This window comes from Ruminiclostridium sufflavum DSM 19573 (assembly GCF_003208175.1).
Lineage (GTDB): Bacteria > Bacillota > Clostridia > Acetivibrionales > DSM-1351 > Ruminiclostridium > Ruminiclostridium sufflavum.
This window is the reverse complement of record NZ_QKMR01000017.1, coordinates 1-56714: the sequence shown is the minus strand read 5'-3', so window position 1 is coordinate 56714 and position 56714 is coordinate 1. Positions and strand designations below refer to the sequence as shown.

At 40.2% G+C, this 56714-nt stretch carries 69 protein-coding genes and 2 pseudogenes (1 of these 71 running past the window's edge); 5 read left to right on the top strand and 66 right to left on the bottom strand.

Features of this window, described 5'->3' with window-relative positions; genetic code table 11:
• From LY28_RS13830 to LY28_RS13740, 20 genes are all read right to left on the bottom strand, one after another.
• Positions 1–1000, bottom strand: the 5' portion of a protein-coding gene (locus LY28_RS13830; protein ID WP_110462782.1) for a Wadjet anti-phage system protein JetD domain-containing protein. The gene continues 266 nt to the left of window position 1, outside the view; only the first 1000 of its 1266 coding nucleotides appear in the window; the start codon lies at positions 998–1000; its stop codon lies off the left edge, out of view.
• Entirely contained in the window at positions 987–4304 is a 3318-nt protein-coding gene (locus tag LY28_RS13825; protein WP_110462781.1) for an SbcC/MukB-like Walker B domain-containing protein, read from the bottom strand. The genes LY28_RS13830 and LY28_RS13825 overlap by 14 nt, the downstream gene beginning before the upstream one ends.
• Entirely contained in the window at positions 4304–4954 is a 651-nt protein-coding gene (locus LY28_RS13820) for a DUF4194 domain-containing protein (protein WP_110462780.1), read from the bottom strand. Before LY28_RS13820 ends, LY28_RS13825 begins: the two co-directional genes overlap by 1 nt.
• Positions 4947–6368, bottom strand: coding sequence for a Wadjet anti-phage system protein JetA family protein (locus tag LY28_RS13815; protein ID WP_110462779.1), 1422 nt, complete (start codon positions 6366–6368; stop codon positions 4947–4949). The genes LY28_RS13820 and LY28_RS13815 overlap by 8 nt, the downstream gene beginning before the upstream one ends.
• Positions 6369–6689: 321 nt before the next feature.
• Entirely contained in the window at positions 6690–7364 is a 675-nt protein-coding gene (locus tag LY28_RS13810; RefSeq protein ID WP_110462778.1) for a hypothetical protein, read from the bottom strand.
• Positions 7365–7481: 117 nt separating this feature from the next.
• Complete coding sequence (locus tag LY28_RS13805) at positions 7482–7874, bottom strand: resolvase (RefSeq protein ID WP_110462777.1); 393 nt, start codon at positions 7872–7874, stop codon at positions 7482–7484.
• Positions 7875–8021: 147 nt separating this feature from the next.
• Positions 8022–9686, bottom strand: a complete 1665-nt coding sequence (locus LY28_RS13800; RefSeq protein ID WP_340162544.1) for a recombinase family protein — start codon at positions 9684–9686, stop codon at positions 8022–8024.
• Complete coding sequence (locus LY28_RS13795) at positions 9625–10437, bottom strand: recombinase zinc ribbon domain-containing protein (protein WP_110462775.1); 813 nt, start codon at positions 10435–10437, stop codon at positions 9625–9627. The genes LY28_RS13800 and LY28_RS13795 overlap by 62 nt, the downstream gene beginning before the upstream one ends.
• Positions 10438–10537: 100 nt before the next feature.
• Positions 10538–10960 (bottom strand): hypothetical protein, encoded by a 423-nt coding sequence (locus LY28_RS13790; protein ID WP_110462774.1) that lies wholly within the window; start codon positions 10958–10960, stop codon positions 10538–10540.
• 8 nt (positions 10961–10968) lie between these two features.
• Positions 10969–11115, bottom strand: coding sequence for a hypothetical protein (locus LY28_RS19170; protein ID WP_165835570.1), 147 nt, complete (start codon positions 11113–11115; stop codon positions 10969–10971).
• A 2-nt stretch (positions 11116–11117) separates the two neighbouring features.
• Positions 11118–11399: a hypothetical protein gene (locus LY28_RS13785; RefSeq protein ID WP_110462773.1), complete on the bottom strand. Its 282-nt coding sequence runs from the start codon at positions 11397–11399 to the stop codon at positions 11118–11120.
• A 24-nt stretch (positions 11400–11423) separates the two neighbouring features.
• Positions 11424–12962 carry a hypothetical protein gene (locus tag LY28_RS19560; protein WP_242981292.1) on the bottom strand — a complete coding sequence of 513 codons (1539 nt, stop codon included), beginning with the start codon at positions 12960–12962 and terminating at the stop codon, positions 11424–11426.
• A 2-nt stretch (positions 12963–12964) separates the two neighbouring features.
• Positions 12965–13258, bottom strand: a complete 294-nt coding sequence (locus tag LY28_RS13775) for a hypothetical protein (protein ID WP_110462772.1) — start codon at positions 13256–13258, stop codon at positions 12965–12967.
• The gene (locus LY28_RS13770; RefSeq protein ID WP_110462771.1) at positions 13258–13857 is read right to left on the bottom strand and encodes a hypothetical protein; all 600 of its coding nucleotides are present in this window, start codon (positions 13855–13857) and stop codon (positions 13258–13260) included. Before LY28_RS13770 ends, LY28_RS13775 begins: the two co-directional genes overlap by 1 nt.
• A 4-nt stretch (positions 13858–13861) precedes the next feature.
• Positions 13862–14992: a baseplate J/gp47 family protein gene (locus tag LY28_RS13765; protein ID WP_110462770.1), complete on the bottom strand. Its 1131-nt coding sequence runs from the start codon at positions 14990–14992 to the stop codon at positions 13862–13864.
• Positions 14985–15401 carry a DUF2634 domain-containing protein gene (locus tag LY28_RS13760; RefSeq protein WP_110462769.1) on the bottom strand — a complete coding sequence of 139 codons (417 nt, stop codon included), beginning with the start codon at positions 15399–15401 and terminating at the stop codon, positions 14985–14987. Before LY28_RS13760 ends, LY28_RS13765 begins: the two co-directional genes overlap by 8 nt.
• Positions 15401–15685, bottom strand: coding sequence for a hypothetical protein (locus LY28_RS13755; RefSeq protein WP_110462768.1), 285 nt, complete (start codon positions 15683–15685; stop codon positions 15401–15403). The genes LY28_RS13760 and LY28_RS13755 overlap by 1 nt, the downstream gene beginning before the upstream one ends.
• Positions 15686–15702: 17 nt before the next feature.
• Complete coding sequence (locus LY28_RS13750; protein WP_110462767.1) at positions 15703–16458, bottom strand: serine/arginine repetitive matrix protein 2; 756 nt, start codon at positions 16456–16458, stop codon at positions 15703–15705.
• A 19-nt stretch (positions 16459–16477) separates the two neighbouring features.
• On the bottom strand, positions 16478–17059 hold the full coding sequence (locus LY28_RS13745) for a splicing factor 3b subunit 2 (protein ID WP_110462766.1): 582 nt from the start codon (positions 17057–17059) through the stop codon (positions 16478–16480).
• A 2-nt stretch (positions 17060–17061) separates the two neighbouring features.
• Positions 17062–19500: a phage tail tape measure protein gene (locus tag LY28_RS13740; RefSeq protein ID WP_110462765.1), complete on the bottom strand. Its 2439-nt coding sequence runs from the start codon at positions 19498–19500 to the stop codon at positions 17062–17064.
• A gap of 53 nt (positions 19501–19553) precedes the next feature.
• Between LY28_RS13740 and LY28_RS13735 the strand changes: the two genes are divergently transcribed.
• On the top strand, positions 19554–19793 hold the full coding sequence (locus LY28_RS13735; RefSeq protein WP_110462764.1) for a hypothetical protein: 240 nt from the start codon (positions 19554–19556) through the stop codon (positions 19791–19793).
• 11 nt (positions 19794–19804) lie between these two features.
• Here the strand turns inward: LY28_RS13735 and LY28_RS19165 are convergent, their stop codons facing one another.
• The 32 genes from LY28_RS19165 to LY28_RS13580 form a co-directional block, all read right to left on the bottom strand.
• Positions 19805–19966: a hypothetical protein gene (locus LY28_RS19165; protein ID WP_165835569.1), complete on the bottom strand. Its 162-nt coding sequence runs from the start codon at positions 19964–19966 to the stop codon at positions 19805–19807.
• Between the two features lie 44 nt (positions 19967–20010).
• On the bottom strand, positions 20011–20388 hold the full coding sequence (locus LY28_RS13730; protein WP_110462763.1) for a DUF6848 family protein: 378 nt from the start codon (positions 20386–20388) through the stop codon (positions 20011–20013).
• A gap of 37 nt (positions 20389–20425) precedes the next feature.
• Positions 20426–20863 (bottom strand): hypothetical protein, encoded by a 438-nt coding sequence (locus LY28_RS13725; protein WP_110462762.1) that lies wholly within the window; start codon positions 20861–20863, stop codon positions 20426–20428.
• Between the two features lie 15 nt (positions 20864–20878).
• Positions 20879–22309: a DUF2586 domain-containing protein gene (locus tag LY28_RS13720; RefSeq protein WP_110462761.1), complete on the bottom strand. Its 1431-nt coding sequence runs from the start codon at positions 22307–22309 to the stop codon at positions 20879–20881.
• A complete protein-coding gene (locus tag LY28_RS13715) occupies positions 22310–22525 on the bottom strand; it encodes a hypothetical protein (RefSeq protein WP_110462760.1) in 216 nt (71 codons plus the stop codon).
• A 13-nt stretch (positions 22526–22538) separates the two neighbouring features.
• Positions 22539–23027 carry an SON protein gene (locus LY28_RS13710; RefSeq protein WP_110462759.1) on the bottom strand — a complete coding sequence of 163 codons (489 nt, stop codon included), beginning with the start codon at positions 23025–23027 and terminating at the stop codon, positions 22539–22541.
• A 2-nt stretch (positions 23028–23029) separates the two neighbouring features.
• A complete protein-coding gene (locus LY28_RS13705) occupies positions 23030–23530 on the bottom strand; it encodes a phage virion morphogenesis protein (protein WP_110462758.1) in 501 nt (166 codons plus the stop codon).
• A 1-nt stretch (position 23531) separates the two neighbouring features.
• A complete protein-coding gene (locus LY28_RS13700; RefSeq protein WP_110462757.1) occupies positions 23532–23981 on the bottom strand; it encodes a gp436 family protein in 450 nt (149 codons plus the stop codon).
• A 19-nt stretch (positions 23982–24000) separates the two neighbouring features.
• A complete protein-coding gene (locus LY28_RS13695; protein ID WP_110462756.1) occupies positions 24001–24888 on the bottom strand; it encodes a Mu-like prophage major head subunit gpT family protein in 888 nt (295 codons plus the stop codon).
• 27 nt (positions 24889–24915) lie between these two features.
• Positions 24916–25326, bottom strand: coding sequence for a hypothetical protein (locus LY28_RS13690; RefSeq protein ID WP_110462755.1), 411 nt, complete (start codon positions 25324–25326; stop codon positions 24916–24918).
• 1 nt (position 25327) lies between these two features.
• Positions 25328–26389, bottom strand: a complete 1062-nt coding sequence (locus tag LY28_RS13685) for a phage protease (protein ID WP_110462754.1) — start codon at positions 26387–26389, stop codon at positions 25328–25330.
• A gap of 141 nt (positions 26390–26530) precedes the next feature.
• On the bottom strand, positions 26531–27268 hold the full coding sequence (locus tag LY28_RS13680; RefSeq protein ID WP_110462753.1) for a phage head morphogenesis protein: 738 nt from the start codon (positions 27266–27268) through the stop codon (positions 26531–26533).
• Positions 27261–28880, bottom strand: a complete 1620-nt coding sequence (locus tag LY28_RS13675; RefSeq protein WP_278303638.1) for a DUF935 domain-containing protein — start codon at positions 28878–28880, stop codon at positions 27261–27263. The genes LY28_RS13680 and LY28_RS13675 overlap by 8 nt, the downstream gene beginning before the upstream one ends.
• A gap of 14 nt (positions 28881–28894) precedes the next feature.
• A complete protein-coding gene (gene terL / locus LY28_RS13670; RefSeq protein ID WP_110462752.1) occupies positions 28895–30664 on the bottom strand; it encodes a phage terminase large subunit in 1770 nt (589 codons plus the stop codon).
• A complete protein-coding gene (locus tag LY28_RS13665; protein WP_110462751.1) occupies positions 30657–31217 on the bottom strand; it encodes a DUF3486 family protein in 561 nt (186 codons plus the stop codon). The genes terL and LY28_RS13665 overlap by 8 nt, the downstream gene beginning before the upstream one ends.
• A complete protein-coding gene (locus tag LY28_RS13660) occupies positions 31217–31531 on the bottom strand; it encodes a hypothetical protein (protein WP_110462750.1) in 315 nt (104 codons plus the stop codon). Before LY28_RS13660 ends, LY28_RS13665 begins: the two co-directional genes overlap by 1 nt.
• 4 nt (positions 31532–31535) lie before the next feature.
• On the bottom strand, positions 31536–31832 hold the full coding sequence (locus LY28_RS13655; protein ID WP_207658101.1) for a hypothetical protein: 297 nt from the start codon (positions 31830–31832) through the stop codon (positions 31536–31538).
• A gap of 12 nt (positions 31833–31844) precedes the next feature.
• Positions 31845–32279 (bottom strand): hypothetical protein, encoded by a 435-nt coding sequence (locus LY28_RS13650; RefSeq protein WP_110462749.1) that lies wholly within the window; start codon positions 32277–32279, stop codon positions 31845–31847.
• Positions 32280–32421: 142 nt separating this feature from the next.
• Positions 32422–32694, bottom strand: coding sequence for a hypothetical protein (locus LY28_RS13645; protein ID WP_110462748.1), 273 nt, complete (start codon positions 32692–32694; stop codon positions 32422–32424).
• Positions 32694–33020: a Mor transcription activator family protein gene (locus LY28_RS13640; RefSeq protein WP_110462747.1), complete on the bottom strand. Its 327-nt coding sequence runs from the start codon at positions 33018–33020 to the stop codon at positions 32694–32696. The genes LY28_RS13645 and LY28_RS13640 overlap by 1 nt, the downstream gene beginning before the upstream one ends.
• A gap of 16 nt (positions 33021–33036) precedes the next feature.
• Positions 33037–33894, bottom strand: a complete 858-nt coding sequence (locus LY28_RS13635; RefSeq protein ID WP_110462746.1) for a glycoside hydrolase family 25 protein — start codon at positions 33892–33894, stop codon at positions 33037–33039.
• Positions 33891–34349 carry a TIR domain-containing protein gene (locus LY28_RS13630; RefSeq protein ID WP_110462745.1) on the bottom strand — a complete coding sequence of 153 codons (459 nt, stop codon included), beginning with the start codon at positions 34347–34349 and terminating at the stop codon, positions 33891–33893. The genes LY28_RS13635 and LY28_RS13630 overlap by 4 nt, the downstream gene beginning before the upstream one ends.
• Positions 34346–34525 carry a hypothetical protein gene (locus LY28_RS13625; protein WP_110462744.1) on the bottom strand — a complete coding sequence of 60 codons (180 nt, stop codon included), beginning with the start codon at positions 34523–34525 and terminating at the stop codon, positions 34346–34348. Before LY28_RS13625 ends, LY28_RS13630 begins: the two co-directional genes overlap by 4 nt.
• Before the next feature lie 36 nt (positions 34526–34561).
• Positions 34562–34825, bottom strand: a complete 264-nt coding sequence (locus LY28_RS13620) for a hypothetical protein (RefSeq protein WP_110462743.1) — start codon at positions 34823–34825, stop codon at positions 34562–34564.
• Positions 34826–34858: 33 nt separating this feature from the next.
• Complete coding sequence (locus LY28_RS13615; RefSeq protein ID WP_110462742.1) at positions 34859–35242, bottom strand: hypothetical protein; 384 nt, start codon at positions 35240–35242, stop codon at positions 34859–34861.
• A complete protein-coding gene (locus tag LY28_RS13610) occupies positions 35175–35696 on the bottom strand; it encodes a regulatory protein GemA (RefSeq protein ID WP_110462741.1) in 522 nt (173 codons plus the stop codon). The genes LY28_RS13615 and LY28_RS13610 overlap by 68 nt, the downstream gene beginning before the upstream one ends.
• Before the next feature lie 12 nt (positions 35697–35708).
• Complete coding sequence (locus tag LY28_RS13605; RefSeq protein ID WP_110462740.1) at positions 35709–36221, bottom strand: host-nuclease inhibitor Gam family protein; 513 nt, start codon at positions 36219–36221, stop codon at positions 35709–35711.
• A complete protein-coding gene (locus LY28_RS13600) occupies positions 36215–36571 on the bottom strand; it encodes a hypothetical protein (protein ID WP_110462739.1) in 357 nt (118 codons plus the stop codon). Before LY28_RS13600 ends, LY28_RS13605 begins: the two co-directional genes overlap by 7 nt.
• 30 nt (positions 36572–36601) lie before the next feature.
• On the bottom strand, positions 36602–37573 hold the full coding sequence (locus LY28_RS13595; RefSeq protein WP_110462738.1) for an AAA family ATPase: 972 nt from the start codon (positions 37571–37573) through the stop codon (positions 36602–36604).
• An 18-nt stretch (positions 37574–37591) separates the two neighbouring features.
• Complete coding sequence (locus LY28_RS13590) at positions 37592–39676, bottom strand: Mu transposase C-terminal domain-containing protein (protein ID WP_207658100.1); 2085 nt, start codon at positions 39674–39676, stop codon at positions 37592–37594.
• 148 nt (positions 39677–39824) lie between these two features.
• A complete protein-coding gene (locus tag LY28_RS13585; protein ID WP_110462737.1) occupies positions 39825–40118 on the bottom strand; it encodes a hypothetical protein in 294 nt (97 codons plus the stop codon).
• A 12-nt stretch (positions 40119–40130) separates the two neighbouring features.
• Positions 40131–40343, bottom strand: coding sequence for a helix-turn-helix domain-containing protein (locus LY28_RS13580; protein WP_110462736.1), 213 nt, complete (start codon positions 40341–40343; stop codon positions 40131–40133).
• Positions 40344–40429: 86 nt separating this feature from the next.
• Between LY28_RS13580 and LY28_RS13575 the strand changes: the two genes are divergently transcribed.
• On the top strand, positions 40430–40684 hold the full coding sequence (locus LY28_RS13575; protein WP_110462735.1) for a hypothetical protein: 255 nt from the start codon (positions 40430–40432) through the stop codon (positions 40682–40684).
• On the opposite strand, the gene LY28_RS13570 is transcribed toward LY28_RS13575, so the two are convergent.
• Both LY28_RS13570 and LY28_RS13565 read right to left on the bottom strand, forming a co-directional pair.
• Positions 40665–41018, bottom strand: a complete 354-nt coding sequence (locus tag LY28_RS13570; protein WP_110462734.1) for a hypothetical protein — start codon at positions 41016–41018, stop codon at positions 40665–40667. The two genes, LY28_RS13575 and LY28_RS13570, sit on opposite strands and share 20 nt — an antisense overlap.
• Before the next feature lie 3 nt (positions 41019–41021).
• Positions 41022–41204, bottom strand: coding sequence for a DUF6906 family protein (locus tag LY28_RS13565; protein WP_110462733.1), 183 nt, complete (start codon positions 41202–41204; stop codon positions 41022–41024).
• Positions 41205–41442: 238 nt separating this feature from the next.
• On the opposite strand from LY28_RS13565, the gene LY28_RS13560 reads away from it, so the two are divergent.
• Positions 41443–41889: a helix-turn-helix domain-containing protein gene (locus tag LY28_RS13560; RefSeq protein ID WP_110462732.1), complete on the top strand. Its 447-nt coding sequence runs from the start codon at positions 41443–41445 to the stop codon at positions 41887–41889.
• Between the two features lie 665 nt (positions 41890–42554).
• Here LY28_RS13560 and LY28_RS13555 read toward each other — a convergent pair.
• From LY28_RS13555 to LY28_RS13535, 5 genes are all read right to left on the bottom strand, one after another.
• Positions 42555–42764 carry a recombinase family protein gene (locus LY28_RS13555; protein ID WP_110462731.1) on the bottom strand — a complete coding sequence of 70 codons (210 nt, stop codon included), beginning with the start codon at positions 42762–42764 and terminating at the stop codon, positions 42555–42557.
• Positions 42761–44365, bottom strand: coding sequence for a recombinase family protein (locus LY28_RS13550; protein WP_110462730.1), 1605 nt, complete (start codon positions 44363–44365; stop codon positions 42761–42763). Before LY28_RS13550 ends, LY28_RS13555 begins: the two co-directional genes overlap by 4 nt.
• 81 nt (positions 44366–44446) lie before the next feature.
• Positions 44447–44659 (bottom strand): SHOCT domain-containing protein, encoded by a 213-nt coding sequence (locus LY28_RS13545; RefSeq protein WP_133250196.1) that lies wholly within the window; start codon positions 44657–44659, stop codon positions 44447–44449.
• Positions 44660–45348: 689 nt separating this feature from the next.
• Positions 45349–45798: a sigma-70 family RNA polymerase sigma factor gene (locus LY28_RS13540; RefSeq protein ID WP_110462728.1), complete on the bottom strand. Its 450-nt coding sequence runs from the start codon at positions 45796–45798 to the stop codon at positions 45349–45351.
• Between the two features lie 334 nt (positions 45799–46132).
• Complete coding sequence (locus LY28_RS13535; protein ID WP_207658099.1) at positions 46133–46717, bottom strand: hypothetical protein; 585 nt, start codon at positions 46715–46717, stop codon at positions 46133–46135.
• 180 nt (positions 46718–46897) lie between these two features.
• Between LY28_RS13535 and LY28_RS13530 the strand changes: the two genes are divergently transcribed.
• On the top strand, positions 46898–47302 hold the full coding sequence (locus LY28_RS13530; protein ID WP_110462727.1) for a helix-turn-helix transcriptional regulator: 405 nt from the start codon (positions 46898–46900) through the stop codon (positions 47300–47302).
• Positions 47303–47383: 81 nt separating this feature from the next.
• Positions 47384–47905 (top strand): ImmA/IrrE family metallo-endopeptidase, encoded by a 522-nt coding sequence (locus LY28_RS13525; RefSeq protein ID WP_207658098.1) that lies wholly within the window; start codon positions 47384–47386, stop codon positions 47903–47905.
• A gap of 300 nt (positions 47906–48205) precedes the next feature.
• Here the strand turns inward: LY28_RS13525 and LY28_RS13520 are convergent, their stop codons facing one another.
• The 7 genes and pseudogenes from LY28_RS13520 to LY28_RS19370 all read right to left on the bottom strand — a co-directional run.
• Complete coding sequence (locus LY28_RS13520; RefSeq protein WP_110462726.1) at positions 48206–49606, bottom strand: McrC family protein; 1401 nt, start codon at positions 49604–49606, stop codon at positions 48206–48208.
• A complete protein-coding gene (locus tag LY28_RS13515; RefSeq protein ID WP_110462725.1) occupies positions 49599–52055 on the bottom strand; it encodes an MrcB family domain-containing protein in 2457 nt (818 codons plus the stop codon). Before LY28_RS13515 ends, LY28_RS13520 begins: the two co-directional genes overlap by 8 nt.
• A 15-nt stretch (positions 52056–52070) precedes the next feature.
• Positions 52071–53135, bottom strand: coding sequence for a DNA cytosine methyltransferase (locus tag LY28_RS13510; protein ID WP_110462724.1), 1065 nt, complete (start codon positions 53133–53135; stop codon positions 52071–52073).
• On the bottom strand, positions 53114–54604 hold the full coding sequence (locus tag LY28_RS13505; protein WP_110462723.1) for a DNA cytosine methyltransferase: 1491 nt from the start codon (positions 54602–54604) through the stop codon (positions 53114–53116). The genes LY28_RS13510 and LY28_RS13505 overlap by 22 nt, the downstream gene beginning before the upstream one ends.
• Positions 54605–55575: 971 nt before the next feature.
• Positions 55576–55833, bottom strand: a complete 258-nt coding sequence (locus LY28_RS13500) for a helix-turn-helix domain-containing protein (RefSeq protein WP_110462722.1) — start codon at positions 55831–55833, stop codon at positions 55576–55578.
• 13 nt (positions 55834–55846) lie between these two features.
• Positions 55847–56368, bottom strand: a pseudogene (locus LY28_RS13495) (TraM recognition domain-containing protein); the annotation flags it as partial.
• Between the two features lie 140 nt (positions 56369–56508).
• Positions 56509–56714: pseudogene (locus LY28_RS19370) on the bottom strand (group II intron reverse transcriptase/maturase); the annotation flags it as partial.

Here is a 56714-nt window from a genome sequence, read left to right as displayed (position 1 = left end):
GACATAAATGTTCATGAATGTAGAAGCCTCCCGCATCGATATCACCAAAATGATAATACTTCTTCTTTTTATTATTTTGATAAATCAAATACAGAAAGTTTCTTTGATATCTTGTCATATACCCCCCAAGATAAAAAACAACTGCATTCTCCGCCAAATAGCGATTAAATGAGGTTTTATTTTCTACTGTAACAAATTCTACTGAATTAACTACAATTTTCTCAATACTTTCTATTTCTTCTGTACTAAATTCAATACCATTTTTTAGGTACTTTAACTCTAATACAGTTCCTGAAAAATATATAGTACAATCTCCCTTAATGCAAATTTTTTGTTCTTCTCTTGTAATATGAAAGTTTTGTAGTATTTCATCCATAATTTCATTCTCGCTGCAAGGTCTTTTTTTATAGTGTCTTAACATTTTGCATACTACATCCAATGTATTTTCTTCTAAATATTTTGATGATCCATAAATAAACATAGATGCTTCTCGTAAATATATATCTATTTCATTTTTTTCAATAAATATGAGCGCCTTCAGTATATCCTCTTGTAGTTCAAAATTACGGGGAATTCTGTTCCTATTCAATTCCATCCTAAGTTTTTCACATTCTTCTGTTGCTATTGGCGTTATACCACTATACTTATCTATAATATTTCGTATATATTGCATTTTTTCATGTTTTGATTGATATTCATAGTTCTTACATAAATAGTTCTCAACTTCCTCTATTTTTTCGTCTATTAGATAAACTCTATCAATTTCATATCCAAATCCAGCTTGATCAAAAGAAATAAAACCTTTATTCTTATACTCGATTATCAATTCATTTATTGAATATATTGTCTCCAAATCTCCATCATTGTCATAATAATTCTTGTACAACTCCGTAGGTTTCATCACTGTACGTTTTGAAACCTTGTTTTCCCCACTGTCTTTTTTGCTTTTTCTATATTTTTCAACCAAGGTTTTTAACAATTTTTCTTTATAGTCTTCCATATTTTTTATCCTCGTGGAATTGTACAATCCCAAGCTGCATATTATCCGGTCTCACTTTGAGAACCGGAAGTATCACCTCACATTCGCATCCAATAGACTCTGTCTTATCCGGAGAGCAGAAAATAATCTGCAATTTTTGTTTACGCAAAAAGTCCAACATTAACTTTACATTTCCAGGGTCCATTTTAGCAAAAGGTTCATCAATAAATACCAGTCTGGTTGAGTTCGTTTTTTCATTATAAATCAGTAATAGGGCCGAAGCCAAAATAAGCAAATACGGAATCTGCACCTCTGCCCCAGAATTGTATCCTGTTTGTTTTGACAATTTCGCATTTTTAAATGTATCATTATTAATTAGTATCTCATATGTCATATAATTTCGGTAATCAGCAAATTTCTCAATTGCTTCATCCCTATTTTTATTAATAATCCCATTGATAATATCCTTAATATCTTTTTCAAGTCGTTCTGCATCTTCATCTGAATAGGCAGTAAACATGCTAAACACAGCTTGTCCTTTTGTTCCGCCTAACTGTTCTCTCTCATCTAAATATTTTGCATATTCAACTACCTTTGCATATTCCGATGCATCCTGCACTAAATCGACATCGAACTGATACTTTGTTGAAAATTTCAATTTTGCAAGCTCAGCATTGATCAGTTTAAGATCGTCCATCGCTTTATCGCATGATTTTAGTATTGTTAACACAAACTCGTTCTTAAAAATATCCTCATACCTTCTTGTTTGTTCGTTTAGCTTTTGTTGTACTTCTTGCAAATCATCCATCCATATTTGAGATTTCCGTTTTTCATAACCTTTTCTATACTCAAGTCCAGTTGGCAGTTTACTTTCTTCCTGGCGTTTTCCATTATATTCTCCTTGCAATACCAGTAGGTCATTTTTGTGTTGCTCCATACGGTCTTTTATTCGTCTTCTTGTATCAGGAGCAATAAGTCCACCTAGACCTTTTAACCCATTTGCGATGAATTTGTCGTATGCCTCTGTTGCTTTTTGTACCGCTGTATATTCTGTAATCTGAAGCTCTGAATAACTCCTTTCTTCACCGACAAGTTTTTCAGACTGCTCTTTTATTCTACTGGTGAAAGTATTTATTTGTGTTTCCAATATACTTTTTTCTGAATATTTTTCTTCCCTATCCTTTTTGATTATTGCAATTTGTTCTTGCAACTCACTTTTCAACTGATTTAGCTCAATATATTCCCGGTTTTCTTTCTGCGCTTCTCTTAATTTTTTCAGTACTTGTTCTGATTCTTTTATTTCAGTACATACCATTTGGTATTTCTGAAAAGCATCATAAGTATACTCTTTAAAGTAATCCCCGCTATCCTTCAATTGATTTTTGCTTTGTTCCAATGTATATCTCTGTTCTAACACTTCCTTCTTAACCTGCCTTAGTTTTACGATTTCCTTTTCCGCTCTTATCCTATTAAGCTCAAATGTCTCTTGTCCTAAATAATAGTACTGAATCATTTCAAATCGTAGAAAATAGCTATCCATCCCTATAGATACGCGGCCTTCTTTTGATATTGCATTTTCAAAATTCTTTACTTCATTGATATTAACAGCTTTAATGCGTCCTAATTGATAATCAAAATATTTCTGTGCCACTGGATTTTTAATAGAAAGAAGTTTCACTATCGAATCTTCTTCGGTCTCTACTTTTTTCTTCATTAATAATTTAGTATTAAACAAATGTGCATACTTGTTATTAGAACTGTTTAATATATTATCAGCAATGTCATAATACTCAGGTTCTACTAATATACTGTACCTCCGTCTTCCTAAAAACGATTCTATAGATTCTCTCCAAGCCTCATCCTTAAGGGCAAGGACATATTCGCATGCGAATTTCGCTTCTGACTTAATGCCTCTTCTATCGAATTCGCGATTAATCTCATTTTTCAAATTAACATATTCATGGAGTTGATTGTACGCATTCCTATTTCTTTTACAATCTTCTAGAATCCTTAACTGCTGCAAAATCTGGTACTCAATTTGTTCTGCCTGCTTATTTACATCAACTAACTCCTTAATTATTTTTTCATACTCTTCCATTATAAGCTGCTTTAGCATATGTACTTCGTTTTCTTTTTCTGCAACTGAAAACTCATTTCCTGATAAAGAGGCAAGTATACTTTTATTATCCACATTTCTGCCTCTAGTAAACACAACATCAAGAATTTCACTTACTTTTAACTGAAATTCTTCCAATTTCCGCTTTTCTTTTACCAGTACTTCCTTCTTATCTTGTAGTTTAGTAAGGTGCTCTTCTTCCTGTTGAATTGGCTTCATGCAATCCATTTGATCCAAGCTCAATGTTACTTCCCTGATTTTCTTATCGGTTTCAGTTTCTTTCTCTGCAATAAATTTCAGTGTTTTTTCTGCTTCGGCTTTTTTATTCTCTGCTAAAGTTTTTTCTTGTCCTTGACGCTTTATCTCCTCTTTTAATTCTATTATAGTCTTATAAACCATTTTAATATCGTCAATCAACAGCCTGTTTTTTTCGGATTCATAACCATCATACTCATCAATTATTTTTGCCAACTCCTCAATTTCTGCCTGAATCTGATCAAAAGTCCTATTCAATTTTCCGATATTCTCTTTAGCCTCAATCAGCTTAGAAAAATCAACTTTTTTATCTTCAAGAACACTTTCTTTTATAAATTTATCTATTTTGGCCTCTGGGTCATATGTCATAATTCCCCGTAATTTTCTTAGATAAGTATTTGTCTGACCGATATTCAATTTAAGCCCTGTCATTTGCATGAACTTCAGAATTCCATTTTCTTTATTCATTAGTGTAATACCATATTTTTTCTGGAATTCATCCCCACTATATGGCTTATTCATACCTTTTTCCTTATATAAATGTTCTATTTCAGTGAGTCCTTTTTTATCTATAACATAGCGATATGATTGCGTACTATCCGCTACATTCGTTTCAATTATCACACCTAATACAAATTTTTTCTGCAAAACATCATCATCATATTCCAATGCAATGTGACTATAAATATTCGGCATTTTCTCCGCAGGACGCATATATGTTTTTGCTGTAGCATCTAACAATCCTCTTGTGTAAGAAGAAAGTGTCCTTGCTCCTTTGCTATCTGAAGATTTATTAAAAACAGTATCACCGTATGCTGCGTATTTTATAGCATCCAGCATAACGGACTTTCCATTTCCGTTTTTTCCGGCAATGAGTGTAAAAAAACCAATTGGTGCCGTTATATTACTAAATCCATACCAATTAATTAATCTTACATTTTTTAACAATATCATCAGTCATTCTCCTCTTCCTCGTAGTCTGCTTTATCCTCTTCTATGGAATCTATCTCATCATCCAAATTATCTGGTTTTAAATGTTCATCAACCACCGCTTTAAACTGTGGAATATCCCAGCCAAACTGTAATGAATGATATAATTGTATTTTTGCATCCTCACTATCATCATATTCCTCATAATTTATCAAACTATATTTCTTAAATAATTTAAATGCAACCTTCAAATCAGAAACCGATGGATAAATTCCGTATGATTTAATCTTATCTATCAGATCTCCTTTTGAAACATAATTCTTCTCATCATATCCTAAATTTTCAAGATATACTTCCCAAAGAACCAATAGTAAATGATACTGTAATGTGCTAAATGTAATTATATTTGCACGTTTTAGTCCAACTGTATCTTCACCTTGCTCACTTGCTACAAGCATGGCAACATTACATTTATCATTAACTAGGATGTCAAATCCAATCATTTTCAAATACTCCGAAATATCTCGCCTGTTTGATTCCTTTGACACATAATAATATAACTTTTCATCCTTATCCTTTAATATAAAAGTAGACTCAAATAGTTTTCTGATACTTTTCTTAAACAGTAAGCTATTCTCCTCTTTCATATTTATTTGGTAGTTATATTCACTCATCACCCATTCTCCTCCGCATACGAATATTACTTATTGTTGCCACTTCCGTTTCCACGAAACCTTCCATAAATTCCACCTCATATGGAAAACCTGCTGTTCCGGAATAAATAATACTCGCAGCCACCATCATTGCATCATCTTTTGTATCGATACTGTATTCGCCTACTGATAATGTTCCATTTGTAAAGTTTAAATTATCAAAATATTTCTTCACGGACTCTAAGTTGAAACGATCTGGAATTTCCTTCAAAACCTCGTTTGTCATTCGTTCCTTCTCTTGGTCAGAAAGTTCACTATCCTCTATACCAATACTAGAAGTATCCGTTTTCATCTTTCTCCGCCTTTCAAACGACTTTTTGCCGATATAGCCTATACTTTGCACTTGGAAATTGTCCGAGATTTTCTGCAGAAAACTTTCTCTTTCTCCGGCTGGCATTTCTTTCATCTGCATTAACATATTGTTCAGATAATGCTGTAAATTTGTATTATTGCTTAGTATCATTAACATTCTAGTAGAATAAAGATTATAATAGGTATTGATTTTTTTATCTATATAGTTCATTTCCTTATCATATTCAATATTAATAAAGTAATCTAATTCACTAAATTGTCTGTCAACTATATCTTTAGAAACAAAATAGCTAATATTCTTTATTTCTTTATATTCTTCAACCATACGATCATACATTTCAGTTCTTCTAATTTTACTTAGCATTGTATCTATTCTAGATATATAGCCTGGTATTAATCCACTTCTTTTAATAAAGAAATAATCGTTGAAGAATTTTTTCAGCATCTCATCCTTTATAAGAAATTGTCCAAAGCTGTTTGCATCCATCATTTTTATAACTGCCTGCATAATTTCACGGATGCTGTCCTTTAATATCAGCAATTCATTCTTCAAATCACACTCATTTTCTATAAGGGGAACCAATATGTTAGAATATGGTCTGATAGCACGTGCATTATCTTCCTCAAGTGAAGATTTCAATATCTCATATATTGAAAAAATATGATTTGTAATGGAGCCATTAATATCATTATCAAAAATTCTTCGTAATGCCTCAATAACCTTTCTACAATAAGGTACAATAGAAGCAATATTATCTCCATTCCTACCTATTTCTTTTTGTGTAATCCAACCACACTCTCTAAAATAACGTAATATAGCTGATGCATTCTCAGATGCAGTTTTAGTGCTATTTATTTCCTCACCAATGTCTTCTGTTTCAATTGAATATAGACAGTTTTGGAGATATATTGTCAAACAGTTTCTAGCATCAATTTCATAAAGTATTGGTATCTCTTTTGACTTTTCTATAAGCTGATTTATGCATTCAAAATAAATTTCTTTATTACGGCAGCAAAACGGGTTAAAAAATTTATTATTATTAATATTTTCAAATATAGACACTTTATCTCCCCCAGCTGGTTGACTTTATCTATATTTAAAATACTCCATACTCATTGACCCAATATTTCTTCTCGTAAAAAAGAAAATATATAGCAGGGTAACTTAAGCATAAAAAGGGTAATCTAAATATAAAAGTGTACAGAAAATAACTTGTACACTTTTATTATATAACAGAAAACACCATTTTTACACTTTAATGGCAACTAAAAATATTTATGAACAGCACTACCCTGTAGCCTATAATAAAAGCCTATAATGTTCTATAATAAAAACATTACATTATTGCTGAAATGTTTCTATTATTAGCTACCATCAGTCCCTTTACATTAAGCCAAGAAGCTTATCCCAATAATCATCTATATCTTCTTTACAAAGAAATTTTATTCCATATTTCAATAAACAATTAATCATAAAAATTACGGTTTCAACAAAGACAACCAACGCAGTGACTTCTAAAATATTTTCTATTGAGTTAATGGTCACATATATTGAAATTATAACTGATTCAATACACATTATAATAATTTCCCACAAATCACTTTTCTGTTCAAAGTCTTTCCAGAAATTATAGGCTAGTACTGCAAGCACTACCGTAAGAGCTGCTAAACCCAAACTATATGGAAAAGACATAAAAGACAAAGTCGTAACCATTGTACTATTAACAATTAGCAACAAACTTTCCGTAGTTCCATCAGGACATTTTTGTGCCACTATGTAAAAAAAGTATACCATCGTAAGAATCCCTACTGTGAGAGCCATATTATTATCTATCTTATTTGTACTTATAAAATTCCACATAATAGTTAAAATCACAAGGATACCGATATCTCTACATATCTTTTTAACTTTCACTTCCGGGATATAAATTCTATATCTTAATAAGTCATAACGAAAAAGTGCACCCACTACCACAGGTAAGATATACCACAAATGATTAATAACAATATCTCCACATCTATTCAACAAATATTCAACCATCTGTTCAAAAGTTTCCATTTAATTTCCTTGCCTCCCAATAGGCACAACAGTATTAACAACTTTGTTACTTCAATTTTATTCCTATGAGAAGTTTTTTACAAGAAATAACAACCAAATATTCAGTCTTTTTACATATTACAACATCCGAAATTCAGCCTGCATTACTGCCTCCTCTTCTGAGTGCCATAATGCCTCCATTTCTTCTCTGGTTGCAATGGGGAAGTCCTTTGGTTCTGCATCTCCCATCTGAATTGGTGCCAAATGCGGTATGATCTCTCTGCATAGATTCTGATCTGGGCAGTTCATTAGCAATCCACCAAATACCGATTCGCAAATCAGTCTGTCACACATATCCGTCATGATAATCTTGTCTGAAGTATAGGCATTCTTTCCGATAAAGTTTGCAATGTTCTCTGCAGTCATCGGAAACATATAATCAGTGTGCATTCCATTATCGCCTTTTTTATATACACAGGCATATCCAAGATTTCCGTCTTTCTGTAATTCATATAATTCTTCTGTTGTCATTTTCTCTCTCCACTTCCTACTCATAATGATTAAAAAACATTGCCGCAAATACAAAGTATGCTGTTGAACATAGAATAACCGCATCTGATTCAGTGGTAGCTACATATAGTGTAATTCCTACTAATATGCTCATGTCTCACCTTCATATTAATCTTCGTAGCAGTCTACTTCCTCCGTCATAACAATTCCCGAATGAAACTGTATTTCTATTTTTATTCCTTTGGAGACTTTAATTGAACTGATCAGCCTTTTTACAAGCTCTTGGTCAAATTCTCGCACTTGTGGGCTTACCGTGGTTATAGCCTTGTCCAGTTCCTCCACCCTTTGTTGGTAGTGCTCTGCCTTTTTCTGTTCCTGTACAAGCCTTATCTTTGCCTTTTTCAGCTCGTTTATCTGCTCTGATATCTGTTTGTAGGCATTGTCAAAATCATCGCTTACAGTTCCTTGTTTTGCATTATCTTCTATGAGCTTCAGCATCTGCTTTTGCAGTTCCTCGATTTGGTCATCATATTCGGTTGCAATCCCTTGGGTACTGTAGTTTCCGATTACCCGGATGACGTTTTCTCGGAAGGTCCCGATGAAATCTCCGCTGTTTTCTACTACTTTGTTGATGGCTTTCATGATGGCATCGTGGAGCTGTTCCTCCTTTAAGGTCGGAGAGTTTTTGCATCTGGAGCTTGTTCCACTTTTCAGCCTGTCCTCGCAACGCCATACCGCTGTTTTCTGTCCATATTTTGACCAGGTCTGCCTGCGGTAAGCATGTCCACATTCTGAGCATACCAGTAGTTCGGTCAGTACATATTTGGAGCTGTATTTGCTCTTTTCCTTTTTTGATTTGTTTGCTTTTCTCGTTATTGCTGATTTATTGAGGCTTGCTCTTCTGGCTTTCTCCACCTGCACCTGATGAAATAATTCCTTGGGTATGATTGCCTCATGGTTATCTTCTATATAATATTGCGGAGCATACCCCTTGTTCTTTACTTTTTTCTTTGTAAGAAAGTCTATGGTGTAGGTCTTTTGCATACAGGCATCTCCACAGAATTTCTCATTGGAGAGCATTTTATCTATTGTTCCGGGATGCCAGTATTCCAGTCCTGTTACTGTTTTGATTTTGTCCGATTCTAATCCCTTGGCTATTTGGATTATACTTTTGCCCTCCAGATATTCTCTGAAAATCCGTTTCACTATTACAGCTTCTTCCGGCACTATCACAAGGTTTCCATCTTTGTCTTTGGTATACCCTAAAAATTTTGTATGATTGACGGATATTATTCCGTTTTCAAACCGTCTTGTTAATCCCCACCTTGTGTTTTCACTAATGTTCCTGCTTTCCTCCTGTGCCTGACTGCTCAGGATTGTGATAAGCAGCTCACCGCCGCTTTCCATTGTATTTACGCCTTCTTTTTCGAATATTACGGGGATATTCTTTTCTTTCAGTTTTCTTATGTATTGAAGTGCATCTACGGTATTTCTCGCAAATCTGCTGACTGATTTTGTTAGTACTAAGTCCACTTTTCCTGCCATGCAGGCTACTATCATTGTGTTGAAATCTTCACGCTTTTTGGTTTGAGTTGCACTCTTACCATCATCGGCGAATATTCCGGCACACTTCCAGTTTGGGTTGCTGTTTATTTTTTCTGTATAATATTCCACCTGTGCTTCATAGCTGCCTTCCTGCTGTTCAAGCAGGGTGCTGACTCTGCAGTAGGCTGCTACCCTCAGCTTTTTCTGTTCCACTCTTACATGCTTGTCATATTTTATTTGGGGTGGTATGATTGCCACAGTCTTTTTTGCTACTGCCATCTTTACCATCCTTTCCTTGGGTTTCTATAGGTCTTTCTATAACGATTCCGTTGATAAATTCAACTTCTACCTTGGTATCTTTACAAATGGTCATCTGCTTGATGATTGCTTCAAACAGCTCCTCATCAAATTCTGTAAGGGCATTTATATCACTAAGAGCTTCCTTTATTTTCTCCGTTTTGCTTTTGCGGTCATCTATTTTTGAACCGATATAGTAAAGCTCTGCCCGCTTAAATAGCAGTTCTGCAAGCTCAGGTGAGGAATATTGTTCTTCCTGTTCCAGTTCTTTTATCCGGTTTTCTGTCTGCCTGAGTTCAAGGCTCATTTTCGGTAGTTCCTTTTTTGGTATTTTATCCATCAGCCACTTCTTCTTTATAAGCTCATTTGTGGCTGATATAAATATGTCCTTTATTTCATTCTCTGTGTAAAAGTGATTCTCACAGCAAACCCGGTTTTGCAATATGTAATTTTTGCATTTCCACTTGATTTTTTCCGATGGCTTTCCGGCATGTTCGATATATTTTCTGTACATCTCACCGCATTCTCCGCACCTGGCTTTTCCGCTGAAAGCGGATTGTTTTCTTATGGTATAAATCTGCTGTGTTCTCCCAAGCTCACTCTCTTTGGCTGCTCTTCGCTGCTGTGCTTTTGTAAATATATCTTTTTCAATGAGTTTAGGATAAAGAGTATCTCCTTTGTATTTGACATTTTGCAGTATTTTTCCGACTGATCCATTGTAGCCGGACAAGATTTTTGGCAAAAATTCTCAAGATTTCTGACAAAAATCTTTGAAATAATTCTTAGAAATTATTTTGACACTCGTTGCTTTATAAATACCTTTGGTAATAGAATATACAACTTTATGTACCTTTCTTATTGTCTTTTGAGTCCAAAACAATATACTTGTTCACACTTATTTTAATGCCTTGCTTATAAAGCATACCTAGAAATAATATTATTCCAAATATCATTATACCGAGCGATATTCCAAACATTATATACATTACGTCTGTTCTCATGTCCCAGCTCCTCACTGTAAAGTATTTTGAATACTTTATATTTCTAGTATCTAAATCCTTTACACTGCTTATTTTCTTACTTTGCTTTATTATTCTTTTTGCTTTTATATCACCGACTCCATCTATTTTTATTAACTGAGTATAAGCTTGCTTTTCTGCCATCAAGTTTAATGGATATTTTGCCCCGTCTATCAACATGTACATAATAAAGAAAAAATTTAATAACCATATTAAAGCAAATATTTTTAGAAAGTGTTCCTTCATTGAGCCTCCTACTGAGCATTGATTATTTCTAAAATTTCATTATATTCAGTCTCATTTATGTAACCATTATCGAATAAAACATTTACTCTTGCTAATAACCACTCTGTGGTTTTACCCTGTTCTTTCCATGCAGCAAATTTAGTAGACCAGCTCATTGTTACACCTCCTTTTCTAATAATAAATCCAGTACAATAACAGACAAATCCAAATTATCTGTTTCTAGGTTAATAATCCGTTCCTGCAATAAATCCGTTTTGGATTTTGGTAAATCCTCAAATATAGCTGCATTAGGTGTTACCGATACATCTATACCTGTTACATATCTGCCCTCGGGTATATCTACATCTAGGCAGGGTATACCTTCTGGTGTATACAAATCACTTCCTTGCATCTGGTTAATTATTTGACCTGTTGTGTCATAAATTATTCTTGTTGTCATGTTTTTTTCAATCCTTTCTGCTTTTTATTCGTATGCCCAATATTTCACACCTCTAAATGTGTATCCTGTAACGCTGAAACTAAACGAGCCATTACTTACACTCCATATAGGTCGTATAGTTGTATATGACCCATAGTCCCCTTCAGGGGCATAAGTTGCATCTATGTATCTTGCAAAAGTACCAACACTTTGATATATACCAGCGTTATATAAGGCCGTAATTTGATATGCATTAGAGTTTACTGTCACATCACATAAAATCATAATTCCTGATGGGGTAAATCCCAAACCTACAGCTGTAAACGTATCCCCCAAAAAAGACGAATTGTATTCATGCTTCCATCTCTTTTTTGTACTAGTTCCAGTTTGATTAACACCTGCTGCGCTACTGAAGGTATATCCAGAATCAACTTTATCTGCTGTAGCCGTACCTGTAACTGGTAAAATTGTTTGAGGATTATTTAAATATTGTCCACCAGAAATTGTTCTGGAAACTGTACTAGGGCTAAAAGACTCTGCATCTTTTCTGGGTATTGACCCAATAATTTTTTGACCTTTTGCGTATGCGGAATAAGGGGCTAATATGTGCCCTGCTGCCGCCGATGTATCTGCCGTCAATACAGACAAATCATTATCCCACCAACCGCCGAATTTATTGATAATAGCGTCAATTTCTTCTTTCACGGGTTCATTTCCAGCACCATAAGTATCTGTCAAATCACATGCCATTGCTTGGGATATTTCTATCGACTTACCGTTTGCAGCGGCATTGTCTGCATAAATGTGTTTTATAAATATATAAAAATTATCTACAGCAGTAACTTGTGTGCATATTCCAGATAAAACATATTCTTGGCCTTGCATTGGGTTATTGACTGAACTTGCATATACAAAATTAGCTCCATCATACGTATATAGCTCTATTTTTAGGCATTCAGAATTAGTAACTTTAATTTTTGCTTTTATATAAATTTTTTGTCCGGCATATGTAGTTTTATTAATTTTTTGAGATATATTAGGAGTATACGCACTATCGGTACCGGTATTTGTCAATATGTTGTTGGCAATACTGCTTGTACTGGCACCATTACTCCATACTGTAGCATCTGTCATGTTTCCAAACCTTACAAGGTTAGAGAATTTACAACCACCTCCTTCACTAGTTTTGATAAAAAAACAGTCACCCGGCGAACTGTACCAGACAGTGTAAGCCTTGCCTGCAACAATAATCGGAGCTGAAATTGTATTTGGCCTATACAATGCTTTACCGTTTATTGTTGTTGCAGCTCCGCTATTAGACAGTGACGCTATGAAAGTTATCGGATATCCGTTGGTTAATGGCGCATTGATTGTTAGTGTTATTGCTGTAGCTGTACCTCCTGCGGTTTGGTATATGCCATCTGATAAATATGTTTCAATATTAGCAGCAAGATTTTGAGCATCTTCAACACCTTGTTCAAGGTGATTCATCCTCGAAGCGGTAAAGCGTGTACCTTGTTGTAAAATTTGACCGCTTTCCGGGTCAACGATGTGGTCTATCCATGTTATTTTTTCATATGTCATATTTACACTTCCTTTATTTCAAAATTAAATCGCATAAGTAGGCCTTTTTCATCCGGCTTTACCAGCACATCCGGCTTTATTGCAATGATATTCCCACTTGCAGATATAAGCTTAAAATTGCTAAAGCTGCCACTCACACCCTCACCAAAATTGAAGTATACAATTATTTTACTTCCTTGAATTGTGACGCTATAGGGCTCAATATCATTAGTCAGGCCGTTAATATCATACTGTCCGTGGTCTATTAAATTTCTAATAGCTTGGGTTATTTCCTCAATTCCTTGACTTGTCAGCATCAATAATCACCTCCGCAAATAAGTACATTGCATATCGGGTATTCATACATGAAGGAACTTGCTTCCTCAGATATACTTATTATTCCTTCAGTGCTCAATCCATAATTAGGCTTTGAAGATGCTTCTTTGACCTTCATAACCTCCGTATCTATTACATATAAATCGTTTATAGGGCTTTGCATTTTACTCTGAAGAAACACTATAAATTCTGCCCATCTGGTAGGGTCTGATAAATACATCGGTTCAATGTAGGACTCCTCATATCCCATAGCTTTTACTGCTAAAAGAACACCTTCTTTTGTCCCGGCTTTTTCAGCTATAATAGCTTTCATTGACAGCCGTGTTCTATAGGTTTCAATATCCTCACCTTTTAGCCTTAGCATTCCCCGGTCTTTTCCATGTTCATTCAGCATCAGTTCACTTGCGCTTATTATAATTGATTCGGCTCTTACCCTGAATAAATCTCTCTTACTGTCATCAAACAATTTACCTATAACCTTAAAAAAGATATAAAACTGATTAGCTGCATTCCGGCCTTTTCGTAACGGAGTGAATAACAGGCTGAACATATAATCTCCAAAGCCATTAAATCTCGCCATCACCTCACGCCCTTTCTACCGTTAGAGAAATTTCACCCAGCACAATGACTTTATCATTTTCAAGGAAAATGTCTTCACTGGGTATTGTCACCTTTACATTGCGAACATATGAAGCACTGCCTTTAACTGCATATATAATATCTGCATGGGTGAGCTCATTTAGGTTTCTGTCTTTACTTATTTTCAGAAGTTGTATTAGTGCAGCTGTAACAATGTTAGAAATATTTTCATCCGTAATATTGCTGGGAATAGTTACTGTAACTGATATAGGCTGTTCTACATTAGTGGAGCTTTTTACAAGTACATCATCGTATGTTCCCACAATTTTACTAATTGCGGAACGTACCTGCTCAAGAAGGCTTTCTGTAGCTTCTCCTGCCGTACTCGTTATAACGATGTCAACGGTTCCTTGTCCTCTAGGATGCAAGTCATTTACTTTTGCAAACAAAACGCCCGGAATAGCCTCACATACATTTTGATACTTCTCGGCAATAGGTCTTGTCGCAAGCTCTGACCATGAACGAAGTGTACGCTCCCTGAGGCTTTCTATATCCTCAATATCGCTGCCTTCCCGTTCTATCCAATCTGAGCCGTTTAATACCGTACAGCCACCGTCTAAATACGTCAGGGAACGAGTTATTTGTCTCGGAGGTACATTGTATTTTGCGCCTTCTTGCTCTGCTTCAACAAGTACCTCTACTGTATTTAAATCCTTCTGAAGAACAGTGTCTTTTACTACAAAAAAACGAAGCTCTTCGCCCTGAATATCTTTAATAGTTTTAAAGACATGTCCTTTTGGTATTTTAACTGCGTCAATATTATCACCTCTTGTTACAGTTACATAGCCTTGCGTTTTTACAGCCTCCTTTTGTTTTTTACTAAAGTCTGCTGCTTTCAACTTGAGCCATGTTCCTTCAGCATGAGATACAAACATATTGTTTAGCACACTTCGCAGGAGTGTAATGAACTCAATTCTAATCTGTAATGCAATCATTAAAAGAGTATAGAAGACACCGCCAGAACTGAAATTTGTTATTACAAAGCCCTCATTTTCAAGCTCAGATATTTTTTCTTCTTTAAGCTCTTCAATATCAGGAAGCGGAATAATTTCATCCAGAATCTCTTTATCAATCAATATCAATCACCTCCACATTAACTCTATCCAATGCGACGCTAACGTTATATGCTGTAGAGCTATCCTCAATAAAATAAAATGTTACCATTATTTTTAATACATCAGCTTCAAATTTTACTTCTGTAGTTATTGTATCAGAGTCAATAACTTCTCTTTTTTCAAGCTTTTCCCGTACACGTTCCCCAATCTCAATTACGGTGAGCTCATCATCCTCGCTCTGGATGAAGTCAATTAACGACCATCCCCATGAATCATCATAAAAAAGCTCGCCTTCTTGCGAAATAGCCTCAAGTCGTATATCTTGCATTATGCACTCAAAGCCGGAGGCAATAGGAGCGTCTCCTGTAGCCGCCTGTGTCAGCTGCCATGAGTCATCCAATTTTACATCGGTATCGCTTAGCCCTGCCATCAGAACACCTCCCCAATAATGCACGGATTTAGTTCTCCATAAAGAAAGCCAATCGCAACGACTTTGCCTGCTTCAACCTGAACCTTTGACATCACTCCCGGTATTTCAGGAAAGCGTTCATCGAAATCACCTAATTTGTCAATTATTTTGAGATTATATTCAAACCAATTGTCCGATGCTGTAACCCTTGTTACTTTCGCACGCGTTACAGCCGGAAGCAGTAAGTGAGGGAAGTCAGTTTCAATTTGCTTTTTTATAATACTTTTGACCATTTCTTCAAGCATTCTCTCACTCCTTCAGGTTAAAAATAAATGTATGTACGGATAAATCCCGCTTCATTTGTAGTAAAGACAACCTTCTTGACCTCGAACTCGCCGGATACTTGAGGGTGCGATACGCTTATTTTCTGCGAGTGCTTGATAAAAGGTGCTGATACTGTTTCGAGCTCCCATATGCCGCCCGACCTGTTGAGAGCGATTATGTTCGTACCATACTCAAACGAGAAAACTTTTGTTTGTCCGGGCTTTTCTCCCCAATAGAAGATGCCACCTGAAAAGAAAAAATTATCCTTAATTCCCCATGCTGCATGTACATCATTTATAACTGAGATAACACTCTTTTGAAAGATAGCGAGCCGCGCTTTTGCAGGATACGTCACCGCTGAAAGCTTCATGTTTTTAATCCCTGTCTTTGATAGGCAATAGGATATAATCTCCTGCGGTGTAGTATCTAAAAATGTGTTGTTTATAGTTGTTTCCTCAAGAAAAATCATGTCGTCCTTCAGGAGTATTTCATTCATGTACTCACCGCTGTCATATGGTTTCGTTATGTATCCCTCGAAAACATCATCAAAAACGCCGTTATATCCGAGCTGGATAAGAGCCTTTTCTTTTGCTGCAAGATTGAGCTTATCTTTAAATTCTTCTGTAAATCTTATCTTTGCCCAATCAAAGTAACTATCTTTATTTGAATACACCTCAATTTCAATGCCTTCAGTAAAGGTATAAGCTCCGAGCTCTACACTTATTTCAGGATAAAAAAGTTCTGTTGTTTCCACTCTTAGAATCACTTCCTTTTTAGTATGGCATCTTTGAGAGCCTGTTTGAATAATTAACCGTACTTGCATCATCCACAGCAGGGGAGCTGTTAGTCTTCGGAACCTTGCCCCGGTCATTTTTCAAATAGCTTTGATATGCCGGGTCAAGACTGCTTTTTGAAGTACTTGTTTTTTTACTGCTGTTCTTTGTTGCTTTTATCGTCATTGTGTTATAGGCCCAAAACTCAAGGCTTACTGTAATTTGCTGCTTTTTATTTTCTTCTTTGGTTCCGAGACTCTTAAAAATAACCTTTTTAATTCGTCGTGCTGATGTATGCTCATTTATGATTTCATGTATAAGCGGCTTTGATTGACCGGATTTTTTAAACATATTTTGTATCTTATCAAGCTTTTGCTTTTTTGTAGCGTTGGGACTGTCTTCAAGTATCAGCTCAATTGTAACTTTAGCATCCTCATAGCCTGTTGCTTGCTTTGCCTTCACCGAGCTGCCTTTTACTTCCTGCTCATCAATACGGGCATCATCCTTTATTTCTATACTTTTTATAAGACCGGGGAGGAGAACCCCGCTTACTTTTATTGAATTATCATCAATAAATATCAAGATTATCCCTCCCCTTGTGTTATGAGTCCGTTACTGTTGGTGAAATCCTCAATCTCCTTTAGAAGCTTTAGAAGCAGCGGAAGCTCTTTGATTTTACTAAAGTCTACACTTAGGATAAGTTTATCAATTGTAACCCCGTTTTCCTTTTCTGTGGTTTTTTCTGATGATTCACTTTCCCGAGAAACTTCCTTGAAGTTGACCTTCTTTACGGGCTTTCGTTCGCCTGTTGTATCAATCTTACTAAAACCTTTTTCTACAGCTTGATATGGAAGGTCTGAGCCCTTTTCTATACCTTCGGCAATTGTTGACATAGTCCTGTGCCCTGAAAGCGTCAGCTGAGAGAGAGGCCCTTCATGTGCATCTGAAAATGGAAGCAGCTCCCTTACCTTTGCGAAAATATTCTTCACAGCCTGTACGGGCTTCATTGCTGCTCCTTTGATGCCTTCTACAAGAGTATCAATGATTTTGCCTCCGCTTTCCTTAAACCATTCAGGAACACCTAAAAAGAAGTTTTTAATTGCATTTATCCCATTGACAAAGCCTTCTTTTATACGAGTCCACATATCAGTAAAGAATGCGACAATTGAGTCCCAATGAGTAATTATCAGAAGCGGTATTCCTATAAACGGCATAAATGCGGCAATTGCTATCTGCAACCATATCGGCATTCCTGAAAATAAATTTGTTATCCACTCAAACCCGGCTTTTATTCCGTTTACAAAACCGTTCCAGACACCTTGTATCCATGAGACTACTGAATCCCAATTCTGCCAAAGGAGAATAATTGCGGCTATAAGTGCAACAATTCCAACTACAATCCATGTTATAGGGTTCGCAAGCAGAGCTGCCGTAAAACTCCACACTGAAGCAATAAGCCCCGGCATTGCTGTCACTGCTGTGGTAATTGCCTGTCTTGCCATACCAACAAGTCCGGCTGCCATATTTTTTAGAGCCGTTGCTCCGTTAATAGCTGCCGTCTTAGCCATAGTTCCAATATTGACAGCTACGTTCTTAATTCCTGTTACTGCCGATGATGCAAAGGTCTTAATCGTACTGAAGCCTTTCTTTAAACCATCCCCGGCATATAAAGCTTTTATATGTATGGTTTCAAATAGCCCCGGAAGTGTTCCCAAAACTTTCCGTGTATTGTTTATAAACCCTGCTGTTTTAGTGAATACAAGTCCTACACCTCCGACAACTGCTATAATTGTTCCGGCTGCCGTCAAAAAACTTCCTATAGCAAGAACTATCAAGGTTATTACCTTAACGAGTTCTTGATTGTTTTTTACCCATTCACTGAATCTCGTCAGAATTTCAGTACCCTTACTGAGCATCTGGTTAAATGTAGGAAGGAGGCTGTTGCCTATTTCTTCAGCAACACTATGGAGTCGCTGCTGTAGTATCTGGTATTGGTCAGGCTCTGTGCTGTTTATTGCGTTTGCCATTTCCGTGACTTCATTGATACCCTGACCCATAGAATCATACACCGACAAAATTCCCTCCTGAAGCTCTCCCATTTTGCTATACATAAGGTCAACCATTGCAACGGCTTCATCCGTCCCGAAAGCCTTTTGAAGCTGCATCTTTTCCGCTGCGTCCATTGTTTCTCCAAACTTGCCCTTTAGTAAGCTTAATATTTCCGGCATAGATAGAAGCTGATTGTTTGCATCTGTAAATTTTAATCCCAGTTCCTGTCCGGCTCTTGCAGCTGACTGAAGGAAAGCCCTGTACTTCGTTCCGGCTTCACTGCCGCTCATTGTTGCCTGAAGCATACCTAATATAGAGAACTGTTCTTCCATCGGTACTTTTGCAGAGGTGGCAGCTGCTCCCAAACGAGAAATTGCCTGAGCCATCTGAGGGCCGTCTGTTTTAAATATGTTTGCCGCGTGGCCGATGCCCGCCGCGAACATTTCTCCGAAGTCAATGTCGCTCATATCCTTGTAAAAATCCTTGTAAATACCGTACCCTGTAGCAAATAGGCTTGTCATTTCTCCTATGGTAGCCTTCGTTCCCTTAGCTGTGATACCTGCAATTTCAGTATATTTCGCGACGGCTTCATCATTGAGTGATGCGATTCCAGACTTGATATCATAGGCTGCCCCGATAAATTCAGCCTTCGATGTACCTGCCCATGTATTTGAGAAATTTTCTGATGCCTTTTCAAGGGCTTTTAAGTCTTTAACTCCAACCGAGCTTAACTCTCCGAGGGCCTTCTTAGTCGCGAAGGTTGCCTGTACAGGAGACAAAGCCGCATCAGTTATCTGAGCACCAATACCCGCCATAGCTGTTCCGGCTTTTGTCACATCACCAAAGGTCTGCTGCATACCCTGAAGCTTTGACACCGACCCGCCGACTGAAGCTTGAACCCGAGCCATCGGGCTTGTCAGATTATCAATCATATTCATTATAAGGGATAGCTTAAAAACGGATTCTAAACTCAAACTATTGCTCACCTCATTTCATATTGGTATAATAAGTCATAGGAGGGGTTTAAATGGTAATATTTATTGTTATGCTTAAAGTCATTATTTTTGCTCTTTGCCTTGGAGCTGTTGTATCTATTCTTATTCTTGTTCCTACATTCATTTATACTATCCCATACACTTTATGGGTAGGGCATGAAAACCTAGTCGGTCGGCAAAAAGATAAATGCAAGGAAAGTATTTTTTCGGCTGCGAAAAATGCAACCAAACTATATAAATCATGGATTACAAGGCAAAAGCCGACCATCTGAGGTCGGTTTTTTTATTCAGAGAACACCTTTGAAATCGCTTTTGCGACAATGTCCTCCTCAACCTCCTCAATATATCTTGCCCGGGCAAGGAGCTCAATAAATTCCTCAAAATACAGCTCCCCTATATTATCCGGTAGAAGAGCAGGGGGGACGAACCTATGTATTTCCAGCATTGCTGCTTCGATAAAGTCCGACCTTACCCTTCCGAGCTGCTCTTCTACAGCTTCATTAAATTTGTATTTTTCGATAATCCGAGCATAGCGAGCAGCTTCTCTCCTGCATTTATTGCTAATGCTGGATATTCCTCAAGGTCTGCTTCCAATTTACCACGGCATTCAGGAATAATATTGTCAAACATAAATGTCTTTAGAGCCTTTGTCATTCCGTTAGATGCAGTCTTCACATAACGGTCATAGCTTGCCGTGTTGGGCTTCTTAAAGATATAGGAGATTTCAACCTCCGTATCATCGTCAGGAGTAAGTATCAAATTAAGCTTATATATTTTTCCATACTGAGCCTTCAGTTTTTCTGTGCTTATGTTCAAAGAATCATTATTTTCAATGTCTGCCCCTGTTTTTATGTCCTTATCGTCCATTTTCAAAATTCCTCCTTTTGTCAAATATTTTGAGATATTACAGTGCTTTAACGCCGTCGCTTTCAATGCCGTTAACAATCAGCATGTCAAGGTCAACCTTTATGCTTTTGTCTCCCTGCGCTGCTTTATTACTGCGCTTAGTGAAGGTTACTGTATCAAGCACATCACTCCTTGTTCTGCCTCCATCGTTGGCATATGAAACAATAATCTTTGGTATGACAAGCTTAAATAATGATATTCTCTTGCTTCTGCAATAATCAAGCAGTGCGTCATAGTCATCACGGAGAAGACTGACCTTTCCTTCTGCCTTATAGTTGCCTTCACCATAGCCTCTGGGTTTCTGACCTTTTCCATATGCAAGCTCTTTTTCAAGCTCGTCATCGTAGGAAATTTCCTGAAATTCAAGTGTAAGGCCGGAAAGCTTGATGTCAACGTCAGCCCAATCGTATGTTTTACCGTTTATTCTTAAAGACATTCTTTCGCCTCCAATCTAGTCTGAGCTCGGCTTTGTTCTGCCGAGGTCGACTGAAATTTCTCTGATATATCCGCGAGAGACATACCTGATAATGACAGACATTTTTTCTGTTGAGAGGATATCCTGCCCTTCAGGTACTGAGATTTCAGCTGAAGATATCTCTTTTATCCTGACCATATCATCAAGAGGAGTCTGCATAAATTTCGCTCTGGTCTCAAGTTCATTCTGAACGTCTTCAAGGTCAATGTCATCCTGAAGGAGCTGAAGGGCTTCCTTGCGAACCTCTCTTATTATTTTGTTTTTGACCCTGACATCTTCAGCATAACGGTAGTCAGAACCTTCCGGGGACATTACACGGGCATTTGTTACAAAGAAGCTGTCAAGCCCGTCATACTCACGGAAGGTAAGATATTTTGCACTGTCAAGCAGCTCAATAAATTCCTCAATCCCGGATGGCCTGAGCTCAAGCATTTTTGTTTTTCCAATTCCCATGCCCGCAGTATCCCTTGTTTTTCCTATGCTTTGATGAACTGCTGTTTTAGAATATAGACCGCATACTATCCCCGCGTTGTTTATTTCTCTCGTTATTCCATCCATTCCTATGTACAGTGAACGAGCTGCAACCACTTGAATATCAGTGTTCTTGATATCCTTTTTATCTGCTTCAAGTCTCTGTGCATATTCGGCAGCCGTTTCATCCGCGTCAGGAGCATACCCTTCAAGTACAAAAAACAGCGGCTTGTGATATTGTGACGCAAGTATAATCTGCTGTTCTGATACCGCCGACCATAAAGCTTTTTGTGATTCCCCGACTATATGAACTATTTCATAATAATCGTTGAAATGCTTCAGCTTATCAATTGCTGCAAGCACATCAGCATTTGTCATTGTAGGTGCAGTCGTATTAAACTTGAATTCATCACCCAAAAGGAAGGATGTTTCAACGTTCGGCTCTGCACCTTCAGCAAATGTAACTGTCAAGCCAGTCAATGGGATTTCATATTCACCTGTCAGGGGAACTGTCATTTCATCAGAATAGCTGTATCCGCCATCTATTGAATAAACAAACAATGCAGTATTCCGACGGCCCTGTCCAGTAATTTTTATAATCACATTAAAGGCATTATAGGGATTCCCATTGGCAGTCAAAGTTCCTGAGCCAGTACCTGTTTTTTCAACTGTTCCTCTGGTTCCCGCTGTGGATGCTTTTACAGGTAAGCAATAAATACGGCTTGAACCATTTTCTACCGAATCCATTACTTTATCAGCAAGAGGACTAAATCCGAGGATTCCCTTTATTTTTAACGCGGTCATGTTTCCCGTAATCACAATTGGAGTATCTGATTCAATGGGAGAGACTCCAATTTTCAAATGAATGCCGTCTCCCTTGTCTGTAGCCAAACCGAGGATACCGTCTGTAATAGTTGTATTAACATCTCTGAGCAATTACTTCACCTTCTTTCCTATAGGGCTGCCTGAGAATTTCCTGACTGCTGCGTCAAATTCATTTTCCGTAACCATCTTGCCCGCCTTCCATCCCATTGCAGCGCAAACGCCGCTAAAAGTTGGGGCAGGAGTTTTCTTTTTTTGTTGCAGTTCCTCAATGGAAACGACCTGCGGAGCTGGAACTGTATTTTTATTTGTTTCCGTTTTATCTGGCATAAAGCATCTCCTTTCATTTGCTCACTGATTCAATTTCAATATCAGCCAGCTTTGCAAAGTCTGTGTCTTTATAGACACCTCCTGCAAATTTAACTTTTACATTTACTGCAACCTTTGCCTTCAGGATGCTGTCATCATCATCAACCCATTCGGACTCCTCGACTTCAATCGGAGTATAGTTCCCGTCCATATAGATTCCTTTGTCTAAGGCACTTAGAAACGCTTCAAATATATCCTCTGTTTTCTTTGGGTCTGGGTCTCCTATTACCACACTGAAGGTCGTCTCTCTGGAGAAGATTTTTCGCCTCTTGTGCTGTGCGCCTGTTTGGTCACTATATCTAGTTTTTGCGCCGCTTCGGTCGAAAACTTCTTCTTCAAAAAGTACCGCCCCAATGTGAGCTTCTTGAGAGGTTCGAAGCTTTTTCATACTTGTATAGGGCTTCGAGCGAATCCCTGCTTCCCTCAGTTTTTCAATCAGATATTCTCTGCATTCTGTAAACATCTTTAATCCTCCGCAAAGTAGTCATTAATTGTGCCTTTAATCTCTTCCATATCCTCATCACTGAGGCCGAGGAACGGACGCGCCGGAATATTAATTCTGACAGTAACTTGCTTTTTGCGAATCCACCGTCCCTCCATCTGAAAGACAAGCCCCTTTGAAGTTTTTGCCCGGATAGTGATACGTCTGTTTTTTGCTCCGAGCTGGTGGGTCGCCGCATAGATTTTATTAGTGCCGACAACAAATCCTGAAGCATCAGTCCTATATCTTATGGACTTTTTCAATTCCGCACTCTGTACCAGCGTTACTCCGCCTTCCTGCTCAGCCCGGATGGATTTTTTCCACTTTTTCCCGTCAGGACTTTTTTCAGTTTTAAACCTTTGAACTGTTGAGCCGCGGACGGCTTGGGCTATAGTGGCATTAATACCCTTTTTATCAATATCTTTCAGCTGCCTGAGCCTTTTTATCAATCTTCGTGTATCGCCGTCAAGCCGTATGCTGTACATATTACATCCCCCTTAGCTTATCCCGTGAGAACAGACGCAGACTTGATGATATTGTAAAGCCTGTTTTTGCTGCTTTGGCTGTATCTACTATTCCTAATTCGACCTTACCGTCTGCAAGGAGCTCAAAGAAACGAACCGCCGCTTTGTACCTGTTGAGATAATTCTTTTCTCTGTCATTCTCGTCTATGCCAATACGTGAATACAGGTTATATATAGAGATATCCTTCGCGAACTTGTTCACAACTTGGGGGACGGAAGAGAGAGGGAGGGAATATCTCTTTGCGAGATATCCGTCAATCTCTGCCTCGGCATCCGAAATTGCTCCTTCGATAATAGGGACAATTTTTGCCTCACGCTCTGCCTCGTCTTCTATGTAATCGCTGCCGATTATAGTGTTTAAAGCATCATCCTTTATCATTGAGCGGACTTCTGAGGTCTCACAATATATCACTCCGACTCACTCCTTTACTTTACTGTGCCGAGCCGTCGCTGCCATATGCCATCTGCCAGAAGGCATAACCTGCATTTCCGCGAGAATCGGCTCCGTAAAGGAATTCCTTCCTCATGAAAACATTCTCGTCGTTATCGGCTACCATTGTCACAAACTTCGGCTTCTGTCTTTCCTGATATATTAGAGGCTTGACGGGCTTCTTGGTACAGAGCAGGAACCACATGGAGTCATATCCCGCAAGGTCTGGCACAACAAGAGGTTCTGCCGTTCCCTTCAGGACATTTGTCGTCCCGTCAATCTGGTCGGCAAGAAGTATTTTTCTTGACTCGCCTTCTAAAGCCGGGCCAGTGACAAGAAGGTCTGGAATAATCTTGAGAGGTTTGCCGTGTTCGTCCGTCATAGACATAATAGCCGATCTTGCTGCTGCATAGGATTCCGGCGAAAGCTTAGCGGTTCCCTTGTTGCTGATAGTTTTTTTTCCGACTTTGTGGGCATCTGAGAAAAACGGCATCCCATCATAGCATTTATTTGTGAACCCACCCGGAAGCAGTACGAAGACAAGCTCATCTGGATGCAGGGCTGCACTCTGGCCGAGGGATTGAATCGAAGGGCTGTAAAGCCCGATGCGGTCATCCTCAATATCGTTGCGGGGAACTCCGACCGTAACCTCGAAATCCTTGTTTTTGATGGTATAGTCTGACGCTGTAAGGCTTTTAATCTGACGGTCTCCAATCCATTCACGCATCATTGGGATTGTACCGAGCCATTTGTATGATTCTTCCCCTGTGATGGAAGGTACAACCGTCGCCACTCTGTCATAAAGGGGTTTTGTCTCATCAAAGGCTTTTGCAAATATAATATTGAACCCGGTATAAATGCCTCTGAGTGATTGTTGATTTACTATCATAGTGTTTGATTCCTCCTTTTCTCCCCGTTACAGGGTTTCGACGGCAATACCGTCGTCCGTTACTGCAATAACTTTTCCTGCCCTTGAGCTGCCCGTTGCCACTGAGGAGACCGTGCAGTCATCCACGATATAGCAATCCTTCAGAACGTGCTCAGGTTTTACCTTGTTGGCTGCTGTCGTGGTATTGTTCCAAACAAAGACACCTCTTCTGACCTTGACAGTCTTGTCTCCGGCTGCGCCGCTTGTGTTGTCGCTGTATTCCTCAGCACGGCCCGCTGCCGTCAGGCCCTCAGCTTTGACAGCGGCCTTTGCATTGCCGCTCGCATCAAGCACGACAAGACCTCCGTCAAAGATAACCGCTCCCGCAGCAACCGGGAGAACAATACGCTTCCCGCCTTCGGCAAGCTCCGGCGTGTCTCTTCCTGCTGTTAATGCCATATTATTTCACATCCTTCCCGTACTTCTTGATGTCGTCCTCATTTACGCCTAGCTGTTTGCAGACAAGCAGCGTCTCAGCGTCGAAGCGTTTCTCTTTGTTTTGCTTTGTCTCAGTCTCAAGTTCAAGCTCACCCATCGGGATACCCTGTGGAGCTTTTTCAACGAATGACTTGAAGCCATCCGGGTCTTTGAGTGCGTACTGTGTCGCCCAATCCTTTTGAGCAGGAGTCAGCTTCCCGGCCTTCAAGGCCATGAGAACTGCATCACCCGCATCCCTGAGAGCTATTTTATCTTTAAGCTCTTTGAATTCTTTCTCAGAAACAGAGCCTTCCGGCTTATTGCTTGAGAGAGCCAAAATTGCGGCAGCCACGTCTTCGGTCTTTGCTCCTGCCTTCAGGCCGAGCATTTCACAAATCACCTTATTTGAAACGACCTTTCCTTCAGTTTCAGAACTGCCGCCTTCAGGCTTTTTGTCACCCTGTTCCTTGAGCTTTTTTGCATCCGCAGCTAGTGTCTTCAATGCTTCGATGACCTGTTCTTCTGTTGCATCCTCACCGAGCCCCAAAAGAGCTGCGAGCTGTTTTAAAATATCCATGCTGTTTCCTCCTTCATAATCCTCAATTTTTATAGCGTTTATTATTGGAAACATCCCGTCAATGGCGGGTGTGTTCGTCAATGCTGCCGAGTGCAAAACGATTGCTTTGCCGTCTGACTTTCTGACAAGAACAACGGGAGAGAGATAGCGATATTCCTTATTTTCGAGATACTTCTTTCCCTGTTGAGTCCATTCAACCTTTGCAACAATCGCTCCGTCCTCAATGGATAAATCTTTAATCCATCCACCCGCAGGAGCCTGTACATCCTTGAGAGTCTGATGCTCATAGTCAATTACAATGTCGAGACCCCTTTCTTGGAACTTCTCCTTCATCAGGCGGAAGCTTTCCTCATCGACATCAAAGTCGCCCTTTTGACTCTTTACATGTCCGATAGGGAGGAGTTTAACTTTTTCAGGTGCTCCCTTTAATTCGGATTGACCTCCGCTACAAGCGAATATTTTTGACATTTGCTCACCTCACTACTGTATTGATTGTAAAATCGTTTTAAACTCCGTTAGTACGCGTGCTAACGTCCGTTATTTTTCAGAGTGGTAAGATTACATTCTCTAACCTTTCCATCGCTCACAGGGGCTATAAAGTGCAAATAACTATTTCTTGCCTTTTGCCTGTTTGTTGTACACTTTAACCAGCGTCTCCGAGTAGCCCTTGAGGTCAGGTGCAAACTGTACCTTTGCGGGATTTGTAGAGAAGCTCGGGTCAGGCAGGACATTTACAAAGCGTCCGTCCTTGAGCTCCGCCGCCTTCGGAACTTCTGTCTCAACCTCAAGCCCCTGCTGCTCAACCTGCCTTTTGGAAAGAGAACGGACAGTACAGCGGCATCGGAATCCGTTGGGCGGATACCATACATCCCAAACCGGGGAGTCTGCCGGGAAAACCCTTCCATCCAGCGCAAGGTGAGAAGGGCGTGTTTTCTTGTCATTCACGGCATCATAAAGCCAATAGGGCCGGAGCCTTAAAACATCCGGGTCGGTCATTTGTCTGTAATGTCCGACTTGGTAAGCGGTTTGCGTATTTGTTCTGAAAATGTTGTCTGCCTGAAAGTTCGTTATTCCTTCGTAACCCTCAGCCTCAAGGAAGGTATTCATTTTATCCCTGAAGCTCTTCATTGTCTCTCCGTCCTTTATTGCCTGTAGGAGCTCGTCGTGAAATTTCTTCAAGACCTGAACCTTTGTATACCCTGATACGGTGAAGGCGAGGGACTGATAATCCTGCGCTATTTTATAGAATTGCTTCGCTGTAACTGGGATTTTACCCTTGAAGTATTCGACCGCCTCCTCGAAGGTTATCTCCTTGTTACGGGAGACAATGCTTTCGATTTCATTCATTATTTATCACCCGCCCCTCAAGGTCTGCATATAGCATCGCCTTTTGAAGGAGCTCCTCAATATCACTTACATCCATTTTCCCGGCAAGCTGTCCGACGAGCTTCTCGTCCTCAAAAAGCTTTTTGATGTCTTCAAGGCTTTCTGCTTTGTCAAGCATTGCAAGAACCGGGGCGAATAGCTTTTTAAACAGACCCGAGCTCTGCTTAGCGGCTGCCGTTGCAAGACTGTCAATACGCTGCTGAGTTCCAGCATTTCCGGCTGACGGCTCCTTGAGCTCAACATTTTCGGTCTCAGCTGCCGTCGCATCATTAGCGACAACCTCCGCCGTCTGCTCCTTCATAGGAAGCGGAAAGGAGGCTTTATTGGGTGAGGCCACCTCCTCACCGTTTTCTGGCTTCGGAATGGAAAACTTCTTGTACAGGTGAGCGGTCGGAACCTTTAGCCCTATGTTGCAAATGAGCGTCTCATATATTTCAACGGTTTCCTTCAGGTCTCCGGCTTCCTCACAATCATAACGGATATAGGGGATGCGTCTGTCTTCTCCAAAATTAAAAAGTACAAGGGGACGGATAATGTCACGCCGCAGAGTAGCAGCTAGTGCCTTGCAGTCTGCGACTGTGAGGTCGTGCCTGACTTCATTGTGTGTCTTTGACTGTGCGTAGCTGCCGCCGCCCGAATCGCTTGTGAGCGTCTGTCCGAGTATAGCCTTTGACATCTGCTCATCACAATAGCGGGCGAGCCGCTCATATACATCAATGCTTGAAGTCTTGCTGGACTCCTTGAACTCAATCTCAGTCCCATCCGGGATGACGCCCGCTGCATCGGAACCTATTTGGACTAGTGCTTGCATTAGGGCAAGTTTTTCGTCCTCGCTTGCACTTTGAGAATATTTCCCCAGTCTTAGCGGCATCCCGAAAATTTCACAAAAGCTGACCCAGTCCTTCAGGTCGTAATTTTTAAACAAATACATCCATGCTACTACTCTCAGAACGCCCGCTCTTGACGGATGTCCGCTGCGGGCTTTGTAGCGGTGAACAATGAACTTGTTTTCAGGGATGATTATACCGCCCGGAGATTCCTTAGTTACCACTTTGAAGTTGTCCTCAGTGTCCCAAAAAAACCGCTTTTGATGTCTGTTCTTAATATCTTTTATAACTACATGTCCGTCGTCATAGTCCCATATAATTTCAGAGACCGCAATGCCCTTGCCGATTGCATCAAGCAAGTCCATTTCAATATCTTCGAAGTTTTCGAGGCTTTCTATTTCCTGTGCTACAAACTCGGCGATTTGCTTGTCTCGCTCATCATCCGCATCAAAGGGAATGACTTCAAAGTCAAGACCAGTGACAGCGTTCTTTCGTGTCTGAAGCTGCGAAAAGAGGTGAGGGTCTTTTTCTTCCATCTCTTCAAAGAGCTCCATCTGACGGAGAACATCCCCAGCGTCGGCCTCCCTGAATATGTTCGCAAGCTTGACAGGTGTGAGGCCGTTGCTCGGATACCCGGAATATTTGTCCTGAACCTGAGCAACTGCGATTTCCATGAAGTCCGGCTTTTTCAAAGCTGTAGTCTTTGGTTTCTGTTGCTTTGTTTGTTGATTTTCATTTCCGTTCAAACCATCTCACCTCCTTAATACGAACCGCTTGTAAATTTTAGAGCTCTGCTTATTACTGACTTATAATCAACCCTTGTGCCTATCTTGACAGATAGTGCAAGCTTAACAGCCATCTCAAGACCGTCAGGAGCATCGTCGCATTTCCCCATTGGGTATTCAAACATTTGCTTCAGGAGTGCCTTGTGCTTCTTGCTGAACTTTATATAGCCGTTTTTTATAAATGGTTGTAAGCTTTGTATTCTTGCATCCTTGTTTTGACCACTGTTTATCTCTTCAATAGGAAGATACTCTCCAACTTCAGCGGACTTTTGTCTCATAATCTCTGCAAAATAATATTGAAATTGTACTGTTTCAACACCGAACTTATAATAAGGCCGTTTGTATTCCCGTTTTAACCGCTTGGAATTTTCAATTGCATCCTCAATAATTTTGTCAGGCTTGCGCCTTTCAATATCTGCTATAACCACATACATAAATCCTGTCTTAATATCTTTTGCAAGTGCAAAAATTGAGGATGTATCACTCTTTTTGTTTTTACCAAGTGATGGGTCATTGGAGCCAATAAACAAAAATTTTGAATCAGAAAAGTCAGGTGTGATTTTTCCGTCATCATCATAGAAGTCAAACCATTCTTCCTGAAATGAACAGCTCTCAGGGTCGATAGGGTCATTCTGGATTTCAGAGTTAAACGATGCTTCACCTTCAGATACCCTTATAACCATAAGGTCGTAGTAACTTAGCTTAGCTTCCCATAGTACCTCAGTGCCTTCGAGCATTTCTTCACGATTTGCATAATAAAATTCTTTTGCATCTTCCTGCCTGTTCTCATTCGCAAGGTCGGTATAAATTCTTTCCCATGCGTTCCACAACTTGTCATTGGTTGCAAAGCTTATGACACCACGGTATTTTACAGTTTTATAGCTTGGGTTGTTTGCAACATTTGCAAGCAATGCATCAAAGTGGAGAAGCGTTCCAATATACACAATGTCGGTGTAAGTGTCTCCTGCCTTTGATACTGCCTTATAAAACCAGTTCCGAAGCTTCTTTCTCTGCTCAGGTGTATTGACATTCTCATCATTTTCAAGGTCATCACACAATATCAGGTCGGGACGCCATTGCTTGTGACGGCGACCACGGATTTTTTTACCGCTGCCAATAGCCTCAATTTTTACACCGTTGGATAGTAGAATTACTCCTGCCTTCCATACCTTACCATGCATATCTCCGAAGTCTTCCTTCAGGGCAGCGTTTTCCTCGTACTCAGTTTTAATATCAGTGAGAAATCCTTCAGCTTGTTCGGAACTGTCTGAAAGTATAATTATGTAATGCTTATATCCATAAGCTGAAGCGTGTACAGTATCCTTAAAAGTAAATGTTGTACTCTTTGCATGTCCACGGGGAGCTTCAATTGCTCTCTGGCATCCTTCAGCTCTGGAAATTTCCTTTACGTCACGAATGGCATTTTTGCCTTTCATTACACCTACTTCCCATATGTCATCAAGCTCATGGTGAAACTTTGGAGACTCTCTGACAAAATAGTGGGGAAGGTAAGCCCGACCAAAATATTCAAGGTCAAATGCTCCGAGACGTTTTCTCAGTCCGTTCTGACCTGTTAGCTCAGCTCCGTCATTAAATTCCTTCAGAAGCTGCTCTCGTTCTTCCTTGTGTTTTCCTTCCCGTGTCGCATATTTTACAAAGAGCTCCCGTTGATATTGTTTATTTGCAATCTCCTCACGGTCTTCCGGCTCTTCGAGCTTATCAATGTACTCTTTTAACTTAATCATCAGTTAGTATTTTCTCTCGTGCTTTTTGAAGCAGAGTGTGAAGCTCTTTTGTAATCTGCGGGTCTGCCTTGATTGCCTTTATAAGGTCTTCCTCAAGGGCTTCAAAAGCAAGCTCCATTTTACTTTTATAATCGCGTATAATCTTTTGCTCATATATTCCCACACGGGAAAGGGAAGCTATAAGCCTTCCGGCCTTGTCGAGCGGCATTTCCGCAAAGTCATCCTCTGCCGTTGATACCCTTTGCATCAAGCCGTCCATCAATACCATTCTTGACGCCTTTGTGAAGTCAAGGTCTGGATTTTTTTCAACGGCTGCTGCGATTGCTTTTGTCCTTTCAAGCGTTTCGGCTACACGCTGAGCTGCTTGGTTAGCTCTTATTGCATAACGCCCAACTGCACTTTTGCTTATATTGAAACCATTTGATTTCAGCCACCTTGCAACATCTTCATATGTATTAGATGTGTCAAGCAGCTGCGCGTCAAGTTGCTCTTTTATATCTTCCGGCAGCTGCGTGACTTTTGAGCTTACTCTTGTACGTCTTCTTTCTGCCATTACACATCAACTCCCGGGTCGTCGATTGTCCCCTCGACTAAGTCAACTCCTTTTTTCGTGAGTTTTATTACTGCATCCTTTTTGTATGCATTATATGCATTTACCGTCTTGTCAACAAAAGTTATATATTCACCTTCTCTGAGGTAATCAAGCGGCTTGCTAATGTCCGGGGAGACAATCATTCCATCTGCTATCAGTGAATTAGTTATCTGCCGAAGAAGAAGCGTGTTTTGATGACCTTTTACAAGACTTCGGATGATATAGCCTCGAATTGCTTTATTACGGCTAACCTCAAGCTCATTTATTTCATCCATGTTGTCAACCCTCCTTACCTGCCTTTAGCTGTATTATTTTATCAAGCTTTCCGTTCATGTCCCGCATCTGCTTGTCAACATTGTTTAGTGTTCGAATAAAGTCCTCTCTCAGAACATACACAAGAGGGAGGTCGCTTTTCAAATCCGAAAGTTCTGTCTTTACTTTTTCAATGTCAAACGCATTCTTTTTTATTGCGTCCTTCATATCGGAGATTGCGCTTTTTACACTCCATCCTATCAGTCCCAGTACAAGCGTTGTGATGACTTGCAGCGCGAACATGAAAATTTGACTTGCTTCCATACCCTCACTCCTTTATGATGATATTGCCTTCAGCTTGAGAACTTTTTCCTCAATAAGCTTGGAGACATAGCCCCTAAAGCTGCCGAAGTTTTCTTCTATGATTTTCTGTGCCTCCGGCTTTACTGCTGCGGTAATTTCGTCCGCTGCCTGCTTTGATAGCGCGACGAGCTCGGCACGGTCGACCTTGCCATCCTTAACAAATTCTCTGAGCTGTTTTGCAGTGGTCTGTTCAAGAGCTGCTACAGTGACAACCGTTAGTTCCTCAACATCCTCAAGTGCACTGCTGAGCAACTGACGAGCGGTGTCGTCCTTAATTTGTACCGTCTGTGTCTTTACCTTTTGAGTCACCTTGTGAATGCCATAGGTGGCATAGGCTGCAAGGAGACCAATGAGGGAAAGTACGATTGTGACGGCTGCCTCACTGACTGTTGACTGAATTGTTTCCATGCTTGAAACCTCCTCTATAAAATTTTTAATAAAAAAACCATAGGAGCGTAGCTCCTATGGTTAATATTACCTTGTTTTTTTTGAACCATATATATGTAGTACTTCTAAGAATCGCCTACTATAACCACTTTGCTAATATAGTTTACAAGTTATCTCTTTCGGCTCTTAGCAGGTTCAGTTCTTCTTGTATGTACTCTGCAATTTTTTCTTGCAATCTTTTTGGCAGTTCATATTCTTTGCTATCTACTCCGCACCACCAGCGTCGCTTTATTTTTATTATCGATGCTGGATAGAATCTAAACACTTCACGCTTGCCAGAACACCAAAACATAAAATCTTCCAGTTCGTTAATGCTTTCGGTAAGTTCAATTGCTTTTATCAATGTTTCATTTGTCATTGCTCCACAACCTTTCATCACCCTTCATCATCCTCAAAATCAAAAAGCGAAAGCTGCCCTTCAGCATGTCCTTCTCCACACAATTGTCGAACCCAACGCTCGGTTACTTCGTACCGCTTTGAAAGCTCTAAATGATTGTAGCCGTTAAACTCAGCTCGTATCCTTGCATCTCTAACAGGACGGACAACACTCTCAGTCTTCGGCAGATAAATCGTAGCCCCACCAACAAGTTGTGTCAGTTCAACAAAATTTTCAACACCGATTGCTTCTGCAATTTGTCTATACAGACCTTCTGGAATTTGCTCAAGAGTAAGTTCCTTTGCTAGTCCAGCATATGTGTCCATCGGTTATCCTCCTTTTTTACAGTCCGGCAAGATTCGAAGCCTTTACAGCAGCAGTCACAGTCTTTCCAATACCAATAACAACTTTATCTCCGTTCACACTAATAACATCATATTCCTTATAATAGGTCTTGAAGGGCTGCCCGTTGTACTGGATAGCTTTCAGTACTTTTACTTTCCCACCTTTTACAATTGCCTTTGCCTTGTCCTGTGAACTGTTGGAAGAGGAAGCGGTCTTGCTGAGGCCATTTAGTCCGGCACCTCTTATAATAGCCGGATAATCCTTAAATGCAATATCAAGGTCAACATTGCCGTTAATCCCCGTAACCTTTCCACTGCTTGTATACTGCCACAATCCGGCATCATTACGGCTGCAATTCTTGTTATAGTATGCATACCACAAGTCAAACCGACTTAGATAATCCATGTCAAACATAGACCTTGCATAGTCCTGATTTGAATAATTCATGGCAAAATAGCCTGATTTTTCAACCTCTGTGCAAAATGCTTTTACAAATGTTGTCGCCTTTGTTTTATCAATCTTTACACCTTTTTCTTTTGCATATCTTACAGTATCATACTCAAGGTCGAAGCAAACCGGGTATTCTACTTTATAGGGCTTTATAGCTTCGATACACTGCCATGCTTCACGAGCCGCCATTTCAGCGTTTAGTGCATAGCTGAACCAATATACACCAACCGGGATGCCGACTCTGTTGCACTCTTTAATATTTCTCTTAAACTGTCCGTCAATATTGTTGTTGCCAAATCCTGCCCTCAGCATAGCAAACTCTATTCCAGCAGCCTTTACCTTGTCCCAATTAATAACGCCCTGATGTTTTGATACATCAATTCCTTTTTTGTTAACCTTTGTCATATCTTTCCATCTCCTTGTATTTTTTTATCGCTTATCGCGTTTATACTTTTGACAACCTCCTGAATATCTAAGCAGATATTCGGTGTCATTTTGTACATGAGCTCAGGCTCTCCATTCTGTAGCATGATTACCGTGGGCTTTCCGGCTCCTATAGCGTAACCAGCTTCTAAGTGAGCAGACCTTCCGCAAGAGAGTACCATTACACAAGCATCACACTCTTTAAGAGCCTTCATATCAAGTTTGAATCCAGACTCTGCCACTGGATGTGACAGAGCCTCCCTAAATTTCTCAGGAGACCATGATTCCCAATCCGGGTCAATTTCTCCCCAATGAAAGCCATGATTTCCGGGTTCAGGATTTTTGAAATCGTAGACTTCATGTCCCTCATTTCTTAGTGCCTCTACAACGAAAGGCTGTATATTGTTTCTCCATGATGAAGCAACGTATATTTTCATTTTTCTTCTTTAACCTCCTTCAAAGGGCAATCCTTATGCCGTTCAACATAATTCTCAATTTCAACACCTAGCACAGGGCAAAAAAGTTCTTCTCTAATGTCCGATGTTTCATAATAAGAAATAGTGCATGTCAAGCAGTTGTCAGGCATGTTGATTTCTAAAATAGCTTTTGACATGTCGACCTCCTAAAGTTTATTAACTCAATTAGGCTCTTATATGTAAGATTCAACTATAGTCAAATCATCACTCGGAGTCCGTTCTATTTTAAACATACTTTTTGGGATATTATTCCTTATGCCTTCAATTTGTTCATTAACCATAACAAACAGTGTCGGCTTATCTATATTCCATAGCCTTGCAACATACTTGTCTGGATAATCAGATGCGTTTTTGTAAACTACTATAATCGGTGCCTTGCAAAGCTTATTTAGATTAACTTGCAAAAAAGACTCCATTACTATGTCAGTGTTAACCATTGTTTATATCACGCTCCTTTAAAACATAATCTTTCATAAATTAAGAATGGGTTTAATAATTTCATAAATTTCATCAAACTTGTAAGAGATACGCCCTTCATCCCTTAGCCTTTTTTTGAAGCGTTTCACTTCAACGGTTAGTTTCATAAGCTTCAGAACCCCGACCTGTTCTTCATTCACCTTGTGCATCTTGTCAGATACCATCCATCCGAGGCACTTATGGAGCTCAAAAATATCTTCAATCCCAGTGCATTCTTCTTCAAACTCTTTCCAGACCTCCGCCGCAAACTTCTTGCGGTTGAGCTTAGGCTTGTCAGGTGGAAGGATACCTTTTCCCTGAAGCTCCTTTTTAATCTCTGCCCGTTTCGCCTTTTCGCGGGCGGTCATTTTCTTTGGTTTTTTCGTTTTCGTTGTCATGTGCCGCCTCCTTTCTGCCGACCATCTTCTTTAGGGCCTCAATGAGCTTGTGGCTCTGCTGAACTGTCAGCCATTCGATACGGTCTACATTGAACATCTTTTTTGCGAAACCGTTTATTCGCTCATTATTGCTATTCCATCCGAGTTCCCCGGTTAGAGCATAAATCTTGCGGCGAAGGCTTTCGGTTAATGGATTCCCGCCTTCGTCCGTTCGTTGGCATCTGCCACCTCTCTGAGCCTTTTTAATATCATCCTTCATGTTAGAGAGTACCCGGCATACTTTATCAATTTCGCCTTGTGTCAGCTTTCTCATGCTATCCTTTTTTGTTTCACGACCAATTATGCAATACAGGTCATCATCATCAAGAGATAGCTCCGGGGACTTTGCAAGTCCCCAAATTGTACGGATAGAGTAGTGTGAATTATTATAGCCACGGTAAGCCTTTCCAGCCACAATATCGCCCCCTTATTGCTGAAAAGCTTGCAGCTTTTCGCGGTCAGTTTCATACCAAAAGGTGTCCTCTTTTTTCAGTGTTGCACCAACCCGGATAATTTCATCCTCTGTATACTTTTTTAGGACATCCTTGTTTATGGTTTCTGTCGTTAAAATGCAGTCATTCATTTTGCGTGCCTTCAGACTTTTTATTATTACTGCAAGTTTGTCCTTAGCTTTGGGAAGCATAACTTTTGTACTTTTTCGAAAACCCGTCTTTCCAAAATTTAATGTCTTTGTCTTGCCGTCAAGCTCGCCTCTATGTTCCTCGACAAAGGCTTTAATGTCCTTGCCGATTACTTTTATACGCTCTTGAATAGGCTTTGCCTCCTGTGCTGCTGTGAGCTTAACACCTTGAAGCTGTTTGTTCATTTCACCCTCAATGTCCAGAAGGTCAATTTCTGCTTCAGCAATTTCTCTCAATGCATTGTCTACATCTTCCCATGACCTGAAAGTTGGAGTCTCCTTGATTCTTGTTCTTACCATTGTTTGTCATCTCCTCTCAGCATCTTTATAATTCCAAAATCGGGCATGTCTCCAAAATCAATCCCTTTTTCAGCTAATTGAAATAAGCTTTGAATATATTCTGAGTTATCTATGGATGCACTTGTTATTTTCCCATCGTGAATTTCAAATCCAATGTCAAGTTTGCTGTGGAATAATTCAAAAATACTTATTGGTAATTCCTCAAGCGTTGATTGTTGTAAAGGCATACTGTTCTGAGATACTGCTTTTAGAATAAAACTTTTAACTATAGCTTTGCTGTCGAGCCCCTGTTCAATACAGTTAAGACCTACCATTACGGCCTCTTCAATTTTTAATGTTGGACTTTTCATCAGTCATCCTCCTTGTCAAATATTTTGAGATTAAAGCATCATCATGCTGGATGCTTTGCTAATAGTATCCAGTGTAACTGTATTACTCCCGTGCTCCTTCAGAATACGGAAAACATTGTTTAGTGTACGGTCAAGCAAACGGAAGCAGCCTGTCTGATTGTTGCAAGCCCGAGCTTTCAGTTCGGCAAGTGCATCCTCATCAATTTCATAGCCTTCTAGGAAGCTCTCAACCTCCTTGCCGGAGAGACCCCTCAGTCTTGCACAAAAATCAACACGGTTTGCAAAGCGTACAAGATAGGATTTTATTTGTGCTTCTAACTTTGGCTCTCCTGCGATGACCATGCCGACATCGCATTGGTCGAAAATAGCACGAAGGATTTCCATTTTCTTTTGCGTGTACTTGCTAATCAGCTTGTCTGCCTCGTCTATAATTAGGAGATATCCGCGATTAACATTTAAAAATTCCCGGATTCCGTTTACACGTTTCCATATTGTCCCATATGTTGTCGGAATACCGAGAGCCCTTTCGATAGCTTCAACAAGGTCTCTTGAACTCATCGTGTCGTCACACTCAATGTATGCTACCCGTGGCATCTTTGCGTAGTATTTCAATGCGTGAGTCTTACCGTATCCAGATTTTCCTACAACAATGCCGAGACCGATATATTCCTGACAGGAACTGCATACACCGATTATATTCTGTGCATCATGGCTTTCAAAAAAGCTCTTCCGCTTGGTGAAGTTAACAACATTCGACTTCTCGGCGGTTGCTGCTGCAAGCTCTTCGCCTGTCACTTCTTTGAGAAAGGCGGTGAGCTTAGCTTCAAGCTCCGTCGCGTCGCTGTCATACTTCCCGGAGAGATACCGGGAAACGGTTGACCTTGAGTAATTTATAGCACTTGCAAGCTCTGTAATCGTCATACCATTATTTTTTTTATACTCATTTACCTTGTATGCAAGAGTACTTGTTTCACCTGTATAGTTTCTTGCTGCTGCTTCCATATCCGTTATCCTCCTTTATTATCCTAAAGCTCTCAGCCGTTTAAGGGCTGTTTGAGCCTTTTTGTTTAGAAATTCATCATCAGATTCCTTATGCTGCTTTTGCTTCTTAGAAATACTTCCGGCCTTTACCTCTTCACGGAACTCCTTATCATTGGGAAGTTGAATGAGCTTGTCATTCCTCTTAGCCTTGACTGTGAGGTCTACACCGCCGACCACTGTGGGAGTGCCTTGTTCATCCTGTACCCTAAGCTCATGTGGCGTCTGATACCATTCAAGCTTTTCTTTGGTATCGCGGAGCTGCGTTTTCTGCTTTCTGATGTGCTCTTCGAGTGCTGCCTGTGGAACACGGGGCGCAATCTGAAGGAGCTCAGCTGAGATAGCCTCACATATTTTCTTTCCGTTCTTGTCAAAGACATAGAGCCTTGTGACATCGTCGATGTCCCACTTGATATTGACGTTCTGCCCGATGTAGTAACAGAGTTCATATGCTGTGTACAGTGTTCCGAACTTGTAAATCCCTTGATTGCGGACGAGGGAACTGTCTGCCTTTAGGAGGAGCATCGCTGCATATTCCCTCGGCGGTGACGCCTTATAGTAACGCTCAGCCTTTTCAAAGAGTTCAATCGGTGTAATATATTTCTCCCGGTCTTTTTTGAGGGAGCTGTGCTCGCGCTTGTGATAGACCTCGTTTTTCCACTTTGTCCAGCATTCGTAAAACTCTTCCATAGTCAGAAGCTCACCTCGTTCAAGCATCCCGGAAATGTCCTTCTTGCGCTTACCCGAAGTTTTCGACCCGGTCAGTGTTCCGACATAAGAGGCCATCCATTTTGTGAACATGGAGCAGACTGTTCCGAAGAGTCTCTCAATTTGTCCTTTACTCCACGGCTCATATGGTAGAGACCTTGACCACTCATCAATCCCAATAGAACGGTAGAAGCCTTTTGACTCGCTGTCAAACTCAAGCTCCTGCATCTGTCGCTCCTTGCGGCTCTGCCCGGTATTTGTCTTTGAGGTGTAATCTTTTCCGTTGTCAATATGCAGGTGTTTCGGTACGCCTCCCGGATGGGAGTACAGCATCTTGACTAGGCTTTCCTTTAGTATCTGAGAGTTAGCATCAACACAAAGCACATCGCCCATGATGCAGCGCGAACGAGTGTCAAGCCATGCGACAAGCTTCGGCCTTACTGCTTTTATTTTCCCGTTCGGATGCGTATACTGTACCCAGCAATCGAAGGTATGCTCGTCGCCCTGTACAAACTCCATTACCTGAAGTGCTGTCGTGTCACGCTTACCCTTGAGCATCCGGGCATTTTTAAACGCTCTCATGCCATTGGCTGCGAGATAGTGTGCGTTTCGTCCCTGAAGCTCGTCCATAAGATATTTTATGTACCGAGCCACAGTCTTAATGGAAGGATAATCTTCCCATCCTTTACGCTCAGCAACCTCCTCGAACTTCCAAAAAAGCATTTCAATCGTGCCGTCATTATTGGCAAACTCCTTGTCAAACCATATGTTCTCAATTAGAGCCCTCTGTTCGTCTGTCAAGCTAGGGAATGTGTTTGACTCCTTGGGTTTCCTGCATAATGCAAGCACCTTGAAGAAATCGAAGCATTCGCCTTCCTCATGTTCAAGCTTTGCGGCCCATGCACTCGCTTCGAGGTAGCTTTCAGCATATCGGTAAAGTGTCCGTTTGCTGATTTCAAGCCCTTCGGCAAATGTCTCTGCGTAGGCCGTGCGCTCACCTTCTCCATATTCGACGAACTCCTGAACACGTTTCGAGAGCTCGACCGCTTCGTAATATTCTCGCTTATGATTTTCAATGTACCAATTGAGGTCAATGTTTAAATACCACAGGGACTCCTGACTTTTCTGCTCCATTTTGGTACCTTCTACGTCTACCTTCTGCCTAGCCTTATATGCTTTCCTTGCTTTCGAGGAGAGGTAGGAAAGGGAAACCGTTACTCGGTCTTTGCCGCCATTCTCTCCCGGCTCTTTCGATATCTTAAATTCACCCGGGTTGCGCTGAATACGTTTTTTCATAGTTTCATATGATACACCCTCAAGCTTTGCCGCCTGTTCAAGTGTGATAAATGTTTCCGCCAAATCCTCTGTCCCTCCTCGCTTTACATTTTTGTGTGCACTTGATAGAATAGAGAGGATGAATGTTTTCATCAGCTATCGTGATAAGAGCGTTTCCTTTGAGAGTGGACGCTCTTTTCTTTATGCCTCCAAACACATTCCATCCCTCCGACTATTTGATATTAAGCTCCTTTAAAGATTGCTCAAGCTTTTTGATTTCAGCCTCTACATATTCCTTTATTGCATTAAAAGTCTCAATGCTTGCCTGTTTCATATTCATGTAGGCAAAGAAGTCCTCAATCTCTCTTTGGATTTCTGCCTGAAGCTGCTCCTCTTTGTCTTGGAACTCTCTGAGCTTTCGCTCAAATATGAACTTCTTATCTTCAGAATTAAGAGCATTCTTTCCTTTCCCCATGTCTGACCTTAGACTTTCAAGCTCTGCAATAAAACTACTGATGTTATTCAAATCAATTCCCCCTTATGCTGATTTTTTAAATTCCTCCGGGTCAATACCGAGTACTGAAATTATTTTTTCGAGATACTTTTCACCCGTTCTGTCTCCGTAAAGGATTAAATTCAAATACTTGTTACTTGTTCCTACCTCTTCGGCAAGTCGAACCTGTGTCATACCTTTTTCAACAAGCCGTTTTTTTACGGTTTTTCCGAACGGCGTAAGTTGTCTTTTTTGCATTAAATGTCCTCCTTCCTGTATTAGTTCCTTGCTCCCTGTGATATAATTGATGTGCTACCAACAATTACCGAAGGAAGGTGAAAATATTGACTAAACATGAAAAATACATCCAAGAGCTTTCTAAAACTAACTTTGTAACTGGACTTACGAGTTCAATTTTTGCTAATGAAATCGGAGCCCGTGCTCTCCTGAAAATTCTAATGGATAAAGGTATCATTACCCTTGAAGAATGGAATAATGCCATTCACTTTGTTACAGAGCGTTTTGTTGACCTTCACGTCCATGATTACGACGAACTTTCTGAGCCAGACTTTCTTGACTTTAATCCTCGTTCAAAGTAATAGTACAAATCCACTTATCTCTTTTGAATACGTCAATCTCTCCAACTTTGCTGGGGACAATTAATACCTTATCTCCGATATATGAAATCAGTTCCCCACTGTAAAACATTTTGCCCTTGTATAATATCCCTGTAGTTCGTACAAGGGCAATTTCGTTATTTAATTGAACTAGTTTAATAAGCTCCTCTACAATCTCACAATCCCTGATTGCTTCAGCAAACTTTTCCTCATAACCTTCCTTTGGTGTATCCATACCATAAGTCTTGGAATAGCACAAAAGATTATGTTCTGCCATTACCTTCTTTTCTGTAAGATATTGATGTATTGTTTTCATTTTTTACCTCCTTGAACTATTGTTTTTTCCAAGTGACGTTGGAATATTTCTTGTATTTCCTGTGTGTCTGTGTACTACTTCAAGACATTGAGTCGTTGCCTTCACAACTAGCCAATTTTTACAATTAAGACCAACATCCGTAAGCCTTATTTTTTGTGCCCTTGTCGGACACTTACCGTGTTTCAAGTCCTCACCTCCCAAAATATTTTTAGCACCATTTAGACAGGAGTGCTCATTTGTTGGATGTGCCTCAGCTTTTAGAAGTAGTCTTGAAAACTCTTCCAGAATAGTCTCGCAATCGAAGACAAGCTGTGATAATATATTTTTGATGTATTTATCTATCCAATTACTATTATCCGAAATTTTTCAGATTTTGTCAACCATTAAATCCGATATTTTTCAGATTTTTAGAAGGGAGGTTTAAATGATGGGGCTAATAGGATTCGGCGAACGCCTAAAAACAGCCATTAAAGACAGTAAATATTCACAAAAAGAAATATCCGAAAAACTTCGGATTAATCAAGATACAATTACAAACTATGTAAAAGAGAAGTCTTTTCCTAAAGCCGACTCGCTTTATGTTATTTGTAACCTGTTGGGCGTTCATGCTGATTGGTTGCTTTTTGGTGAGGGGACAGAAATGACGAGGGTGGGAGAGGTTAAGCCTATTGATGGAATTGAATTATTACAAATGGAAGAAAATCTAATACATGGTTTTAGAGAACTGAGTGACAGAGATAAAAAGGAGGTAGTCGCATTCGTTAAAATGAAGAAGGACTTGGACAAGAGGAACTCAGCACCGATGTCATCGACCTCCAACAATGGAGAGAACGTCACAGGAGAGGAAGCCGCTACGAGTGAAACAGCTTAATTTTTTTAATCCCTTTTGATAGATTTATCTATCTGCTTTTTGTCCCATTGAAAAGCATCCTCGACGAGCTTCCTCATTTTCGGGAAACCCTTGATTTTAAGCCAATGGGACACAATTTTTATAAAGATGGGGCTTTGTCCCTTTGGTCTTTGTGAAAATCAAAGCTGAATTTGACAATCTCGCACGCTGCCCGCACGGATGTATTATGAGAGGACATGTCTACGAACGCTTGATTTTTAAGGCTTTTTGTTTTTACTCGTTATCTAAAGAAGAGTTTCGCACATTTCGTTAGCACGCCGACTCTCTCGACTTCTGAATTCTGCAATGCTATAATACATACATGAGCCGCAATGACGTCCTTTATCCTCTCTGCTGCTGAGGCTTCCGGGACTATCTGAGCGGCTCTTCTTATTTTATGAATGGTTGTATTTCCTTGATTTTATGCGGTTTTTCGGTTGTCTTCATCGGTTGACTGTCGTCATTTTATCCTCTTGCTTGCACGGTCTCTCTTCCTCCTGAATACATAAAAAAAGACGACACCGATTTCCTCAATGCCGTTCTCATTATATTTGTCCGTGTTTCCTTCCGTATCTCTCACAAACTCGCATAAATACTGGGTTTTCTTATGGTCTCCCGTCGTATCTCGGGTTATCCCGTTGTGTCAATTATCCTGTCTGAGTACATCCATGATTCCAGTTTGGCTTTTTGTTGGAATTCATGACCTCCATGGCAGTAAGTTCTTTTGCAATGGCTGTCATGGATTTTCCGTTTATGTAATCTTTAAATATTCTTTTTACGGTTTTCGCCTGTTCTTCTTGTACCTCTATTTTGCCATTAACCAATTTATAGCCAATTGGCATATGCCTCTGAATCATGCTTTGCCACCGCCCTTATTCGCATACTCGGTTATTTCCAGATTGTTAATCAGCCGGAAGGTTATTTCTCCGTTGCTTCCAATGAGTACCTTGTTTACTGTATGTAAAAATAGATTTTCATCATATGCTTCCGTTATTTCAGGATTGTATTTTATAATCTCCAGAAGCCGTTCGGTTCCTGCTATTTCTGTTTCAAATCCGTTGTTATCAAAAAGACTGTTCCGCTTTTTCTTTATTTCTTCAATTTCAATATTTAGCGCATTTTGCTTCTGTATAAATAGAGCAGAGTCCATGTATCCCTTCTGCACTACTCGGCTTAGGATATGGCTCTGCTCCGTTAATTCCATGATTCTGTTGTTTAGGTTTTCGATTTCTTCCTCCTGCTCCTTGCTTACTCTCATGTTTTTTAGGGGGTCGAGCATGGGATTCAGTATGAAGGTGCGGTTGCTTGCGAGCTTATTCCACATTGTAATGTATGCAGTTTTTATTGCATCTTCTCTGATGGGTTTTGTCCTGCACATTCTGCTGTTTTCAATGTGATTTTTGCAGCTCCACTGTATTTTTTCGTATGGCTTTCCGATGTAAATTTTCTGTCTGCGGAAGTTTCCTCCGCATTCCCTGCACATTATCTTACTGCTGAATTCATAGCGGTTTTGGTATTTACCGCTGTCATCCATATTCATTTGCTTTCTTCTATATTCGAGAATTCCCCTCACCATTTCGCCCTGTTCCCTTGTGATTATCGGCTCATGGTTGTCTTTAATAAAAAACTGAGGCATCTCTCCACGATTTCTTTTCTTCGTGAAAGGGAGTACCTCAGTGGTGTAGGTTTTTTGTAGTATTAAGTCACCCTCATATATTGGATTCTGTAGGATTTCTTTCACAACGCAGTCATTCCATTTTTCAGCTGTCCTTACAGGAGGTATATTGTCTTTTGTCAAATCCCTTGATATTACAAATGAGCCTTTTCCGTTCAGATATTCACTGTAAATCCTTCGGACAACCTTCGCCTCATCTTCCTTGATGGTTATTTCGCCATTATCATTCTTTGTATAGCCATAAGCCACGCATGAAATATTGTAGCTTCCATCCCTGAATCTTTTTTGTATTCCCCACCGATTATTGGTGGAAATTATTTCCGATTCACCTTGTGCTAGGGAGCTTAGGATTGTAAGCATCTGTTCGCTCTGTTCTGATATGGTACTGATGTTTTCTTTCTCAAAATATACGGTGATGCCGAGAGATTTCAATTTTCTTATGGCTTCGATGCTGTCAATGGTATTCCTTGCGAATCGGGTAACGGATTTTGTAATGATGATGTCGATATTTCCGTTTTCGCATTCCTTCATCATTCTCAGGAACTCTTCTCGTTTCCCGACCTGTGTTCCGCTTTTTGCTTCATCCGCAAAAATACCGGCAAATTCCCAGTCTTTCCGTTTTTCTATATATGCCTTGTAATATTCTACTTGGGCAACATAGGAAGTGTGCTGTTTGGCGGAATCGGTACTGACTCTGCAATAGGCACATACTCGTTTCTTCGGTCTTAATTGCTGTATCACTTTCTGCCTTACAGGTTCTATTTTCATTACCTTTTTTGCCATATGTTTTTCTCTCCTTTCCAGGAATGATTTTCCTTGTCAGCAACACACAATACTCCAAACCATTCCTGAAAGCAAGTGTTTTTACACATATACTTTTGCAAGCTGCGGAGAAAATGATTGGCGGTTCAAAGCATCTATTTTTTCGTATTCATCTTCTGTCACAATCCCTCTTCGGAGTAATATCTGCAGCATCTTCCGAGCCATCTTGTAGTGCACTTCCTGTCTGGATTGCTCCTTTGACATTTCATGCTCACTTTCCGCTTCAGCTCCAATTTTATATATATCAAATTTCATTTGCATGCTCCTCTCCGTATCATCTTTAATATACTTAATATCACAAAAATAGGGATTACTGCCCTCCTGCAGTCGCAAGAGCGAAAAGCAGAGAGAAAGCATAGCCAGTTACTGTCTGCTAAAAGCCGGCAATAATTATCTTTTTGTAATCCCTATGGCTTCTGACATTAAGTCAGTTTTCTTTAATTCATAAGCACTGTATTAGACACAACTTCCCCAGTGCTAGCCTTTTTCAAGACATTGGGCGATTTCACAAACTGAGGACAGTTAACCTCATCATAGGATTCTCACCTCCTCCGGGATCTCCGCAGGCTGCCCCCATTTCGATGTTTGTGGCTGGGCAGAAGTATCATTATATGCTGATAAGGTCATCGCAAAACAGCCTAACTGTTAGAAACAAAAGTTTCATCTGCTGTTTTCAGGCCGGATGGATCCGCTCGCACCTTATTGTTGGCCTCATTTATAAAGTCAGAAATAAATTTTCTCTAAGAGAAAAATCCATTTGCATGGATTGTATTTTGACTTTACAGGTGGTCCTGGCGCATCTGCCTTTGTCGCTTGTCCTTTTCAGGCTCATCAGCTAATGTATCTATGAAATCGGAAATAAAATTATCAAAGATCAATTGAGAAGATAAAAACCCCCTCACTTATTTCCACGATAAGTAAGGAGGCTGCACACCCTAATATTTTTATTTTTCTAAAAATTTTTCTAACTTTTTTAATATGCGTATCTTTCTTTTATGTACGGCGTTGTGATAAACACCTTTGCTTTGCGCATATTCTCGTTCTGTTTTTCCATCATAAAACAGAGCAACAATCAGCTCATATTCATCGACCGTAAGCCATTTCAGACCTGCAAGAAGTTTTTCAAGCATAATAGCTGTTATTGCTGCTTCCTCCACATTGGTGTTTTCATCCCCGAACTGGACATCCTCATCTTCCATCCGTTCCAATGAATCTTCCCTTCCCGGTATAAAAAAGACTTTCTGTTTTTCCTCATTTACTGCAAACCGCTCTACTTTGAGATCATATTCCTGATACTGCATCTTTCTTTCGCTCTGCCTTAAAACGGTTATTACTTCTTCACTTGCCGCTGGATACATCTTTCTATAATTTGGTACTTTTCTTTTCGCTGCCATATGGCATTTCCTCCGTTTCTGATTTTTTTAATGGGTTTGTTTCAAAATCAGAAATGGAGGAGAGCGGCACTTGATCTGTAAAGCGTGTGTTGGCTTTTTCATTCTTCCTCCTGAAAATGGGCAGAAAAAAAGCCGGGAATAACATTTCTGTTACTCCCGGCTTTTCCGCCGTTACTTAAAAAAGGACATAAAAATAGCCCTAACACCTAAAATGCTAGGGCATATTTCTTTATATAATTTTATTTTACAGCTGTCCCATAATACTGATTATATAGTATTGTAAGTTGAAAGTCCGTACACGCTTACTCCGTATTTAGTTCAAAATATGTTCGCATTATATCCGCGCATGATTCAATTCTTCTTCAAAAAAGTATGTATATTCATTTTCATTTCCAGTACTTTCTACGAAAACAGCTTTATATTTTGGAAGTGCATACCCCCATAACGCTATGCCAAATAGCTTAATGGCTTCTTTCTTTCTCATATAAAAGCTTGTTCTCTCCATCGAAAGACATTCCAGCAGCTCCTGCTCATTCATCGCCACTGAATTTACGTAACTCTTGGATAATATCTCATGATAAAGTTTTCCATTGGTGTGATACTCATATATCTTTAGCAGCGCTGTATCAATCAATTCTATTATCCAAGATGTTTCAAAGATGCATGAAATCCTGTTTATAAATGTTTCCTTCTGCTCCGTCGGCGCAAAATCCTCCAAATAAGTCAATGCCACATTTAAGTTCTGGCTGCAGTATGATTCGCATACCTCTCTTACAAAGTTGACCTCTTGCACTGTTTTCCAGACCACATCCCTGTAAATATCAAGAAGCAATTTTGCCTTGTGGTAAACCTGTTCTTCATCAAGATTCATTCCATCGTACATAAGCGATATACTTTTCATCGTTTTTGTTGTTCTCATAATATTCCTCCATTTATTGTATTCGGGTTATATTAAGGCTGCCACACCGCAGTTTTTCATTGACAAAATATGAAGTTTAACGTAAAATAAATATGCAGTTATTCTTCATATTTGTAATTATATGTGAAGAACATATGTTTGTCAATAAATTTAAAATGCTATGTTCACGAGGAGGCTACCATGAAATTCGGTGAAAAACTCAAAGACTTGAGAAAAGAAAAAGGATTAAATCAGACAGCACTAGCAAAGGAGATAGGGGTATCACTACGCACTGTTATAAGCTATGAGGCTGGGAAAAGCTATCCCAAAAAAAGAGAAATTTACACGAGGTTAGCAGAATATTTTGATTTAGATATTAACTATTTCCTTACAGAAGACGAAGAATTCATTGTAAATGCAGAAGAAAAGTATGGCAACCGTGCTGCAAAGCAAGCAGCCGAATTGGTTACCGAAATTGGCGGTTTATTTGCAGGCGGAGAATTGTCAGAAGCTGATAAAGATGCCGTTATGCGTTCTCTTCAGCAGGCTTATTGGGATGCAAAAGAGGATAATATAAAATATACTCCCAAGAAGTATAGAAAATAGCTGTATCCCGTTTGGGCTATTGATTTTTGTATTTATTTATGTTTACCGGGGATCTTAGTTCCTCTGCAGGGAGGTGTTAGTTTGATTAACTCTTTTGAAATATATAAAAAGGCAACGCAGCTTGTACAAAAATCCGGTACAACTAACGCTCTTAAGATAGCAGATGAGCTTGGAATCAAGCTTTATTATGAAAACTATGAAAATCTACTCGGCATGTACACCTGCAGGTGGAAACACCGTTTCATATTTCTGAATAATAACTTGGACGGCAGCATGCTTCAGATAGTTCTTGCCCATGAGCTTGGTCACGATATTTTCCACCGGGATCTGGCAAGCAACGGCTTAAAAGAATTTGCCCTATTTGACATCAGGAGCATCACTGAGTATGAGGCTAACGCCTTTGCTGCGCATGTTCTTCTAAAAAACGAGGATGTGCTTTCTTTAGCAAGAGCTGGCTATGACGTTGCCCAGATTGCAAGCAGTCTAAATTCCCATATAAACCTTCTGTTAATAAAAATGCAGGAAATGAATAGGATGGGGTTTGATTTTAATATGCCGTATAGGGCGGAAGGGGATTTTTTTAAGAATGTGACAGTAAAGTAATCGCCTGCTCTGCAGAAATAATTTTGTAGAACAGGCGGTTATGTGTATTACTTTAGACGTGTATGGAGTTGTCAATATTTCCAGATTATTTTGCAAAAAAGGTTGGCTATTCAGATGGACAGATTGAACTTAAAAGAATGTTTGAAGATTTAGGACTAGTGAATAAAGGCCCTCTTAATAGGACAGATACCCCCAAGCAAACGAATTCTATGTCCGAACCAGAAGAGCACACCTTGTCCATTATTTCGAATAGTTTGCCTTTTGAAAACACATCAGACATATATGTAACCTTGCAATTTATTACTGACTTAAGTAATCTTTATTGTGCCGAACTATCTTACCAAGAATATCATATAACAGCTTCTTTGTTTTTTCTACATCGTCGCCAAAGGCAAACGGTACCTGTAAAATCTGAAGAGGAATTTTTACTGCCGCGTCACCCCTGCCATCAATAATATTGAAAACAACCTCAGTCTTATCGGGCATTGTGTTACGGTAAAGCGGGTAAAGCAGATACATCCGCTTAGCTCCTCTACGGTTTGCGTAGACTGCCATCTGTTTCATATCTGCATCCGTAATTCCTAACCGGCCACTGTCCTCCTTAATTTTATCAAGACGATCAATTTCTTTATACTTTGTATCTAGAACAATAATAACATCATCGGCCTGGATAACGATATCCTCTTTCAACTGGAAGCGGTTCCCGACAACTTCACCGTCTACCACAAGTTCAGTCAAGAATAGGTCTCTTGTTTGCGTGGATAGCTTCACCCGATCGCTGAAGGCTTTGCGCATGAATCCGCTAATAAAACCTTCGAAGAGTAGCTCCGCCGGGAATAGAAAGCAAAAAGTTTCCGACACACCCATACTTTGAGACGACACTTTATTCAACAGAAACATCTTACTCATACTGAGAATAATACTGTAATTTGCCTGTAGTGCATTAAGATGGACTGCATCGCAATCATATGGCATACAGTTAACATCTGCCACATCACCTAACTTCATCAGAATATTGTGGATGATTCGACGATTGTTAATCTGAGTGGTTATTCCATCCAGCATCCTACAGGTACACTTTATAATCCTATTGAGCAGATTATCAAAAACAAAATTGGAATAGGTATATTGGAGCTTGTTCCACTGACCAGCAGGATATCTCCTTATAGCATAGTCATTAAAGCTGATTTTGCCCTTGGGCATACTACCAATTTCTTCAACTTCCTCGTACCGAAAAAAAAGCTGGCGATTTACTGCCGCCTTAACGTAATGGACATAAACCGTGATAAGCAGCTCCAGGAAAGTTTCTGTATTATCCATTTCTCCCTTCATGGTTACAAAGGGAAAGTGGAACTTGTCACAATAACCCAGCCACATGATTAGGTCATAAATCAGGTCCTGAATAACGAGCTCGCTGGCATTATAATCAGCCTCATCCTCTTTATAGATTTTGGGGAAGATGTTTAGCTGCTCACCACGGAAGGTAATGGTTCCGATGTAGTTCTGAGTTTTGAAGCCATCCCTCCGATCAAAATCAATAAACTGTTGGCGGCTACTGACCTTCTTATCAGAATAAAATATGCCGCGCTGTTCCCAGTTGCTCTGCAGAAACTTTTCTAGTTCCTCCAACGCACCGTCTTCGCACCAGACACTCGGTAGTTTTGAGGTTTTAACTTTCTGAAATTCAAAAGTATTAATCATGAGAAACCTTCTTCCGTATGCACACTCTTCCTAGTGGCTTCGGCTCAAGTTCGTATTCGGTGTTCTTCAAACAATCCAGTGTTTTTTTGACCTTTGCCTCGTCATCATAGAAGTATTCGTACAACAGAGGGATAACACGGTTATTCATGATTTCAATAAGATTCTCTGTTGTCTTATTGATAAAATAGGCGTGGCCAATCAGCAGGTCTGTATTACGAAGCTCCTTTTTCAGGTATTCATTCAATTCGTGCATAACCTGTTTTAAGGTGCCATCGCCGATAAGGTCTTCCTTTGGCGGAATCTCAATGAAAGAAAATCTACGTCTGAGAGCGGTATCGATAAGAGAAATAGACTTGTCAGCCGAGTTCATCGTTCCAATGATGTACAGGTTGTTCGGAACCACAAAAGCTTCACCCATAGGCAATATTGCCGACAACTGGTTCAACTCGCCCCAGCGTTTATCCTCTTCAATAAGCGTGATTAGTTCACCAAATACCTTCGAAATATTGGCGCGGTTGATCTCATCGATGACAATAACATAGTTGTTATGGGGATCGTCCAGAGCCTTATCGGCAACTTTCTTGAAAACGCCATCAACCTGCTCAAAAGAAACCGTGCCGGCCATTGGTTTAGGTCTGATGCCTTGAATAAAATCTTCGTATCCATAGCTTTGATGGAACGTTGTAAATGTAATAAATCCACGGTCAACGAGGTCGTTATACTTTGCCATAAGAGCCTTACGCTCTGCCTCAGAGGTCTGCACATCAGAAACTAGACGTTTTTCAACAATAGCTACAGCGTACTCAGCGGTGGAGTATGTTTTGCCTGTACCGGGCGCACCAAATAAGATCTGGTTAAACGGCCATGGCTGTACTCCGCGCGGTTCGTGCGGAGTAAATACTTTTTTAGCAGACTCAGCCTCTTCACTCATGGTTGGTTCCTCTTTCTTCTCTTCTTCAACTTTCATGGAGCTTCCAATATAATAGTTCAGCCAGTCTTCCTCGTCTTTTGCCTCATAATAGGTTGGAGGGTTTTCCAGGATCGTTTCAATAAATGGAATGGATCCTTTTCTCAAGTTTCTAAAACCCTTTGAATCTATGTTCTGTTCAATAATGAGTCCGCCCCAACCGACAAACGAAAACCATGGAGCGATACGCGCAGGTACCTGTTCTGTGTGCACGCTCTCTCCCAGTGCGTTATCAAGCACGCTGGATGAAATTCCAGTGTAGTTACCATACTGATCGCGCGCCGTCTTGATGGTTTCAATAGCCTCATCAAGATCCGTCATCCTCATGACACGAAGGATAACTCTATTCATTTCCTCATAATGCAGTTTTCTGTCAAGCATCATCATTGCCTTCCAGATCACGATGCTAGGAAGAACATCACAGTTTTCAGGAAGGTTATAGTCTTCTACGGGGTTTCGCAGTTGATACCTGGAGAGGATATGAATAGCTGTTATACGCAGCTTATTCAGAACTGTTTCCTTTTGAGCATCCAGGTCGGATTCGAGCGCAGCAATCTGATGACCCAAGCGAGAAAGATAGATTTTATCTTCTTCTCTGTAAATCAGGCCAAACTTCTCATACATCTTACGATAGGTACGAAGTCTTGAGCCTGACGCGTCAAGTCCGCTTGCCTTGTTCTGGCCATCATAATCAGTCCAGCCGACACCGTTCATTGCACAAAAAGCTTTCAGATGCTCACGAAGTGAGACATCAAATTGCAATGCCACATTTGGAAACTCTGTGGTATCGCGTGCACCAGAAGGCCAATGTTCGTCGACATATGTAGTCACATTACCACCCCTCACATAGACATCATAATATTTTTTATACAGATCCACGAAATCCAAAAGGTCGTGTTTTAATCCCTCGTCATCCAAGAGGTTATCGAGGGTATACTTGGTGTAGCAAATGCATGCCGCGTCATAAATTTCAGAACCGGTTTGTATGGCCCCGTCAGCCAAGAAGCGGGACACACCTATATCATTGCGAATTTGCTCACAGCGGGCCTTGAGTTTTTCATAAGTACGGACATCGGTAGATCTCGCGATGCTAATAAACCCAGACCCGGAAGACTCGGTATCGCCCATAGCAGCTTCTGTGGCAGCTAATCCAAAAGAAAGATACAGTTCTTTGGTATCCTTGTTCACCAGATAGACGATATACGCACCCTTCTGCGCGGAAGTTGTAATTCGCTTATCATAAACAGCAATCCAGGGTGTGGCTGACCAGCGGCCCGCACCATGTCGTCCCTTTACAATATAGGTATTGCTATCAAGCTCGGGAATTGCAGCAAGTTTGGCGGGAATATCCTGACGTATGAGAGCGCCAAACGGATTTTTAAACTCCTGCTTACTCGTAACTTCGTTGTATATTTCGCCGTACTCGGACACGACTTTGTAGAGCAAGTCGTGCAGTGAACTATTGCCAGATGAGTTTTGCATACCTTTACACCTCCGTCATAAACCCTTTTGCTTTTTATAATCATCCTCTTTTTGCAGGCAAGCCTTGACCTGCTCTGCTACTTTTTTGGCCAATACTGGCGGTACAGCGTTGCCGATTTGTTTGGCAACTTCGACTTTATTCCCCTGGAACTCAAAATCGTCCGGGAAAGTCTGCAGGCGAGCACCTTCACGCAGCGTGATGGTTCTGTCCAGTACTGGATGGCCAAAGCGGCCACGGGAAAAGCTATCAAATCGTGCTGTTATGGTCGGACTTGGCTTATCCCACGCCATCCGGCCATAGGTGTCCAGATGACGGTGTCCCGTATTCTTCTTATGACATTCCAGCTGGAGCTCATTCGGTAAGGAGTCACGGCCTTCACCTTCTTTAATGGCCTGTATCCTCTTTAGGTTAACGGCAGACAGCTTATCCGATTTATGATTCGGAATATCGTTCTCATTTTTATCAATCAAATCGAAAATCGTATCACGGACCGTCTTTTCAGGCTCGCCAGTCGGTTTCGGGAACTCAAACATCTGTGTTTCGCCGTCCATGCGCTCGCCAATGATAAATACGCGCTTTCTTCTCTGGGGAACACCAAAGTCAGAAGCAGTTAGCTTCTGTCTCTGAATGCTATAACCGGCTTCACCAAGCTTTTCTGTCAGCTGTGCCAGGTAAGGAATACCTCTCGGAGACAGTAAGCCTCCGACATTTTCCATTACGAAGAAGCGAGGTTTGATGTCTATTATCATTCTGATATATTCGAGAACCAGGTTATTACGAGGGTCATTATCACCGCCGCGCCTTTGTACGCTAAAGCCCTGGCAGGGTGGCCCACCGATTACAACATCAATTTCGCCAAGCTTATGCCCGAGATCCTCCTCGATGCTCTTCTTGCTCACGTTATAGATGTCGCGTATAAATGCTTGACCGTGGTGGTGTTGAGGATTGTGCTTATATGTATTAATAGAAGTCTCATCTAAATCAAAGGCGTACAGGACTTTAAATCCTGCCTTCTCAAAACCGAGAGAAAGTCCGCCAGCACCACAGAAACAATCAATTATTTTGTATTCCTTTTCCATTGTTTATCCTTACTTTCCGCGCCCTGATTTTTTACGTGGGCTATCATTCCGCTATAGGAACTAAAATACGGTTCATCTATCGTTTCCACTGTTTCTCCATGATTCTGACCTGCCAGCATCGTAAGCACATGTGCAGCGATACGCGTGGAGAAAATTGGGGATACTGCATTTCCTATCTGTTTATACTTATCATCAAACGGGCCCTCAAAATAAAAATCAACTGGGAAACCCTGTAAAATTCCCGTTTCTCTTACAGACAGACCTCGATCCTGCTCTGGATGTATAAATCTACCACAAGAAGGTGTTCTGCACCTTGCTGTAATGGTAACTGCTGTTTTATCCCAAGCAAGTCTTCCATACACATCAGAAAAGCCCGCAACCTTATCCAGACACTGCGGCCCTACGCCGCGTGGTCTGTTACCACCATCTTTTGGCACCTGCTTTAAGATATCGATCGTTTCCTTACGGTGCTTCGATGTTATGTGCATCGAATCGTCAGGATCTATACCCCCTGCAGCGAGAGGCGGAAGGTTACCAATTGCATCGCGTACGGTTCTGTATTGTTCTGGTTTAAAGACTGGTTCAGGGAGAGTCGGAATAAAGTTCCTGGATGCTAATAGAACCGTACGAAATCTTGCCTGCGGTGTGCCGAAATCTGCCATATTTAAGATCTTCACTGCGATATTATAACCTGCTGCTTCCACTGTGTTTTTAAACGCCTGATAGTGATGCCAGTGCTTCTTGGCCAGCAGGTCGGGAACATTCTCCATAATGATCAGCTTCGGTTGCATAGCCACGGCGATTTCTGCGAACCGGCCTACCAGAGTATTTCGGGTATCAGGACCTCGATGATCCTTCTTTCGGTGCGCAGAAAACCCTTGACATGGAGCACAACCGATTAGGATCAGTTCATTATTTTCATTCAGGTCGAGCGACTGCTTAATCACATTGACGTCTTCTTCAGCCAGGTTTAAATTTGTAGGCTTGTGGCCATAATTCCTTTCATAGGTGTCTATGGCGTGCTTATCAATATCGATAGCACCTGCCCAGCGCAGTCTGCCAGTTAAAGCTGCCATTTTATGGAAGCCGTAAGACATACCACCACAGCCACAGAATAAGTCCACGAAGTCGTATGTTTCGTTTGGAATTAATTTTGCAATTTTCGCATAGTTTATCTGTTCCAGGACATCTTCTGGTGAAAATCCTGGCTTATCATTTGTGGTACTCATATGTGAACCCAGCCTTTCATTCTTTATTTCATTGTAGTCTTCTTCTGAAGAAGCTGGCGTTTTTAAATACTTGCCACTTTTAACACGGGCATCGGAAGGCTTCTCGGTGGTGGTGGGGATTGCCCACTGCCTACCGAACTTTTTTGCATTTGCTAAACGGCCTTCAACGCAGAGCTTTTGAACACGACGTTCTGAAATGTCCCATTCTTCAGCTGCCTCTTGGATTGTCATATATTCCATCTTGCACCTCGCAATACCGTGAACACTATGATCAGGATATATTATATACCGCTAGCCGAATAACGTCAACAGTTTCAGGCAAATCAAGGCCACACTCTGAAAAGATTATGAGCGATCATTTCGTAATACTAAAAGTCCATGTGCTGATGTTGAATAAGACAACATTTTACCTAATTCACTTGCAGATTTATCGTTATTTTTTTAAATTAACTCTTTTTGCTCATCAGCAATATAGTTTTTTTGATTATTATCTTAATATCATATTTTTTACATAGATAGCCTACGGGTAGTTTGGCTCTTACCAATAATTTCTGCTAGTTGTTTTTGAGTTAAATGTGTATCCCTTTAAATAAACTTAACGTCTGTTATTCTTTTAACTACAACGTTATTTCTTTTACAGTATTTATGTATTGTAGTTTGAACACCCCAGTGCTTTATTCCCTTACATTCACAACACAACAATGAATTTCCAAAGAAACGCAACCCTATATTTATCCACAAAAACCACTGAAATCAGTGGCTTTGCATTGTATCAAAACTTTGGTTCTTATTTGGAGGTGGAGTCGAACTGAACTAATTTATCTTTTTTGGGGTATCAGGCAGTTTGAGGAGTACATGTAAAACATTTATTTTCAAGAGATTCTAGACATTATCATGATATTGCGTTTTGGTTAATACCCAATAATTTCGTTGCGTTTCCAACTTAATTTGGGTTTTCACGCCTCCTACCAAAACATTTTCTCGTTTTCACACAGACTGATAGGTTTGATGCAGTTGCGTTATACAAATTTTAAAATATTTTCTTCAACGAATATTTAGTAACACAAATGCTTATTCTTTCTCTGCTATTAAATAAATTTCTAAAGTGTTCCCTTCCTGTCCGTCCACCATGAACTCCACCCCAGTCCAAGAAAAAGGCAAAGCCTCCCCTTGGCGGTCAAACATGCCTTTTCACAAACCGAAATAGGCATTTATTCTTTCAAAAAATATCTGTTCGAGGAATTACCGCCATTCTCCCTATAGCGTTTTTCCTTGCATATCAAACCGTGCTGTGTTAAATCAGCTATAGCTCTTTTTACAGTACTGACTGACATTGATGTGTCTCTGGCAATGGTTTTTATGGCTGGCCAACATTCACCTTCTGCATTGCTCCTGTCTTTCAGATACATGTATAAAGTTTTTGCACGGGAGGGCAGCTCCTCCCGATATAAATTGCCAAAAAAGCTCAAATCTGCATTCCTCCTATGTCCTGATTATTGCTTTACGCTTTGAGTTGGTTTCTTCAGGCTGTTCCATTTCAGGAGAATGGATTGTACCACCTTGCTTGTTTTCACCGACATTGTCCTCTGGCTCATCTTCTTCAATTTCCAGTGCCATTGTCTGCCTAATAATGTTTTCTTCCAGCTCTTCCTTGTCGGCATAGTAAACCTTACGATGGGATTTTTCTTCTGTTTCATATGCTTTTTCAAAAGTAATACCCCAGTCGAGGAATAGTCTCAACTTTGTTTTCATTGGATGTACGCCTGTTTTCATTACTACAAAATTGCCCTTTGGCAGTGACTTGAGTTCATCTGCTGTAAACAGCGGTCTTTCTATCATTTGCAGGCTTTGTGACGGATCATTTTTCCCTCTGCTTATGCTTCCGCTTAGGACAGTTCTGCTCCCAAGTGCTTTGGATAGAGTTTGTGCAGTCTCTGAGTTCGGTGCAAATCCACCGAAGATCGTCAGCTGACAGTTATCGGTTATTATTTCACTGCCTTCTTTTCATAGTGATAGGTAAGTCTTTGATATCATCTCTAACTTTTCCCCCACTCCACACCGTGCGTGCGAATTTCCCCGCACACGGCGTTCTATCAAAACTAAATTTTGCAACTTAAACTATATCTGAAACTAAACACGTTATTTTAAATACTTGCCAACTCAAGCATTTTTCTTAGGCGGTTAATTTTAGTCATCTGCTTTTTGTCCGGTTTAATGATATCCAGATAAAACTGGATTGTTTCCGGCTTTTTTGCATGAAGCAACTGGTGAACATTCATTGTTACAAGCACCAAATTGCTATAACTATCATCTTTGCATTTATGGTACGGCGTTTTGTGATGGCAGTGCA

Bases quoted from the DNA above. Each gene is read 5' to 3' on its own strand.
- LY28_RS13640 (WP_110462747.1), bottom strand. From the start codon at position 33,020: ATGGACACATATGCTGGACTAGCAAAGGAACTTACTCTTGAGCAAATT.
- LY28_RS13775 (WP_110462772.1), bottom strand. From the start codon at position 13,258: ATGCTGACAAGTCAAGGAATTGAGGAAATAACCCAAGCTATTAGAAAT.
- LY28_RS13555 (WP_110462731.1), bottom strand. From the start codon at position 42,764: ATGATTCAGAGGCATATGCCAATTGGCTATAAATTGGTTAATGGCAAA.
- LY28_RS13770 (WP_110462771.1), bottom strand. From the start codon at position 13,857: ATGGCGAGATTTAATGGCTTTGGAGATTATATGTTCAGCCTGTTATTC.
- LY28_RS13825 (WP_110462781.1), bottom strand. From the start codon at position 4,304: ATGATATTGTTAAAAAATGTAAGATTAATTAATTGGTATGGATTTAGT.
- LY28_RS13560 (WP_110462732.1), top strand. From the start codon at position 41,443: ATGATGGGGCTAATAGGATTCGGCGAACGCCTAAAAACAGCCATTAAA.
- LY28_RS13735 (WP_110462764.1), top strand. From the start codon at position 19,554: ATGGTAATATTTATTGTTATGCTTAAAGTCATTATTTTTGCTCTTTGC.
- LY28_RS13635 (WP_110462746.1), bottom strand. From the start codon at position 33,894: ATGACAAAGGTTAACAAAAAAGGAATTGATGTATCAAAACATCAGGGC.
- LY28_RS13760 (WP_110462769.1), bottom strand. From the start codon at position 15,401: ATGGCAGGGCTAAGCGATACCGATGTAAAATTGGATGACTCATGGCAG.
- LY28_RS13615 (WP_110462742.1), bottom strand. From the start codon at position 35,242: ATGACAACGAAAACGAAAAAACCAAAGAAAATGACCGCCCGCGAAAAG.
- LY28_RS13715 (WP_110462760.1), bottom strand. From the start codon at position 22,525: ATGCCAGATAAAACGGAAACAAATAAAAATACAGTTCCAGCTCCGCAG.
- LY28_RS13820 (WP_110462780.1), bottom strand. From the start codon at position 4,954: ATGAGTGAATATAACTACCAAATAAATATGAAAGAGGAGAATAGCTTA.
- LY28_RS13790 (WP_110462774.1), bottom strand. From the start codon at position 10,960: ATGAAGGAACACTTTCTAAAAATATTTGCTTTAATATGGTTATTAAAT.
- LY28_RS13705 (WP_110462758.1), bottom strand. From the start codon at position 23,530: ATGTACAGCATACGGCTTGACGGCGATACACGAAGATTGATAAAAAGG.
- LY28_RS13620 (WP_110462743.1), bottom strand. From the start codon at position 34,825: ATGGTTAACACTGACATAGTAATGGAGTCTTTTTTGCAAGTTAATCTA.
- LY28_RS13800 (WP_340162544.1), bottom strand. From the start codon at position 9,686: ATGGTAAAGATGGCAGTAGCAAAAAAGACTGTGGCAATCATACCACCC.
- LY28_RS13755 (WP_110462768.1), bottom strand. From the start codon at position 15,685: ATGCTTGAAGAAATGGTCAAAAGTATTATAAAAAAGCAAATTGAAACT.
- LY28_RS13570 (WP_110462734.1), bottom strand. From the start codon at position 41,018: ATGAAAACAATACATCAATATCTTACAGAAAAGAAGGTAATGGCAGAA.
- LY28_RS13505 (WP_110462723.1), bottom strand. From the start codon at position 54,604: ATGGAATATATGACAATCCAAGAGGCAGCTGAAGAATGGGACATTTCA.
- LY28_RS13730 (WP_110462763.1), bottom strand. From the start codon at position 20,388: ATGGACGATAAGGACATAAAAACAGGGGCAGACATTGAAAATAATGAT.
- LY28_RS13680 (WP_110462753.1), bottom strand. From the start codon at position 27,268: ATGAATGAAATCGAAAGCATTGTCTCCCGTAACAAGGAGATAACCTTC.
- LY28_RS13645 (WP_110462748.1), bottom strand. From the start codon at position 32,694: ATGAAAGGTTGTGGAGCAATGACAAATGAAACATTGATAAAAGCAATT.
- LY28_RS13510 (WP_110462724.1), bottom strand. From the start codon at position 53,135: ATGGAAAAGGAATACAAAATAATTGATTGTTTCTGTGGTGCTGGCGGA.
- LY28_RS13630 (WP_110462745.1), bottom strand. From the start codon at position 34,349: ATGAAAATATACGTTGCTTCATCATGGAGAAACAATATACAGCCTTTC.
- LY28_RS13660 (WP_110462750.1), bottom strand. From the start codon at position 31,531: ATGGATGAAATAAATGAGCTTGAGGTTAGCCGTAATAAAGCAATTCGA.
- LY28_RS13650 (WP_110462749.1), bottom strand. From the start codon at position 32,279: ATGGAAACAATTCAGTCAACAGTCAGTGAGGCAGCCGTCACAATCGTA.
- LY28_RS13785 (WP_110462773.1), bottom strand. From the start codon at position 11,399: ATGACAACAAGAATAATTTATGACACAACAGGTCAAATAATTAACCAG.
- LY28_RS13710 (WP_110462759.1), bottom strand. From the start codon at position 23,027: ATGTTTACAGAATGCAGAGAATATCTGATTGAAAAACTGAGGGAAGCA.
- LY28_RS19170 (WP_165835570.1), bottom strand. From the start codon at position 11,115: ATGAGCTGGTCTACTAAATTTGCTGCATGGAAAGAACAGGGTAAAACC.
- LY28_RS13685 (WP_110462754.1), bottom strand. From the start codon at position 26,389: ATGTCAAAAATATTCGCTTGTAGCGGAGGTCAATCCGAATTAAAGGGA.
- LY28_RS13550 (WP_110462730.1), bottom strand. From the start codon at position 44,365: ATGGCAAAAAAGGTAATGAAAATAGAACCTGTAAGGCAGAAAGTGATA.
- LY28_RS13515 (WP_110462725.1), bottom strand. From the start codon at position 52,055: ATGCAAAACTCATCTGGCAATAGTTCACTGCACGACTTGCTCTACAAA.
- LY28_RS13805 (WP_110462777.1), bottom strand. From the start codon at position 7,874: ATGACAACAGAAGAATTATATGAATTACAGAAAGACGGAAATCTTGGA.
- LY28_RS13665 (WP_110462751.1), bottom strand. From the start codon at position 31,217: ATGGCAGAAAGAAGACGTACAAGAGTAAGCTCAAAAGTCACGCAGCTG.
- LY28_RS13625 (WP_110462744.1), bottom strand. From the start codon at position 34,525: ATGTCAAAAGCTATTTTAGAAATCAACATGCCTGACAACTGCTTGACA.
- LY28_RS13605 (WP_110462740.1), bottom strand. From the start codon at position 36,221: ATGGTAAGAACAAGAATCAAGGAGACTCCAACTTTCAGGTCATGGGAA.
- LY28_RS13580 (WP_110462736.1), bottom strand. From the start codon at position 40,343: ATGCAAAAAAGACAACTTACGCCGTTCGGAAAAACCGTAAAAAAACGG.
- LY28_RS13540 (WP_110462728.1), bottom strand. From the start codon at position 45,798: ATGGCAGCGAAAAGAAAAGTACCAAATTATAGAAAGATGTATCCAGCG.
- LY28_RS13595 (WP_110462738.1), bottom strand. From the start codon at position 37,573: ATGGAAGCAGCAGCAAGAAACTATACAGGTGAAACAAGTACTCTTGCA.
- LY28_RS19165 (WP_165835569.1), bottom strand. From the start codon at position 19,966: ATGCTGGAAATACATAGGTTCGTCCCCCCTGCTCTTCTACCGGATAAT.
- LY28_RS13600 (WP_110462739.1), bottom strand. From the start codon at position 36,571: ATGAAAAGTCCAACATTAAAAATTGAAGAGGCCGTAATGGTAGGTCTT.
- terL (WP_110462752.1), bottom strand. From the start codon at position 30,664: ATGATTAAGTTAAAAGAGTACATTGATAAGCTCGAAGAGCCGGAAGAC.
- LY28_RS13530 (WP_110462727.1), top strand. From the start codon at position 46,898: ATGAAATTCGGTGAAAAACTCAAAGACTTGAGAAAAGAAAAAGGATTA.
- LY28_RS13520 (WP_110462726.1), bottom strand. From the start codon at position 49,606: ATGATTAATACTTTTGAATTTCAGAAAGTTAAAACCTCAAAACTACCG.
- LY28_RS13655 (WP_207658101.1), bottom strand. From the start codon at position 31,832: ATGGAAGCAAGTCAAATTTTCATGTTCGCGCTGCAAGTCATCACAACG.
- LY28_RS13695 (WP_110462756.1), bottom strand. From the start codon at position 24,888: ATGATAGTAAATCAACAATCACTCAGAGGCATTTATACCGGGTTCAAT.
- LY28_RS13545 (WP_133250196.1), bottom strand. From the start codon at position 44,659: ATGAAATTTGATATATATAAAATTGGAGCTGAAGCGGAAAGTGAGCAT.
- LY28_RS13535 (WP_207658099.1), bottom strand. From the start codon at position 46,717: ATGAGAACAACAAAAACGATGAAAAGTATATCGCTTATGTACGATGGA.
- LY28_RS13690 (WP_110462755.1), bottom strand. From the start codon at position 25,326: ATGGCATTAACAGCAGGAAGAGACACGCCGGAGCTTGCCGAAGGCGGG.
- LY28_RS19560 (WP_242981292.1), bottom strand. From the start codon at position 12,962: ATGACATATGAAAAAATAACATGGATAGACCACATCGTTGACCCGGAA.
- LY28_RS13725 (WP_110462762.1), bottom strand. From the start codon at position 20,863: ATGTCTTTAAGAATAAACGGTAAAACATACGATTGGGCTGACGTTGAC.
- LY28_RS13810 (WP_110462778.1), bottom strand. From the start codon at position 7,364: ATGGAAACTTTTGAACAGATGGTTGAATATTTGTTGAATAGATGTGGA.